The sequence below is a fragment of the Streptomyces sp. NPDC037288 genome (assembly GCF_055603265.1).
Window position 1 is genome coordinate 56,360 of sequence record NZ_JBVJVY010000015.1, and the last position, 55,860, is coordinate 112,219.

The 55,860-nt window shown below is 72.3% G+C and carries 47 protein-coding genes and 4 pseudogenes (2 of these 51 only partly in view); 26 read left to right on the plus strand and 25 right to left on the minus strand.

Features of this window, described 5'->3' with window-relative positions; all coding sequences use genetic code 11:
• The 5 genes and pseudogenes from ACZ7GZ_RS19205 to ACZ7GZ_RS19225 all read left to right on the plus strand — a co-directional run.
• Positions 1 to 644 (plus strand): annotated as a pseudogene (locus tag ACZ7GZ_RS19205) (DUF1684 domain-containing protein); it begins 141 nt to the left of the window's first position.
• 199 nt (positions 645 to 843) lie between these two features.
• The gene (locus ACZ7GZ_RS19210) at positions 844 to 1,746 is read left to right on the plus strand and encodes a S1 family peptidase (protein WP_471025482.1); all 903 of its coding nucleotides are present in this window, start codon (positions 844 to 846) and stop codon (positions 1,744 to 1,746) included.
• A gap of 348 nt (positions 1,747 to 2,094) precedes the next feature.
• A complete protein-coding gene (locus ACZ7GZ_RS19215; protein WP_471025484.1) occupies positions 2,095 to 3,177 on the plus strand; it encodes a S1 family peptidase in 1,083 nt (360 codons plus the stop codon).
• 195 nt (positions 3,178 to 3,372) lie between these two features.
• Positions 3,373 to 6,795: a DNA polymerase III subunit alpha gene (locus tag ACZ7GZ_RS19220; RefSeq protein ID WP_471025486.1), complete on the plus strand. Its 3,423-nt coding sequence runs from the start codon at positions 3,373 to 3,375 to the stop codon at positions 6,793 to 6,795.
• The gene (locus tag ACZ7GZ_RS19225; protein WP_471025488.1) at positions 6,792 to 7,805 is read left to right on the plus strand and encodes a DNA polymerase Y family protein; all 1,014 of its coding nucleotides are present in this window, start codon (positions 6,792 to 6,794) and stop codon (positions 7,803 to 7,805) included. Before ACZ7GZ_RS19220 ends, ACZ7GZ_RS19225 begins: the two co-directional genes overlap by 4 nt.
• Here ACZ7GZ_RS19225 and ACZ7GZ_RS19230 read toward each other — a convergent pair.
• A complete protein-coding gene (locus ACZ7GZ_RS19230) occupies positions 7,783 to 8,157 on the minus strand; it encodes a cupin domain-containing protein (RefSeq protein WP_471025490.1) in 375 nt (124 codons plus the stop codon). The two genes, ACZ7GZ_RS19225 and ACZ7GZ_RS19230, sit on opposite strands and share 23 nt — an antisense overlap.
• An 87-nt stretch (positions 8,158 to 8,244) precedes the next feature.
• On the opposite strand from ACZ7GZ_RS19230, the gene ACZ7GZ_RS19235 reads away from it, so the two are divergent.
• A complete protein-coding gene (locus ACZ7GZ_RS19235) occupies positions 8,245 to 8,691 on the plus strand; it encodes a MarR family winged helix-turn-helix transcriptional regulator (RefSeq protein WP_471025491.1) in 447 nt (148 codons plus the stop codon).
• Positions 8,692 to 8,858: 167 nt separating this feature from the next.
• A complete protein-coding gene (locus ACZ7GZ_RS19240; protein ID WP_471025494.1) occupies positions 8,859 to 9,719 on the plus strand; it encodes an esterase/lipase family protein in 861 nt (286 codons plus the stop codon).
• 51 nt (positions 9,720 to 9,770) lie between these two features.
• Here ACZ7GZ_RS19240 and ACZ7GZ_RS19245 read toward each other — a convergent pair whose 3' ends face one another.
• The gene (locus ACZ7GZ_RS19245; RefSeq protein WP_471025496.1) at positions 9,771 to 10,733 is read right to left on the minus strand and encodes a lytic polysaccharide monooxygenase auxiliary activity family 9 protein; all 963 of its coding nucleotides are present in this window, start codon (positions 10,731 to 10,733) and stop codon (positions 9,771 to 9,773) included.
• 165 nt (positions 10,734 to 10,898) lie between these two features.
• Here ACZ7GZ_RS19245 and ACZ7GZ_RS19250 point away from each other — a divergent pair, with 165 nt between their 5' ends.
• A complete protein-coding gene (locus ACZ7GZ_RS19250; RefSeq protein ID WP_471025499.1) occupies positions 10,899 to 11,357 on the plus strand; it encodes a GNAT family N-acetyltransferase in 459 nt (152 codons plus the stop codon).
• A gap of 14 nt (positions 11,358 to 11,371) precedes the next feature.
• Here ACZ7GZ_RS19250 and ACZ7GZ_RS19255 read toward each other — a convergent pair whose 3' ends face one another.
• Positions 11,372 to 11,506 (minus strand): hypothetical protein, encoded by a 135-nt coding sequence (locus ACZ7GZ_RS19255; RefSeq protein ID WP_471025501.1) that lies wholly within the window; start codon positions 11,504 to 11,506, stop codon positions 11,372 to 11,374.
• Between the two features lie 111 nt (positions 11,507 to 11,617).
• Here ACZ7GZ_RS19255 and ACZ7GZ_RS19260 point away from each other — a divergent pair, with 111 nt between their 5' ends.
• Entirely contained in the window at positions 11,618 to 12,253 is a 636-nt protein-coding gene (locus ACZ7GZ_RS19260; RefSeq protein WP_471025504.1) for a class I SAM-dependent methyltransferase, read from the plus strand.
• Between the two features lie 28 nt (positions 12,254 to 12,281).
• Here ACZ7GZ_RS19260 and ACZ7GZ_RS19265 read toward each other — a convergent pair whose 3' ends face one another.
• The gene (locus ACZ7GZ_RS19265; protein ID WP_471025506.1) at positions 12,282 to 12,782 is read right to left on the minus strand and encodes a ribonuclease FAU-1 family protein; all 501 of its coding nucleotides are present in this window, start codon (positions 12,780 to 12,782) and stop codon (positions 12,282 to 12,284) included.
• A complete protein-coding gene (locus tag ACZ7GZ_RS19270) occupies positions 12,763 to 13,692 on the minus strand; it encodes a GNAT family N-acetyltransferase (protein ID WP_471025509.1) in 930 nt (309 codons plus the stop codon). Before ACZ7GZ_RS19270 ends, ACZ7GZ_RS19265 begins: the two co-directional genes overlap by 20 nt.
• Before the next feature lie 71 nt (positions 13,693 to 13,763).
• Here ACZ7GZ_RS19270 and ACZ7GZ_RS19275 point away from each other — a divergent pair, with 71 nt between their 5' ends.
• A complete protein-coding gene (locus tag ACZ7GZ_RS19275) occupies positions 13,764 to 14,135 on the plus strand; it encodes a GntR family transcriptional regulator (RefSeq protein WP_360091446.1) in 372 nt (123 codons plus the stop codon).
• An 81-nt stretch (positions 14,136 to 14,216) separates the two neighbouring features.
• Here the strand turns inward: ACZ7GZ_RS19275 and ACZ7GZ_RS19280 are convergent, their stop codons facing one another.
• Positions 14,217 to 14,987, minus strand: a complete 771-nt coding sequence (locus ACZ7GZ_RS19280; RefSeq protein ID WP_471025511.1) for a DUF72 domain-containing protein — start codon at positions 14,985 to 14,987, stop codon at positions 14,217 to 14,219.
• A gap of 15 nt (positions 14,988 to 15,002) precedes the next feature.
• On the minus strand, positions 15,003 to 16,097 hold the full coding sequence (locus tag ACZ7GZ_RS19285) for a DUF5925 domain-containing protein (protein ID WP_471025513.1): 1,095 nt from the start codon (positions 16,095 to 16,097) through the stop codon (positions 15,003 to 15,005).
• Positions 16,098 to 16,297: 200 nt separating this feature from the next.
• Here ACZ7GZ_RS19285 and ACZ7GZ_RS19290 point away from each other — a divergent pair, with 200 nt between their 5' ends.
• Entirely contained in the window at positions 16,298 to 17,716 is a 1,419-nt protein-coding gene (locus tag ACZ7GZ_RS19290; protein WP_471025515.1) for a GH39 family glycosyl hydrolase, read from the plus strand.
• A 16-nt stretch (positions 17,717 to 17,732) separates the two neighbouring features.
• Here ACZ7GZ_RS19290 and ACZ7GZ_RS19295 read toward each other — a convergent pair whose 3' ends face one another.
• The 5 genes and pseudogenes from ACZ7GZ_RS19295 to ACZ7GZ_RS19315 form a co-directional block, all read right to left on the minus strand.
• Complete coding sequence (locus ACZ7GZ_RS19295; protein ID WP_471025517.1) at positions 17,733 to 21,545, minus strand: lipopolysaccharide biosynthesis protein; 3,813 nt, start codon at positions 21,543 to 21,545, stop codon at positions 17,733 to 17,735.
• The gene (locus tag ACZ7GZ_RS19300; protein WP_471025519.1) at positions 21,538 to 22,338 is read right to left on the minus strand and encodes a polysaccharide deacetylase family protein; all 801 of its coding nucleotides are present in this window, start codon (positions 22,336 to 22,338) and stop codon (positions 21,538 to 21,540) included. The genes ACZ7GZ_RS19295 and ACZ7GZ_RS19300 overlap by 8 nt, the downstream gene beginning before the upstream one ends.
• Before the next feature lie 475 nt (positions 22,339 to 22,813).
• Positions 22,814 to 23,800: pseudogene (locus tag ACZ7GZ_RS19305) on the minus strand (glycosyltransferase family 2 protein); the annotation flags it as partial.
• Positions 23,797 to 24,618, minus strand: a complete 822-nt coding sequence (locus tag ACZ7GZ_RS19310) for a glycosyltransferase family 2 protein (protein WP_471025521.1) — start codon at positions 24,616 to 24,618, stop codon at positions 23,797 to 23,799. The pseudogene ACZ7GZ_RS19305 and the gene ACZ7GZ_RS19310, both read right to left, overlap by 4 nt.
• A 365-nt stretch (positions 24,619 to 24,983) precedes the next feature.
• The gene (locus ACZ7GZ_RS19315; protein ID WP_471025522.1) at positions 24,984 to 25,439 is read right to left on the minus strand and encodes a hypothetical protein; all 456 of its coding nucleotides are present in this window, start codon (positions 25,437 to 25,439) and stop codon (positions 24,984 to 24,986) included.
• Positions 25,440 to 25,679: 240 nt separating this feature from the next.
• Between ACZ7GZ_RS19315 and ACZ7GZ_RS19320 the strand changes: the two genes are divergently transcribed.
• Entirely contained in the window at positions 25,680 to 26,486 is an 807-nt protein-coding gene (locus ACZ7GZ_RS19320) for an SGNH/GDSL hydrolase family protein (protein WP_471025523.1), read from the plus strand.
• Between the two features lie 18 nt (positions 26,487 to 26,504).
• On the opposite strand, the pseudogene ACZ7GZ_RS19325 reads toward ACZ7GZ_RS19320, so the two are convergent.
• The 4 genes and pseudogenes from ACZ7GZ_RS19325 to ACZ7GZ_RS19340 form a co-directional block, all read right to left on the minus strand.
• Positions 26,505 to 28,125: pseudogene (locus tag ACZ7GZ_RS19325) on the minus strand (serine/threonine-protein kinase).
• Positions 28,126 to 28,166: 41 nt separating this feature from the next.
• Positions 28,167 to 29,675, minus strand: coding sequence for a HoxN/HupN/NixA family nickel/cobalt transporter (locus ACZ7GZ_RS19330; RefSeq protein ID WP_471025526.1), 1,509 nt, complete (start codon positions 29,673 to 29,675; stop codon positions 28,167 to 28,169).
• Positions 29,672 to 31,345 (minus strand): tetratricopeptide repeat protein, encoded by a 1,674-nt coding sequence (locus tag ACZ7GZ_RS19335; RefSeq protein ID WP_471025528.1) that lies wholly within the window; start codon positions 31,343 to 31,345, stop codon positions 29,672 to 29,674. The genes ACZ7GZ_RS19330 and ACZ7GZ_RS19335 overlap by 4 nt, the downstream gene beginning before the upstream one ends.
• 100 nt (positions 31,346 to 31,445) lie before the next feature.
• On the minus strand, positions 31,446 to 32,990 hold the full coding sequence (locus ACZ7GZ_RS19340) for a DUF4331 domain-containing protein (protein ID WP_471025531.1): 1,545 nt from the start codon (positions 32,988 to 32,990) through the stop codon (positions 31,446 to 31,448).
• 210 nt (positions 32,991 to 33,200) lie between these two features.
• Here ACZ7GZ_RS19340 and ACZ7GZ_RS19345 point away from each other — a divergent pair, with 210 nt between their 5' ends.
• The 3 genes from ACZ7GZ_RS19345 (at position 33,201) to ACZ7GZ_RS19355 (ending at position 34,960) form a co-directional block, all read left to right on the plus strand.
• On the plus strand, positions 33,201 to 33,743 hold the full coding sequence (locus tag ACZ7GZ_RS19345; protein WP_471025534.1) for a sigma-70 family RNA polymerase sigma factor: 543 nt from the start codon (positions 33,201 to 33,203) through the stop codon (positions 33,741 to 33,743).
• Entirely contained in the window at positions 33,740 to 34,564 is an 825-nt protein-coding gene (locus ACZ7GZ_RS19350) for an anti-sigma factor (RefSeq protein WP_471025536.1), read from the plus strand. Before ACZ7GZ_RS19345 ends, ACZ7GZ_RS19350 begins: the two co-directional genes overlap by 4 nt.
• Positions 34,565 to 34,690: 126 nt before the next feature.
• The gene (locus tag ACZ7GZ_RS19355) at positions 34,691 to 34,960 is read left to right on the plus strand and encodes a hypothetical protein (RefSeq protein ID WP_471025538.1); all 270 of its coding nucleotides are present in this window, start codon (positions 34,691 to 34,693) and stop codon (positions 34,958 to 34,960) included.
• A gap of 45 nt (positions 34,961 to 35,005) precedes the next feature.
• On the opposite strand, the gene ACZ7GZ_RS19360 is transcribed toward ACZ7GZ_RS19355, so the two are convergent.
• The 3 genes from ACZ7GZ_RS19360 to ACZ7GZ_RS19370 form a co-directional block, all read right to left on the minus strand.
• On the minus strand, positions 35,006 to 36,226 hold the full coding sequence (locus ACZ7GZ_RS19360; protein ID WP_471025540.1) for a CaiB/BaiF CoA transferase family protein: 1,221 nt from the start codon (positions 36,224 to 36,226) through the stop codon (positions 35,006 to 35,008).
• Between the two features lie 65 nt (positions 36,227 to 36,291).
• Positions 36,292 to 37,074 carry an ABC transporter permease gene (locus ACZ7GZ_RS19365; RefSeq protein WP_471025543.1) on the minus strand — a complete coding sequence of 261 codons (783 nt, stop codon included), beginning with the start codon at positions 37,072 to 37,074 and terminating at the stop codon, positions 36,292 to 36,294.
• Positions 37,071 to 38,039 (minus strand): ATP-binding cassette domain-containing protein, encoded by a 969-nt coding sequence (locus ACZ7GZ_RS19370; RefSeq protein ID WP_471025546.1) that lies wholly within the window; start codon positions 38,037 to 38,039, stop codon positions 37,071 to 37,073. Before ACZ7GZ_RS19370 ends, ACZ7GZ_RS19365 begins: the two co-directional genes overlap by 4 nt.
• A gap of 63 nt (positions 38,040 to 38,102) precedes the next feature.
• On the opposite strand from ACZ7GZ_RS19370, the gene ACZ7GZ_RS19375 reads away from it, so the two are divergent.
• Positions 38,103 to 38,807: a TetR/AcrR family transcriptional regulator gene (locus ACZ7GZ_RS19375; RefSeq protein WP_471025549.1), complete on the plus strand. Its 705-nt coding sequence runs from the start codon at positions 38,103 to 38,105 to the stop codon at positions 38,805 to 38,807.
• Here the strand turns inward: ACZ7GZ_RS19375 and ACZ7GZ_RS19380 are convergent.
• Genes ACZ7GZ_RS19380 through hmgA form a run of 3 tightly spaced genes read right to left on the minus strand, consistent with a single transcriptional unit; the run spans position 38,804 to position 42,092 of the window.
• On the minus strand, positions 38,804 to 39,958 hold the full coding sequence (locus tag ACZ7GZ_RS19380; RefSeq protein WP_471025551.1) for a type ISP restriction/modification enzyme: 1,155 nt from the start codon (positions 39,956 to 39,958) through the stop codon (positions 38,804 to 38,806). The genes ACZ7GZ_RS19375 and ACZ7GZ_RS19380 overlap by 4 nt on opposite strands.
• A gap of 25 nt (positions 39,959 to 39,983) precedes the next feature.
• Positions 39,984 to 40,733: a GntR family transcriptional regulator gene (locus ACZ7GZ_RS19385; RefSeq protein WP_471025554.1), complete on the minus strand. Its 750-nt coding sequence runs from the start codon at positions 40,731 to 40,733 to the stop codon at positions 39,984 to 39,986.
• Positions 40,734 to 40,781: 48 nt separating this feature from the next.
• Positions 40,782 to 42,092, minus strand: coding sequence for a homogentisate 1,2-dioxygenase (gene hmgA, locus ACZ7GZ_RS19390; RefSeq protein ID WP_471025557.1), 1,311 nt, complete (start codon positions 42,090 to 42,092; stop codon positions 40,782 to 40,784).
• A 163-nt stretch (positions 42,093 to 42,255) separates the two neighbouring features.
• On the opposite strand from hmgA, the gene ACZ7GZ_RS19395 reads away from it, so the two are divergent.
• The 9 genes and pseudogenes from ACZ7GZ_RS19395 (at position 42,256) to ACZ7GZ_RS19435 (ending at position 52,321) form a co-directional block, all read left to right on the plus strand.
• Complete coding sequence (locus tag ACZ7GZ_RS19395) at positions 42,256 to 42,813, plus strand: hypothetical protein (protein WP_471025560.1); 558 nt, start codon at positions 42,256 to 42,258, stop codon at positions 42,811 to 42,813.
• Between the two features lie 64 nt (positions 42,814 to 42,877).
• Positions 42,878 to 43,495, plus strand: coding sequence for a TetR/AcrR family transcriptional regulator (locus ACZ7GZ_RS19400; protein WP_471025563.1), 618 nt, complete (start codon positions 42,878 to 42,880; stop codon positions 43,493 to 43,495).
• 117 nt (positions 43,496 to 43,612) lie between these two features.
• Positions 43,613 to 45,844 carry a molybdopterin oxidoreductase family protein gene (locus ACZ7GZ_RS19405; RefSeq protein ID WP_471025564.1) on the plus strand — a complete coding sequence of 744 codons (2,232 nt, stop codon included), beginning with the start codon at positions 43,613 to 43,615 and terminating at the stop codon, positions 45,842 to 45,844.
• A 124-nt stretch (positions 45,845 to 45,968) separates the two neighbouring features.
• Complete coding sequence (locus ACZ7GZ_RS19410; protein WP_471025567.1) at positions 45,969 to 47,369, plus strand: CitMHS family transporter; 1,401 nt, start codon at positions 45,969 to 45,971, stop codon at positions 47,367 to 47,369.
• 21 nt (positions 47,370 to 47,390) lie between these two features.
• Positions 47,391 to 48,218: pseudogene (locus tag ACZ7GZ_RS19415) on the plus strand (hypothetical protein).
• Between the two features lie 104 nt (positions 48,219 to 48,322).
• On the plus strand, positions 48,323 to 49,006 hold the full coding sequence (locus tag ACZ7GZ_RS19420) for a hypothetical protein (protein WP_471025569.1): 684 nt from the start codon (positions 48,323 to 48,325) through the stop codon (positions 49,004 to 49,006).
• The gene (locus tag ACZ7GZ_RS19425) at positions 48,993 to 49,679 is read left to right on the plus strand and encodes a class F sortase (RefSeq protein ID WP_471025572.1); all 687 of its coding nucleotides are present in this window, start codon (positions 48,993 to 48,995) and stop codon (positions 49,677 to 49,679) included. The genes ACZ7GZ_RS19420 and ACZ7GZ_RS19425 overlap by 14 nt, the downstream gene beginning before the upstream one ends.
• A gap of 155 nt (positions 49,680 to 49,834) precedes the next feature.
• Positions 49,835 to 51,223: an aldehyde dehydrogenase family protein gene (locus ACZ7GZ_RS19430; RefSeq protein WP_471025574.1), complete on the plus strand. Its 1,389-nt coding sequence runs from the start codon at positions 49,835 to 49,837 to the stop codon at positions 51,221 to 51,223.
• A 15-nt stretch (positions 51,224 to 51,238) separates the two neighbouring features.
• Positions 51,239 to 52,321, plus strand: a complete 1,083-nt coding sequence (locus ACZ7GZ_RS19435; protein ID WP_471025577.1) for a Zn-dependent alcohol dehydrogenase — start codon at positions 51,239 to 51,241, stop codon at positions 52,319 to 52,321.
• A 50-nt stretch (positions 52,322 to 52,371) separates the two neighbouring features.
• Here ACZ7GZ_RS19435 and ACZ7GZ_RS19440 read toward each other — a convergent pair whose 3' ends face one another.
• The 3 genes from ACZ7GZ_RS19440 to ACZ7GZ_RS19450 all read right to left on the minus strand — a co-directional run bounded on the left by ACZ7GZ_RS19440 (position 52,372) and on the right by ACZ7GZ_RS19450 (position 54,927).
• Positions 52,372 to 53,310 (minus strand): DMT family transporter, encoded by a 939-nt coding sequence (locus ACZ7GZ_RS19440; RefSeq protein ID WP_471025579.1) that lies wholly within the window; start codon positions 53,308 to 53,310, stop codon positions 52,372 to 52,374.
• Positions 53,311 to 53,525: 215 nt separating this feature from the next.
• The gene (locus ACZ7GZ_RS19445) at positions 53,526 to 54,239 is read right to left on the minus strand and encodes an ArsR/SmtB family transcription factor (RefSeq protein ID WP_471025582.1); all 714 of its coding nucleotides are present in this window, start codon (positions 54,237 to 54,239) and stop codon (positions 53,526 to 53,528) included.
• A 46-nt stretch (positions 54,240 to 54,285) separates the two neighbouring features.
• Positions 54,286 to 54,927 carry a TetR/AcrR family transcriptional regulator gene (locus ACZ7GZ_RS19450; protein WP_471025585.1) on the minus strand — a complete coding sequence of 214 codons (642 nt, stop codon included), beginning with the start codon at positions 54,925 to 54,927 and terminating at the stop codon, positions 54,286 to 54,288.
• A 101-nt stretch (positions 54,928 to 55,028) separates the two neighbouring features.
• Here ACZ7GZ_RS19450 and ACZ7GZ_RS19455 point away from each other — a divergent pair, with 101 nt between their 5' ends.
• Positions 55,029 to 55,860 carry the 5' portion of an acyl-CoA dehydrogenase family protein gene (locus tag ACZ7GZ_RS19455; protein ID WP_471025713.1) on the plus strand. The gene runs 320 nt beyond the window's last position, so only the first 832 of its 1,152 coding nucleotides appear in the window; the start codon lies at positions 55,029 to 55,031; the stop codon falls past the right edge of the window.

The window sequence follows — 55,860 nt, forward strand, 5'->3', positions numbered from 1 at the left end:
GGGACCTGGGTGGCGGACGGTGAGGGGGTTGTGCTCACGGCCGTCGAGGCCGACGGACTGACCGTGGACGGGCGGCCCTTCGCGGGCGAGGTCCGGCTCGTCGCCGACCTCGGGCCGGAGGCCGGGTGGCGGGTCGCGCTGGCGGAGAAGCGGCTGGTGGTGCTGGTCCGCGAGGGTGTGTCCGGGGAGTGCGGGTCTACGACCCCGGGTCCGAGGCCCGGCGCGCCTTCAAGGGCATTCAGGCCACCGCGTACGACCCCCGGTGGTCGGTGCCGGGGCGGTTCACGCCGTACGACGGCACGCGCACCGTGCGGGTCGGCAACGCGGACGGGCGTGAGCGGGGGCTCGCCCTCGCCGGTGAGCTGGCCTTCGCCCTGGCGGGCCGGGAACTGACGCTGCGGGTCGCACAGCAGGGCGACGGGCTGCTGTGGGCGGTGTTCGCCGACGCCACCAGCGGCGACACCAGCTTCCGGTTCCGCTTCCTCCATCCGTCCGCACCGGACGCCGAGGGGCGTACGACCGTCGACTTCAACCGCGCCCAGCTCCCGCCGTGCGCCTTCGCCGACCACTTCATCTGCCCGTTCCCGCCGCCCGGCAACACGCTGGACGTGGTGATCGAAGCGGGCGAGCGTGCTCTGAGCTGACGTCAAGAGGGTGCTGCGTAAGAGTGGTTTAAAGTCGGACGGCCGAAAGGCACTCTTGTGGCGACCGGTCGTTCGGCCGAATACTCCCCCTCAGCGCTTGTCAGGGCATGCATGTTCGGAATCCGGCCACACCCCTGGCTGCGACTCACGGGCCCCGACCCCACGCGGGCCCCCGACTTCCCCTGGGAGGGAACGAAAAGTGAGGATCAAGCGCACCACTCCCCACAGCGGCACTGCGAGACGGACCCGGCTGATCGCCGTGGCCACCGGCCTCCTGGCCGCAGCGGCGTTCGCCGCCCCCACCGCGAACGCCGGCGACGACGGCCACACGTTCAGCGCCGCCCAGCTCAGCAGGGTCGACGACTCCGTCCTCAAGGCCGACGTACCCGGTACGGCCTGGGCGGTGGACACCAAGACCGACCGCGTCGTCGTCACCGTCGACAGCACGGTGTCCAAGGCCGAGATCGCCGAGATCAAGCGGCAGGCCGGCGCCGACGCGGGCGCGCTCACCATCAAGCACACACCCGGCAGGTTCAGCAAGCTGATCAGTGGTGGCGACGCCATCTACGGTGGTTCCTACCGCTGCTCGCTCGGCTTCAACGTGCACAGCGGCAGCACCTACTACTTCCTGACCGCCGGTCACTGCGGCCAGGTCGCCTCCACCTGGTACAGCAACTCCAGCCACAGCACGGTGCTCGGCACCAACGTCGGCTACAGCTTCCCGGGCAACGACTTCGCGTTGGTCCGGTACACCAACTCCTCGGTCTCCCACCCGAGTTCCGTGGGAAGCCAGTCCATCACGAGGGCGGCCACGCCGTCCGTGGGCACGACCGTCTACCGGCGCGGTTCCACCACCGGTACGCACAGCGGCCGGGTCACCGCGCTGAACGCCACCGTGAACTACGGCGGCGGTGACGTCGTCTCCGGGCTGATCCAGACCACGGTGTGCGCCGAGGGCGGCGACAGCGGTGGTCCGCTGTACGCGGGGACCGTGGCGTACGGGCTGACGTCCGGGGGCAGCGGTGACTGCACCTCCGGCGGTACGACGTTCTTCCAGCCGGTGACCGAGGCGTTGAGCTACTACGGGGTCACCTTGCCGTAGCGAGTCCGGCTCCGGCTTCCTCGAAGTCCCCGCACGCGTCGCGCGTGCGGGGACTTCCGGTTGCCCGGCGGTGGAGAGGACGAAGCCCGGCAGGGAGGAGAACAAGCCATGCACTGTCGTGACGTTCCGCTGCGGTGCACTTGCACCCTGGTGTTTGCAGTGCGAATTCCCAGGTGTGACCGTGGCGAGTCAAGCTCATGGGGGGTGCGCAACCCCGCTGTGCGCGCGTCCTGAAGTCAACCTTGTGTGCTCCCCGTGCCCTTCGGAAGAGTAGGCGCTCGTCAACCAGTCTTCCGGTCCGTCGAGTCCCCACAACTCGCGGGCCATCCCCCCACAGGAGAACGTGAGTTGAAGCACCGACGCATAACCGGGCGGCGGGCCGCCCTGGCCGGGGCGGGAATCGCCGCACTGGTCGCCGCGGGTGTCACGTTGCAGAATGCGAACGCCAGCGAGCCTGCCAAGTCCGTTCCGCAGGCGCGGGTCCTGTCCGCTCCGGCGGCTGGAAACCTCGCCTCGACGCTGCTGAGCCGCCTCGGATCCGGCGCTGCGGGTAGCTACTACGACGCCTCGGCCAGGAATCTCGTCGTCAACGTGGTCGACCAGGGTGCCGCGAAGGCCGTCGAGGCGGCCGGGGCCAAGGCGAGACTCGTCGCCAACTCGCTGGCCGCACTCGACGGCGCGCGGACGACGCTGAAGAAGGACGCGACCATTCCGGGGACGTCGTGGGCGATCGACCCGGTCGGCAACAAGGTCGTCGTCACCGCCGACAGGACGGTCTCCGGCGCGCAGTGGGCCAAGCTCGGCCAGGTGGTCGACGGGCTCGGCGGCAAGGCCGAGCTGAAGCGGTCGAAGGGGGAGTTCAAGCCCTTCATCGCCGGTGGTGACGCGATCAGCGGGTCGGGTGGGCGGTGCTCGCTCGGCTTCAACGTGGTCAAGGACGGGCAGCCGTACTTCCTGACCGCCGGGCACTGCACCGCGGAGATCTCCAGCTGGTCGGACTCCGGCGGCAAGGAGATCGGGCGGAACGCGGAGTCCCACTTCCCGGGGACCGACTTCGGGCTCGTGAAGTACACGGCGCAGGTGGACCATCCGAGCGAGGTCGACCTGTACAACGGGTCCACTCAGAAGATCACCGGGGCCGCCGAGGCGACGGTCGGGATGAAGGTGACGCGCAGTGGGTCGACGACCCATGTGCACGACGGCACGGTCACCGGCCTGAACGCCACGGTGAACTACCAGGAAGGCAGCGTCAGCGGTCTCATCCAGACCGATGTGTGCGCCGAGCCCGGTGACAGCGGCGGCTCGCTGTTCTCGGGGAGCAACGCCATCGGGCTGACCTCCGGGGGCAGCGGTGACTGCACCTCCGGCGGGGAGACGTTCTTCCAGCCGGTCACCGCGGCGCTGTCCGCCACAGGGGCGAAGATCGGCTGACGCGTTCGACCGCGCCGCGTTCCGCGAAGCCCCGTCCCCGGGTGTGTGGGGGCGGGGCTTCGCGCTCTGTTTGTGCAGGTGAGGGGCGGCCTCAAGGATGTCGTACACATGTTCGGGAATGGGGGTATGGTGGGGGTGGAAGTAGGGAACTGATGTTCGAGAGCTGTTCGGGGCTCGCGAGTGCGGGAGGTGGGTGTGCCGGGCTTCGCGCATCTGCACACCGTCTCCGGGTTCTCCCTGAGATATGGGGCATCCCATCCGGAGCGGCTGGCCGAGCGCGCCTCGGAGCGGGGAATGGACGCCCTCGCTCTGACCGATCGGGACACCGTCGCCGGTGCGGTGCGCTTCGCCAAGGCCTGTGCCGGGGTGGGGGTGCGTCCGGTCTTCGGGGTGGATCTGGCGGTGGCCGAGGCCGAAGCCGTACGGCGTGAGCGGCGGAAGGTGCCGGTGCGGGGTGGGGCCTTTGTCGACGAGTCGGCTCCTCGTGTGACCTTTCTCGCCCGGGACGGCCGGGGGTGGGCCGATCTGTGCCGGATCGTCACGGCGGCGCATGCGGGTGCGGGCGGGCCTGAGCTGGCCTGGCCGGACAACCACGGTGACGGCCTGACCGTGCTGCTCGGCCCCGGCTCGGACGTGGGGCGGGCCCTCGCGGCGGGGCGTCCCGATCGGGCCGTGAAGCTTCTCGGGGCGTGGCGTGAGGTCTACGGTGACGCGCTGCGGCTGGAGGCTGTGTGGCAGGGGCGTACGGGTACGGGACCCGGGTCGCTGCGGCTGGCCGCCCGTACCGTCGGGTTCGCCGCCGAGCAGGGGGTGCGGCCGGTGCTCAGCAATGCCGTCCGGTATGCCGATCCCGGGGCGGGGCCTGTCGCCGATGTGCTGGATGCCGCCCGCCGGCTGGTTCCGGTCGACCCGCGCGGGGAGCTGGACTCCGGGGAGGCGTGGCTGAAGGACGCGCGGGCGATGGCGGGGGTCGCCGAGCGGGTGGTGGAGGCTGCCGGGTACCGGCGGGACACCGCCCTGCGGTTGCTGGAGCAGACCCTGGCCACGGCCGAGGAGTGCCGGGTCGATCCCGAGGGGGATCTCGGCATCGGGACCGTGCGTTTTCCCGAGGCGCATCTGGTGGGTGCCGGGCGGCGCACCGCCCAGCGGGCCCTCGCCTCGCGGGCGGTGGCGGGGATGCTGCGGCTCGGGTACGGCGGCAGGTGTGCGTACTGGGAGCGGATGCACCACGAGCTGGACATCATCGCCCATCACGGCTTCGCCTCCTACTTCCTGACGGTCGCTCAAGTGGTGGACGACGTACGGAAGATGGGGATCCGGGTGGCCGCTCGTGGTTCCGGTGCGGGCTCCCTCGTCAATCATCTTCTGGGAATCGCGCACGCCGATCCGGTCGAGCACGGGTTGCTGATGGAGCGCTTCCTGTCCAAGGAGCGTGTGGTGCTGCCGGACATCGACATCGATGTGGAGTCCGCGCGCCGGCTGGAGGTCTACCGGGCGATCATCGACCGGTTCGGCACCGAGCGGGTCGCGACCGTGTCCATGCCGGAGACCTACCGGGTGCGGCATGCCATCCGGGACGTGGGTGCCGCCCTGTCCATGGACCCGGCTGAGATCGACCGGCTGGCCAAGTCCTTTCCGCACATCCGGGCCCGGGACGCGCGGGCCGCGCTGGAGGAGCTGCCCGAGCTGAAGCGGCTCGCAGGGGAGAAGAAGCGGTACGGCAGGCTGTGGGAGCTGGTCGAGGCGCTCGACGCCCTGCCGCGCGGAGTCGCCATGCATCCGTGCGGGGTGCTGCTGTCCGACGCCTCGCTCCTCGCCCGTACGCCGGTGGTGCCGACCAGCGGCGAGGGACTGCCGATGTCGCAGTTCGACAAGGAGGACGTGGAGGATCTCGGGCTGCTCAAGCTCGATGTGCTGGGTGTTCGGATGCAGTCGGCCATGGCGCACGCGGTCGCCGAGGTGGAGCGGGTGACCGGGGAGCGGGTCGATCTGGACGCGGTGCCGGAGGGGGACCCGGAGACGTATCGGCTGATCAGGTCCACCGAGACGCTGGGGTGCTTCCAGATCGAGTCGCCGGGGCAGCGGGATCTGGTGGGACGGCTGCAGCCGAGTACTTTTCATGATCTCGTGGTGGATATCTCGCTGTTCCGCCCCGGGCCCGTCGCCGCCGACATGGTGCGGCCGTTCATCGAGGCGCGGCACGGCCGGGCGCCGGTGCGTTACCCGCACCCGGACCTGGAGGAGTCGCTGAAGGGGACGTACGGGGTCGTCGTCTTCCACGAGCAGGTCATCGACATCGTCGCCGTCATGACGGGTTGCGGGCGGGGCGAGGCCGACCGGGTGCGGCGCGGGTTGTCCGACCCGGAGTCGCAGGGGCGGATCAAGGTGTGGTTCGCGCAGGCCGCGGCCGCTCGGGGGTACAGCGCGGAAACGATCCGGCAGACCTGGCAGATCGTGGAGGCGTTCGGGTCCTACGGGTTCTGCAAGGCGCATGCGGTCGCCTTTGCCGTGCCGACGTATCAGTCGGCCTGGCTGAAGGCGCATCACCCGGCCGCTTTCTACGCCGGGCTGCTCACACACGATCCCGGGATGTATCCGAAGCGGCTGCTGCTGGCCGACGCGCGCCGGCGCGGGGTGCCGATCCTGCCGTTGGACGTGAACGTGTCCGGGGTCGCCCATCGGATCGAACTGGTGTCCGAGTCCGGGGTGTGGGGGCTGCGGCTCGCCCTGTCCGATGTGCACGGCATCAGCGAGGCCGAGGCCGAACGGATCGCGGACGGGCAGCCGTACGCGTCACTGGTGGACTTCTGGGAGCGGGCACGGCCCAGCCGTCCGCTGGCCCAGAGGCTGGCCCAGGTGGGGGCGTTGGACGCCTTCGGTGCCAACCGGCGGGATCTGCAGCTGCACCTGACCGAGCTGCACCGGGGCGCCCGGGGCGGTGGCGGCGGTCAGCTGCCGTTGGCGGGCGGGCGGAAGACCGCGCCGGCGGGGCTGCCGGACCTGACGTCGGCGGAACGGCTCAGCGCCGAGCTGGGTGTGCTGTCCATGGACGCCTCGCGCAATCTGATGGACGACCACCGGGAGTTCCTCAAGGAACTGGGCGTGATCTCCGCGCGCCGGCTGCGCGAGCTGCGGCACGGCGAGACCGTGCTGGTCGCGGGCGCCAAGGCGGCCACCCAGACCCCGCCGATCCGCTCCGGCAAGCGGGTCATCTTCTCCACGCTGGACGACGGCACGGGCCTGGTCGACCTGGCGTTCTTCGACGACTCGCACGACGCCTGCGCGCACACCGTCTTCCACTCGTGGCTGCTGCTGGTGCGCGGAGTGGTGCAGCGGCGGGGTCCGCGCAGCCTGAGTGTGGTGGGTTCCGCCGCCTGGAACCTCGCCGAGCTGGTGGAACTGCGTGCCGAGGGCGGCCTCGACGAGGTGGCGGCGCGGCTCGCCGTGCCGGTGGCCGAGGGTGCGGGCGGAGACCCGACCGGTGGGCGGCGGATCCAGCTGCCGACCGGATACGAGATGCATCCGTGGGCCGATCTGCGGCCCGCGGGGCAGGAGGCCTCACAAGGGCCTGCCGCCATGCGGAAGTTGTGGCACCAGAGTCCGGGGAGTGCGGGATGACCATCCTCTGCGTACGTTTCCAGCTGCCGCCGATGTACGAGGCGGCCCTGCCGGGACTGCTCGGGTTGCTGGAGGACTTCACTCCGGTCGTCGAGGCGCTGCCCCCGGACGGGGCGCTGGCCGATCTGCGCGGGGCCGAGCGGTACTTCGGACGCAGCGCGGTGGAGCTGGCCTCGGTGATCCGGGTGCGGGCCCTCGCGCGGTACGGCGTCGACTGTGTGATCGGCGCCGGTCCGGGCCCGATGCTGGCCCGCGTGGCGCTGTGCGACGCCCGGCCCGGGGTGACGTGTGCCGTACCCGAGGACCCGGACGGCATCGCCGCCTTCCTCGCCGAGCGGCCGGTGTCCGCGCTGCCCGGCGTCGGCACGGCGACCGCCCGCACCCTGAGCGAGTACGGCCTGGACACCCTGGGCCTGGTCGCCGCCGCGCCGCTGTCCACGCTCCAGCGGCTGATCGGCGCCAAGGCCGGCCGCGAGCTGCGCGAGAAGGCGAGCGGCGTCGACCGGGGCCGGGTCGTGCCGAACGCCGTCTCGCGGTCGCTGGCAACGGAACGCGCCTTCGAGATCGACGAGTTGGACTCCGGCCGGCACCGCAGGGCACTGCTGTCCGCCGCCGAGGAGCTCGGTGCCCGGCTGCGCGCGGTGCGGAAGGTCTGCCGCACCCTGACCCTCACCGTGCGCTACGCCGACCGCTCCTCCACCACCCGCAGCCGCACCCTGAAGGAGCCGACCGCGCACTCGGCGGCCCTGACGAAGGTGGCCTACGGCATGTACGAGGCGCTCGGCCTGCAGCGCGCCCGGGTCCGCGCGCTCACCCTGCGCGCCGAGGGCCTGGCCCCCGCCGACCAGGCCTCCTGCCAGCTCACCTTCGACCCCGTGGACGAGAAGGTGCGCCGTATCGAGGAGGTCGCGGACCGCGCGCGGGCGAAGTTCGGCCCCAGGGCGGTGATGCCGGGGGCGCTGGGGCGTGGCGGCGGTTCCACGTCTGTCAGTTGGCCCAGGGCGGCGTGATGCGTGTGCCGTCGGCCAGCTCCGCCTCCAGGCCGATGGACGTGGTGACCCAGGAGATCGCCGTGTGATCGGCCTGGTTCTCCACGCCGAGGGTCGCGCCGGGGTTGATGATCACCGTGTCACCGGCGGAGATCCGCTCGGTCCGGCCGTCGAGCGTGATCAGCAGTTCCCCGACGAGCAGATGGAAGATCTCCTCGCGGTTGACGGTGTGGGCGGGCGCCTTGGTGCCCGCCGGGATCTCCCCGCGCCAGGCGCACAGCTCCTTGCTGCCGGTGAGCGGGGTGGCGTACGAGACGAAGCGGGCGCCGTGGATCTCATGGGTCGTGGCCTCGGACGAGCGGATGACGGGCATCGCGGTGATCTCCGTTCAAATGGTCAAGTGACTTGACTACATGGTCAAGCTGGTTGACCAAACTGTCAAGGGTGTTTCAATGCCTCCGTGCAGAACTCCGAAGCCATGGCCCTGTCCGCCGCCCTGCTCGCCGCCGCCGGCGACCTCACACAGCGCATCCACGACGGGGTGGTGGCGCGCGGGTTCACCGATCTGCGGCCGGCGCACGGCTTCGCCTTCGCGCGGCTCGCCCCGGGCGGCGTCACGGTCACCGACCTTGCGACGCACCTCGGGGTGACCAAACAGGCCGCGAGTCAGCTGGTGGACGAGATCGTACGCAAGGGCTACGCCGAGCGGCGGGCGCATCCGCAGGACGCGCGGGCCCGGCTGGTCGTGCTGACCGAGCGCGGCCGGGCCTGTACGCGGGCGGCGGAGGAGGCGGCGGCCGAGGTCGTGGGGGAGTGGGCCGTGCTGCTGGGCGAGGGTGAAGTGCGCGCACTGGGGCAGCGTTTGGCGCGGATCGCCCCCTATGGTCCGATCAAGCCCTCCTGGTGACGGTCCGTCACCGTTCGGCGGCAGTCTGGTTATCACTGCATGTTTTTACTGACGCGTAACTTCACACCTGTGCTACTCGCCCGTAACTTGACGAGTGAACAGCATCCTCGTGATCCGGATCACAGGGTAAGGCCCCCACCTGCCTTGAGCCGCAAGGAGATCACACGATGCTGCCCTGGAAGCGCATGCTCAGACCCCTCGCCGCGCTGCTCCTCACCACCGCCGTCGCCGCCGTTCCGGCCGCCGCCGCCCACGCCGCCGACGCTCCCAGCAGCGGCTGGAACGACTTCTCCTGCAAGCCCTCCACCGCCCACCCCCGCCCGGTCGTCCTGGTGCACGGCACCCTGGGCAACTCGGTCGACAACTGGCTGTCCCTCGCCCCGTATCTGAAGAACCGCGGATACTGCGTCTTCTCCCTCGACTACGGTCAGCTGAACGGAGTCCCCCTCTTCTACGGCCTCGGCCCCATCGACAAGTCGGCAGAGCAACTGTCGGCCTTCGTCGACAGGGTGCTCGTCGCGACCGGCGCCCCCAAGGCCGACCTCGTCGGCCACTCCCAGGGCGGCATGATGCCCCGCTACTACCTGAAGTTCCTCGGCGGAGCCGCCAAGGTGAACGCCCTCGTCGGCCTGGCCCCGGACAACCACGGCGCCGGCCTGAGCGGTCTCACCAACCTGCTGCCGTACTTCCCCGGCGCCGGGGACCTGATCAAGGCCACCACCCCCGGCCTCGCCGACCAGATCCCCGGCTCCGGCTTCCTCACCAAGCTCAACGCGGACGGCGACACCGTCCCCGGAGTGCACTACACGGTCGTCGCCACCAAGTACGACGAGGTGGCCACCCCTTGGCGGAGCCAGTACCTGAGCGGCTCGGACGTCCGCAACGTCCTGCTCCAGGACCTGTGCCCGCTCGACCTCTCCGAGCACGTCGCGATCGGCCTGTTCGACCGCATCGCCTTCCACGAGGTGGCCAACGCGCTCGACCCGGCCCACGCCACCGCCACCACCTGCGCGTCGGCCTTCAGCTGACGTGCCGCCGGGGCCTGTCCGACCTGAGCCGCCGGACAGGCCCCGGAACCCTCACCGGCGGTGGGCACCGCCTGCCGCGCGCCGCCGCACCGACAGGAACAGCGCCGCCGAACCGAGCGCCAGCGCCGCCGCCCCGCCGATCGCGACGTACGAGGTGCCGGTGGAGGCACCGGTCTCCGCGAGACCGTCCGAAGCACCGGCCGCCTTCGGCGCGTTGGACACGGTGGTGGGCCGCTGGGCGGGGGCGGCGGTGCCGTCGCCGCCGTGCCCGTGGTGCCGCATCGTCGACTTGTCGGCACCGTCCGCGATCTGCCGGTCGGAGGGTGCGGAGGCCGTCGGAGCCGGGCCGGCGCCCGTGCCCCCCGCGTCGCCGCCGCCGAAGTCCACGTCCGAGCAGGAGTAGAACGCCTCCGGACTGTCCGAGCGCTGCCAGATCCCGTACAGCAGCTGTCGGCCGGACCGCTCGGGAAGCGTGCCGGAGAACGTGTAGAAACCACCCGAGGCGACCGGGTCGGTGACCGTGGCCACCGGGTGCCGCAGATCCAGTTCCGTCCAGGACAGCGGCTTGGCGGGGTCGTAACCCGGCTTGGTCAGATACACCGTGAACGTGCCCTTGTGCGGAGCGGTCACCCGGTACTTGAAGGTGTACGACCCGCTGTGCACGCTGGTGGCGGGCCAGTCGGCGCGGGCCAGATCCAGGCCCCTGAACTCCGCGTTGTTCGCGCTGCACAGCTTGCCGTCCGGCACCAGCTTCCGGTGCTGCCCTGCCGCGTTGCCGATCCGGACGCCGTTCCAGTCGTACAGCGCCTGTGTGCCGCCGGCCGCCACCGCCGCCCTGCACGCGGCCGACTTCGGGCTCTCCGGCCCCTCCGCGTAGCACTGCGAGACACGGCTGACCGGGGCGCCCATCGAACCGTGTGCGGACGCGGGGGCGGCGGCGAGCGCGGTCAGGGCGAGCGGCGGCAGACCGAGCACGGCGACGACGGCGGCCGCGCGGCGGGCACGAGCGGGCATGCGGAACTCCTCGAAAAACGGTCCTGCGGGGGCTGGATCCCGTGGGGGCGATCCGAAGCTAGCCCCAAGGAACCGCGAAACCGCCTGCTGGGGGCGGGTGGAGGGGATCCTTATGGTGCCGTTAAGGGGGTACTCAGACTGCGCTCAGGTAGATAGCGTGCGTCCATGATCGAGAAGCCCCCGGCGCACGTCCGGCCTGCCCTCGCCGGTGATGTGCCGGCCGTCAAGGCGGTGACGGACGCGGCCTATCGGCACTACATCGAGCGCATCGGCGTGGTGCCGCAGCCCATGGAAGCGGACCATGCGGCGAACGTGGCCGGCGGCAAGGTGTTCGTCACCGGGGAGCCCGTGGTCGGGCTGGTCGTGATCGAGGCGTTCCCCGGCCATCTGTTCCTGGACAGCGTCGCCGTCCGTCCCGACGCCCACGGTACGGGCGTCGGGCGGCTGCTGCTGCACTTCGTCGACGCACGCGCGCGTGAGCTGGGGCTCGGTGAGGTCAGGCTCTACACGAACGCGCTGATGTGGGAGAACCAGAAGATCTATCCGAAGTACGGATACGAGGTCGTGGAACGCCGCGTGGAAGGGCCCTACGACCGGATTCACTACCGCAAGCGGCTGGGCTGACGGCCCCGGCGGGGTCAACCGTCGGGCCACCAGGTGCGCGCGATGTCCCTGCGCACCTCGGGACGCCCGGCGGGGCGCTCCTCCGCCTCTTCGCGGATCCGGCGGCTGTCCGTCTTCTTCAGGGGCTTGTGCACGGTTGCGCGGCGCATGACTGCCTCCTTCAGTGCCTACCGAGTTTCGCGCTGTCGCGGAGGTAGACGCTTTTGGGGAGAGTTCCTCATCGGAGCCGGGTTGTCAGTGGCGGGTGTCACTCTTGGCGCATGACGAACGAGACTGGGCACAGGGTCGCGGCGGATACCCCTGACGTGGACCGGGATGTGGACTGGGACACCGAGGCGGCCGGCTTCGACGACGAGCCGGACCACGGTCTGCGCGACCCCGACGTGCGTGCGGCCTGGGCGGACCGGCTCCGTTCCTGGCTGCCCGAGCGCCCCGTCGACGTCCTCGACCTCGGCTGCGGCACCGGCAGCCTGTCGCTGCTCGCCGCCGAACAGGGACACCGGGTGACGGGCGTCGACTCCTCCCCGGCGATGGTCGAGCGGGCCCGCGCCAAGCTCGCCGGGCGCGACGCGGTGGTCCTGCGCGGGGAGGCGGCGGCTCCGCCGGTGGGGGAGCGGCGCTTCGACGTGGTCCTCGTCCGGCATGTGCTCTGGACACTGCCGGGACCCGACCGGGTGCTGCGGCACTGGCGGGACCTGCTGCGGCCCGGAGGCCGTTTCGTGCTGGTCGAGGGCGTCTGGGGCACCCTCCACCCCGTCGGGATACCGGCACAACGGCTCACCGCGCTCCTGGCACCGCTGAGCTCCGGCGTACGCGTGGAGCGACTGGCCGACGACCCTCTGCTGTGGGGGAGGGCCGTGGACGACGAGCGGTACGCGGTGGTGGCCACGGTGTGAGGCCGGGGGCAGGGTGGAGGCCGGGGTGTCAGGCGAGCAACTCCCCGAAGCCGCCGGTGCGGGCCAGCGTCTCCAGTTCCCCGAGGGCGGCCACGGCGGCGGACGCGGCCTCGGGGTCCGTCTGCGTGAGCCCGCTCTCGGCGAACTCGTCCTCGTCCAGGCGCCGTACGTCCGTGCCGTCGGCGGAGCGCCACAGGTCCAGGTCGAGGTCCTCCACGACCAGTTCACCGCCGTCGCGGACCGCCGGACGGGTGATGTCGCAGTACCAGCCCTTGACCGTGCCGTCCGCGGCACGGACCTCCTTCACCGAGTACCAGCGGTCACGCCAGTAGTACTCGGTGAAGACGTCCCCGGGTTCGAAGCGGACGAAGCCGAAGTCGCGGACACCGGAGCCCGCCCAGGGCGCACGTACGGCGATGCGGGTGCCGTCGTCCCGGAGCAGCTCCGCCGGATAGCGGATCTTCGTCCGGCCGGCCTTGACCAGGATGACGTCCAACCGGTTCGCCGGCTCAGACCACTTCACGGACATAGCGCACCTCCGTCGCGCAGATCTCGTACCCGAGCCACTTGTTGATCGCGATCATCGGGGCGTTCCCGGTGTCGTTGCCCGTGAACGCCTCGGTGACACCCGTTGCCCGGGCCCGGTAAAGGGAGTGGAGCTTGGCGAGCTTGGCCAGGCCGCGCCCACGATGGGACCGCGCGGTGCCGGTCATCGCGGTGGCGTACCTGGTGCCGCCGTCGGTGTAGGCCACGCTGAAGGCGACGGGACGGCCCTCGGCACACGCGGCCACCGTCAGGTCGCGGTCCAGCAGCGGATGCCTCCAGTGCTGCTCGATCCAGGCCTCGTAGTCGCACAACCCGTAGTCGACGTCACCGGGTTCGTCCGGCATCGTCTCCGCGTCCAGCTCGAACAGCGGGCGTGGATCGTCCGCGAAGTCCGCGGCCGTACGCAGTTCGACGCCCGGCGGGGTGTCCGGGAGGGGCGGGAGGGCGGAGCCCGCCAGGTCGAGGCGCAGGAAGTGGGCGGAGCGGCTGCTGCGATAGCCGTGCCGTTCGGCGAAGGCGCGGTTGGCCGGTTCGTCGAGGACCCAGCTGAGCAGCCGGGTCGCTCCCCGGGCGGTGAGGTACTCCTCGGCCGCCCGCAGCAGGAGCCGGCCGGCGCCGCGACCGGTCCGGTCCGGCCGGACGTAGATGTTCACCAGGCCCTGGCCCGGCTCGGCGCTGTCGGGGGCGAGGTGCACCTGAGCCGTGCCGATCACCTCTCCGTCCTCTTCCGCGATCAGCGGACGGTAGCGGGCCTCGGGCGGCATGTGGAGGGCGTCGTGACGGATCGAGTCCGGGGTGAACAGGATGTACGGAAGGGCCAGCCGGCGTACCCGGGCGAAGCCCTCGGTGTCGGCCGGCACGTCGGGGCGCAGGTCGCGCACGATCACTGTCATGAGCAGGCACGGTAGGCGGAGGCGGACCGGGGATGCCTCTCATTTTCCGGCGGGTACGGGACAATCACCGTGTGAGCCTGAAGATCCGCATCGATGACAGCGCGCCCCCGTACGAGCAGGTGCGGGCGCAGATTTCCGAGCAGGCACGGTCCGGGGCGCTGCCGGTGGGGTACCGGCTGCCGACCGTACGGGGGCTGGCCGAGTCCCTGGGCCTCGCCGTGAACACCGTGGCCAAGGCGTATCGGGCGCTGGAGAACGACGGGGTGATCGAGACGCGGGGGCGCAACGGCACGTTCGTGGCAGCCGCCGGCTCGGCCGCGGAACGCGAGGCTTCCCTGGCCGCTCAGGCGTACGTGGAGCGGGTGCGGAGGCTGGGGTTGGGGGAGTCGGAGGCGTTGGCCGCCGTGCGGGATGCCCTGCGGGCGGCTTACGGGGAGGGCTGAGGAGAGTCCGGCACCGCCGGGCCGCGCCGTCGGCGGCCGAGCGCCCTCGCGGCGGAAGGGAAATCGGCCGAGGCCGAGGAGTCACCCGTGCTTCGCCGGCTCCGGGAGCCGGGTCACCGTCAGCCCCGCCCGTCCCGCCGCCCTCCCGAACGTCACCGCGTCTCGCACCGCCGCCCCGCCCGGGTCGTTGTTGAAGTACGCGTACACGTCCTCCCCGTCCGACCACGTCGTCGCGATGCGGTCCACCCAGGTTTCCAGGGAGCGGCGGCCGTAGCGGGGCCAGGGCCGGGCCCGGCCCTGGTGGAAGCGGACGTAACCCCAGTCGGTGGTGCGCCACAGTGGGGTGACCGGGCGGGCCAGGACGTCCGCCCAGCACAGGGCCGCGCCCCGCGCCGACAGCACCTCGCGCACCTCGGGCGTCCACCAGGATTCGTGGCGGGGTTCGACCGCGACCCTGGTACCGGGCGGGAAGCAGGCGAGGCAGGTGTCCAGGAGGGAAGGGTCCACGCGCAGGGTGGGCGGGAGCTGGAGGAGGACCGGGCCCAGACGGTCACCGAGACCCGCCGCGTGGCTCATCAGGCGGTGGACCGGTTCCTCGGGGTCCTTCAGGCGTTTGATGTGGGTGAGGTAGCGGCTGGCCTTGACCGCCACCACGAAGTCCGCGGGGACGCGGTCGCGCCAGGTGGTGAAGGTGTCGTACGACGGCAGTCGGTAGAACGCGTTGTTGATCTCCACCGTGGCGAACAGCCGCGTGTACTCCTCCAGCCACAGCCGCGCCGGGACCCCGGCCGGATAGACGAGGTCCCGCCAGTCCTTGTACTGCCACCCGGAGGTGCCGACGAACAAGGTCACAGCACCATCAAAGCACTACAGGTACAGGCCCGCGTCCGCGCCGTCCCGCGCCCCCGGCACCGAGGTCGGGGTCGTGCCCCGGCGCAGTGCGTACAGCTCGGCCAGCGACGCCCCCTCCCGGCCGACGCCCTCCTCGGTGCCCAGCCAGTTCACCGCCTCCTTGCGGGTCAGCGGGCCGACCTCGATGCGGGCCAGGCAGCGGCCGGGACGGACCACGGCCGGGTGCAGGCGCTCCAGGTCCTCGTTGGTGGTGACGCCGACCAGGACGTTGCGGCCCTGGCCGAGCAGGCCGTCGGTGAGGTTCAGCAGCCGGGACAGGGCCTGGCCGGCCGTGTGCTTGGCCTCGCCGCGGATCAGTTCGTCGCAGTCCTCCAGGAGGAGCAGGCGCCAGCGGCCCTTGCCCGCCGAGTCCTCCTCGCCGATCGCGATGTCCATCAGATAGCCGACGTCCGAGAAGAGGCGCTCCGGGTCGAGCACGCAGTCCACCTGGCACCAGTCGCGCCAGGAGCGGGCCAGGGTGCGCAGGGCGGAGGTCTTGCCGGTGCCCGGAGGGCCGTGGAGGAGGAGCAGGCGGCCCGCGATGTCCTCCGGGGTCGTCCTCATCAGGCGGTCCATGGCCTCCGCCACCGGCGCCGTGTAGTTGGGCCGCACCTCGTCCCAGGTGCCCGCCGAGATCTGGCGGGTGGTGCGGTGCGGGCCCCGCCTGGGGGAGACGTACCAGAAGCCCATCGTCACGTTCTCGGGCTGGGGTTCCGGCTCGTCCGCGGCGCCGTCCGTGGCCTGGTCGAGGACCCGCTTGGCCAGTTCGGCGCTGGTCGCGGTCACCGTGACGTCCGCGCCGCGGTTCCAGCGGGAGACCAGCAGGGTCCAGCCGTCGCCCTCGGCGAGGGTGGCGCTGCGGTCGTCGTCGCGGGCGACCCGCAGGACCCGGGCGCCGTCGGGGATCAGGGTCGCGCCGGAGCGGACGCGGTCGATGTTCGCCGCGTGCGAGTACGGCTGCTCGCCCGTCGCGAAGCGGCCGAGGAACAGCGCGTCGACGACGTCGGACGGCGAGTCGGAGTCGTCGACGTGGAGCCGGATCGGCAGAGCGTCGTGTGGGTTCGCAGACATGCGGCCATGATCCGGCACGAGCGCGCTCCGCGCATGGTATTTCGATCCCAGGAGAGAGTGGTTCGTCAGCCGCGGCCCGTCGGGGGGCCGGTCGCGCCCACGCGGCGGAGCCGCATGTCGGCACAGCCCCGCGCCCCTTCGGGGCGTGCTCTTTCCAAGTCCTGCCCGAGCCGTCCGTTCCGCCGTTACTGTTGTCCTTGATGGCACGTCATGGGTGGGATTCGGATGCTCGGCGGTGGCGGCTCACCGCCCTGCTCGGTGTCGGCGCGGCCGTGCTGGCCCTGGCGGTGACCCTGTTCGGCACGTTGTCCGGCGGGGCCAGTACGGCGGGCACCACACGCGACGGCGACAAGGTGCACGGCACCCCGGCCACGACCGGCGCGAAACCCGAGCCGTATGTCGGCTGGGGCTTCACCCACACCCGGTACAGCGCCGACGAGGGTGCCACGGCCGCCACCTCGCGCGTGCGGCAACTGCTCGGGCGGAACGGCGGACTGGCGCAGAACCAGCACATCATGGGCTGGGGCGCCGACAACCCCGAACCGGTCCAGGGACACTACGACTTCGGCGCGCTGGACCGCCGTGTCGACTTCATGCGGGCCTCCGGCGGCACCCCGGTGATCACCCTGTGCTGCTCCCCGGACTGGATGAAGGGCGGCAGGGCCGGGGTCGACCACACGAACTGGAGCCAGGCCGCCCTGGAGACCGCTCCCACCCCCGACCACTACCAGGACTTCGCCGACCTCGCCGCCACCGTCGCCCGGCGCTACCCGGACGTGAAGGACTTCATCGTCTGGAACGAGTTCAAGGGCTTCTGGAACGACGCCAAGTCCCGCTGGGACTACGAGGGGTACACCAGGATGTACAACCTCGTGTACACGGCGCTGAAGAAGGTCGACAAGGACATCATGGTCGGCGGCCCCTACCTGGTGATGGACAGCGTGGATCCGCGGGACCAGAACGCCTCCACCGCGCTGAAGGGGTCCTGGGGCGCCATGGACCAGCGCGTGCTCGACGCCTTCGACTACTGGAACGCCCACAAGGCCGGTGCCGACTTCACCGTGGTCGACGGCTCCAGCTACACCCGCGACGACGAGCTGCTGCCGAACGAGTTCGCGGCCACCGGCAAACTGACGGCCGTCAGCGCATGGGTGCGGCAGCGGACGCACGGCCTTCCGCTGTGGTGGGCCGAGTACTACGTGGAGCCGGGTGACGGCAACGACGACCGCAAGGGCTGGTCCGAGCCGCACCGCGTCGCCGTCCAGGCAACCGGGATGATCGCCATGGTCAAGGGCGGCGCCGACTCCGGCTTCTACTGGAATCCGGAGGACAAGACGGGCACCGGCTGCGCGGGTTGCCTGTGGACCCCCACCGACAGCGCCGGCGGGGGCAGGGCCCTGCCCATGTACGACCTGGTGTCCCGGTTCGCCAAGGCGTTCCCGCCGGGGACGCGGTACGAGAACGTGTCCGTCGCCGCTGACGACGTGCCCCACGTCCGTGTACTGGCGAGCGACAGGACCGTCCTCGTGGTCAACACGCTCAACCGGACGATCAGCGCCCAGGTCGACGGCAAGCGGTTCGACATGGGGCCGTACGAGGTGAGGTGGATCGACCGCTGAACGGCCGAGCCACCTCTCACTTCATGGTCAGGAACCGCTGCACGAGCGCGGCCAGCACCACTGCCAGCAGCGGCAGCGAGAACCAGAACGTGCCCTGGAGTACCCGCAGTTGTCGCACACCCGGCCGGACCGCGACCCGTACGACCTCCCGCGCGGCCAGCAGCAGGATCAGGACGAGCGCGGTCAGCGCGCCGACCACCGACCACGGGGTCCAGGTCACCTGCGGCCCGATCGGGCCCGGGTGCGGCTTCGGCACCGCCCCCGCAGGCCGCCCGCGCAGCGCGAACACGATGACGTCGTCGTTGACCAGGACCTTCGTCAGCTCCTGCCGGTCGTCCAGGTTCTCGACCAGCCGGGGCTCCCAGGTAGCGGAGTAGCCCGCGTCCAGTTGCAGATAGGTCACCTGACTGCGGTTGACCATCAGATACGAGTTCGGGCCGGCGTCCTTGAGCGCCTTGACCAGGCCCGACACCAGCACCGGGTCGGTCGGTGCGAGGGTCGGCACATAGTTCACCCGCTCCATGTCGCGCGCGCCCCACGGCATCGCCGGAGTCACGTCGTTGACCGTGTCCTGGGTCAGCCACAGCAGCCGCAGCGTCGGCTTGTCGTGGGCGTACACCCAGTCCATCGCCGCGACCTCGCCGGGCCGGACCCGCTCGAACGGCTCGTTGCCCCAGCGGGCCACCAGGAAGCCGCCCATCAGCAGCAGTCCGGCCAGCAGCGCGGCCAGCGGGGCGAGGCTGACGCGGTCCTTCTCGCGCTCCTTCGCGGTGACGCCGGTGCGCGGGAAGAGCGCGAGGGCACCGAGCAGGGCCGCGCCCGGTACCGCGAACATGAAGACGCGCAGCGCCATCTCACCGCCGTACGACTGCATGCCGAAGCCCAGGAACGGCACGAAGGTCAGCACCGGCAGGGAGCGTTCGCGGTAGCGGTGGAAGCGACGGCGCCACCAGCCCCAGCAGGCGAACGCCAGCACCGAGCCCGCCAGCAGCACCCGGGTGTACAGCACCAGCTTGTGCGTCGAACTGCCGCCCTGGATCCGGCCGGAGACGGAGGTCGAGACATTGCTGCCGACCCCGCCGACCCCGCCGAACAGGTCGTTGAAGTGTCCCGACCAGTACGGTTCGGCCATGAAGCCGACCCAGACCGCGACCAGCACCGCGCACAGCAGCGGCAGGCCGCGCAGTTCGGAGCGGCCGAGCAGGACGAGGGCCGCGAGCACACCGAGCATGACGAACGGGGTGAGCTGGTGCGCGGGGACACTCGCCGCGTACAGGCCGATCAGCACCAGGAGCAGGACCGCCCGCCCGCGCCGGTCCACCGGTTCCGCCTCCGCCTCGCCCGGGCGGAACCTCGTCCAGATCACGCGCCGCGGGCGGAACCAGACCAGCAGGACCGCCACGAACACCAGATACAGCAGATAGGTGAAGCCCTGCGGCGAGAAGTAGTCCTGGCCGACCCAGCCGCACAGCACGAACAGCCAGACGCCGGTCCACTTCGCCCGCCAGCTCGCCCGCAGCGACCGGGTGAGCAGGAACAGCGGTGCCAGATAGGCGAGTTGGATGGCCGTCGGCCACCAGCGGATGACCTCGGTGAAGTCGGTGACCCCGCTGGCCTTGCCGACGAACGCGGCCACCGCGAAGAAGCCCGGCCAGCTCCAGCGGGCGTCCAGGTCCGGTACGGCGGACCCGGTGCGGTCGATGTAGTCGATGAACCCGAGGTGCTGCCACGCCGTCGGGAACCGCGGCTCGGTCTCGATCACGGCGGGCAGCGCGTGCAGCGACACCACGGTCGCCACCAGCGTGACCAGCAGCAGCGCCCGGTGCTCGCGGCGCAGCCAGAGCAGCGCGGCGAAGACGGTGATCAGCAGGGCCGCTCCGACGAGGGTCGGCAGCGGCAGCACCGAGATCAGGCCGAGGCCGCCCATCCGGTCCAGATCGGCCTCGCCGAGCCGCAGCGCGGGCACCCAGTACAGCAGCAGCGCGGCGATCAGCAGACAGCCCAGGACGACACCGGATCGGGTGGGCAGCAGCCGCTGCCGCAGCGAGACGGGAGCCGGGGGCTCTTGGGGCGCGGGTTCGTCCGGGACGGAGGTGCCGGGGACGGCCTGGGCGCGCTTGGCGAAGGATGCCTCCCGCTCCTCCACCGTGAACGGCGCGTCCACCTCCGCCGCCTCCGCGTCCCGCAGCAGCTCGGCCTCGGCCGGACCCGGCGACGCCTCGCCGCCGGGCTCCCTCTCCTCCACCGGAAGCCCGACCGGAAGCCCGGCCGGAGGCGCCGGCGTACCCGCGGGCGGTGTGCCGGGCCCCGGGCGGACGTCCGGCCGGCGTTCCACATGGTCGAAGTCGACGTGGATACCGAGGGCCAGGGTGTCGGAGTCCAGCGCCCAGCCCGGGCTGTGCCGGCGCACCGGAGAGGAGGCCGGAACCTCGGGCGTGCCCGGGTCGGCGAGGTCCCCGTCGGGTGCTGCCGTGTCGGGTACGGCGGCGGGCGCGGTCCGGATCGTCTTCCAGAGTTTCGGCGCGGCGATCGCCGCGATCACCGCGAGGCTGGCGGCTTCGGCGACCCCCGCGCCCGTCAGCCCCGTCCGGGGCAGGAGCAGCAGGGTCAGGCCCAGCACCAGCACGCACAACAGGCCCTGCAGCCAGGCGAGTCCGGCGGTACGGCTGCGCGCGCGCAGCACCGCGAAGTACGTCTCGATCACGACCCGCAGCACCGAGCCGACCGCGAGCCAGCGCAGCAGCGGCGTCGCCGCACCCGCGTAGCCCTCGCCGAACACGCCGAGGATCCAGGGCGCCCCGATGATCCACAGACCTGCGATCGGCAGCATGATCCGGGCCATCCGCTTCAGCGCGGCCCGGGTGTGGGCGGCCAGCCGCCCCGGGTCGTGCGAGCCCTCGACCGTGAGGGACGCGCCCATGTTGATGGCGAGCAGGTCGGTCGTACCGCCGATGGTGGCGGCGATGTAGAAGTAGGCGTTCTCCGCCGAGCTGACCTGCGCGGCGACGAGCACCGGGACGAGGTAGATCACGGCGAGCGAGAACAGCGAGCCGGTGTAGTCCCCGGCCAGGAACCGTCCGACCTGCTTCAGCGTCGGCGGGTCGGTGCGGCCCTCGGTGGCCCTGACGTGCCGGGGCGCCAGCCGCCGGAACACCAGCCAGCCCAGCGGCACCACCGAGGTGGCGATCGCCGCCATCCAGGAGACGAAGACACCGGTGGTCGGGATGGCGACGGCGAACGCGACGAGCAGGGCCAGCTTCACCGCCGAGAACACGGTGTTCCCCACCGGCACCCAGGTCGCGCTGCGCAGCCCGGTCAGCACGCCGTCCTGCAGGGTGAGCACGTTCCAGGCGACGACGGCCAGGATGAAGCCGATCCCGTTGACCGTCCCGTGCAGGAACCGGTACGACGGCCCCCAGGTGTCCAGGGTCAGCAGGAAGACGCCCCCCGCGAGCGCCACCAGCAGGGAACTGCCCGCGTACGTGCGGAAGATGACCTTGCCGGTGTGCTTCCCGGCGACCGGGATGAAGCGGGCCAGGGCACCGGTGAGGGTGACCGCGGTCAGTCCGGCGAGGAACTTCATCGCGGCGATGGCGGCCGAGCCCTGCCCGACCGCGTCCTCGGAGTAGTAGCGGGCCGCGGCCAGCCAGAAGCCGAGGCCGAGGACGGCGGAGATGCCGGTGTTGAGCATCAGCGCGTAGGCGTTGCGGAACAGCGGGCTGCCGCCGGCGGACCGGCCCGTCCCGGGCAGCCGGAGGCGGCGCCCGGACTTCCCGGGCGCCTCGGCGGCGGCCGTCGCGGCCTCGGTCGTGGTGGTCGTGTCAGACACGGGAACGGATGGCCTTCCGGCGGACCTGGCGGGTTCTGCGGACGAGGGCGTACCCCTTGGTGAGGGCGTGGTCCCCGGCGAAGGTGCGGGCGAGGGCACGGCCGTGGAGGAGCCGCTCGAACTCCTCCACGCCGGTGCCGCGCCGTACGGTGACCCGCCGGAGCGCGTACGGCCCCTGGCGGCGGCGCGCGAGGGCGTTGCCCACGGCGAGCGCCTGGGCGTACCCGCCCGCGCGCACGGCCTCGCGGACGCGGCGGCTGGAGTAGCCGTACGGGTAGGCGAACGAGATCGGTCGGATGCCGAGTTCGTCCGTGACGATCTCCGTGCAGCGGTTCAGTTCCGTGCGCAGCGCTTCGTCGCCGAGCTGGTCGAGCTGCGGGTGGGTGTGGCTGTGCCCGCCGATCTCGACGCCGGCGTCCGCGAGTTCCCGTACCTGCGGCCAGTCGAGCATGGTGTCCAGGCCGCGCCCGGTGTCGTACGCGCCCCTGATCCAGCCGGTGGACACGAACAGCGTGGCCGGGAAGCGGTGCTTGGCGAGGACGGGCAGCGCGTGCCGGTGCACGCCCTCGTAGCCGTCGTCGAAGGTGATCAGCACCGGCCGTGCGGGCAGCGGGCGGCCGGAGCGCCAGTGGGCCGCGAGGCCGGCGGTGGTGACCGGGGTCAGGCCCAGGTCGCCGATGAGCGCCATCTGTTCGGCGAACGCCTCGGGCGCGACCGAGAGGGCGCGGGTGGCGTCGTTGGGCGCGGTGGCGACGGAGTGGTACATGAGGATCGGCACGGCCGTGTCACTCATCGGCGCCTCCCGAGGTCGGCGGCTCCGGGATCGACGCCCCCGGAACGGCACCTGAGGAATCGGCACCCCCGGGACGCGCATCCGCGGGACGGGCACCCCCGGGGCGCGCGTCCGCGGGACGGACGCCGTCCGGGACGGGCGCCTGCAAGACGGGTGCTTCCGGGACCGGGGCCTGTGGGATGGGTGTCCCAGGGATGGGCGCCTGTGGGACGGGTGCTTCGGGGGGCGGGGCCTGTGGGATGGGTGTCCCAGGGTCGGGCGCCTGTGGGACGGGTGTGCCGGGGTCGGTCGTTTGCGGGGTGGGTGTGCCTGGGTCGGGCACCTGTGGGACGGGTGCTTCGGGGGTCGGGGCCTGTGGGACGGGTGCTTCCGGGACCGGGGCCTGTGGGACGGGTGCTTCCGGGAGCGGGGCCTGTGGGATGGGTGTGCCAGGGACGGGAGTCATCGGTATCGGTGTCTCTGGGATCGGTGCCTGCGAGGTCGGTGCCGTCGGGATCGGTGCCGCCGAGAACGTCGTACCGCCGCGCCGCGCCCTCAGGCTGCCGACCGCGTAGCCGCCGGCGGCGCTCAGCACCCCTGCCACGATCGCGCCCGCGCGGCCGGCGCCGCCGGGCCGGGCCAGCAGGGCGTCCCGCAGGCCGCGGGCGACCCCGGCGGGCAGTACCCGGGTGGTGTACCGGCGTTCGGACTCCAGGCCCTTGTCCGCGCCGACGCTCTTCGCCACCAGCGCCTTGGACAGGCCCTCGGCGTAGGTGCGGGTGCGGAAGTAGGCGAAGTGCTCTCGGGGTGCGGGCACCCGGTGGTGGATCACCGCCCGGTCGTCGATGAGCAGGACGGCGTCGGGGCGGGCCCGGGTGAGGCGGATGCACAGCTCCGTCTCCTCGCAGCCCAGCGGGCGGCGGTCGCCGTCGCGGCCGATGCCGGTGGCGAAGCCGCCCGCCGCCTCGAACGCCGTACGCCGGAAGGAAGCGTTTCCTCCGAGCACGTTACGGACCTGGACCCGGCCCGGTGGCAGCCCCTTGTAGGTGCAGCCGACCACCCAGTCGAACTCCCGCGGGAACCAGACCGGCCGCCGGCCCGACGCCCAGACCGGCTCCGTACGGCCGCCGACGGCCATCACGCGCGGGTCGGCGTACCCCTCGGCGAAGCGGCGCAGCCAGTCCCGTTCGGCCACGGCGTCGTCGTCCAGGAAGGCGATGACCTCGCCGTGGGAGGCGGCGATGCCGGTGTTGCGGCCCGCGGACAGGCCGCGCGTGCCCGCGTTGGGCAGGACCCGGACGGCCTCGGTCTCCTTGTACTCGCGCTCCAGCCGGTCCTTCAGGGCCGGGTTGTGGTCCACGACCAGGAGCGTCTCCAGCGCCGGGTACGACTGCGCGCGCACCGAGGAGACCGCCGCGAGGATGTCCTCCCAGCGGTCCTCGGTATACACGCAGATCACGACGGAGATGCCGGGATCTCTCAAGACGCCTCTCCCCGGACCGTGTCGAGCATCGGCGAGTGGCGTTCCCGGCGGCGCAGCTCGCGCCGGTTGGAGCGCTCCTTGAGGATGACCTTCAGGACCCGGATGCCGTCGCGCACGGCCCGCAGGTTGCTGGTGCCGTGGATGCGGAGGTATTCGTGGCTCGGGATCTCCTGCACCTTCAGGCCGGCCTTGACCACTCTGACGTTCATCAGCGTCTCGACCTCGAAGCCGGTGCAGTCGAGGTCGATCTTGTCGAGGCAGTGCCGCCAGAACGCGTTGTAGCCGTAGCACAGGTCGGTGTAGCGGGCGCCGAACTTGCGGTTGACGACGGTGCACAGCGCCCAGTTGCCGAGCTTGCGGATGAAGGTCATGTCGTCGGTGCCGCCGCCGTTGGCGAAGCGCGAGCCCTTGGCGAAGTCGGCGCCTGAGACCAGCGCGGAGACGTAGCTGACGATCTCGCCGCCGTCGGCCGAGCCGTCCGCGTCGACCATCACGATGATGTCGCCGCTGCACGCCTCGAACCCGGTGATCAGGGCGTCCCCCTTGCCCTTGCCGCGCTGTCCGACGACCTTGACGTCCGGCCACAGGGAACGGGCCACGTCGATGGTGTCGTCCGTGGAATTGCCGTCCACGAGAACGACTTCGTGTATCCAGTCCGGGAGTGTCTTGAAGACGTAGGGGAGATTCTCCGCCTCGTTCATGGCGGGGATCACCACGCTCACCGGCGGGGTTATCGCCAGGTGAGAGGAGATGGGCCGGTAGTGGGCCTCAAGGAACGGATCTTGGCCCGAACTCGGCGGGCGCAGCACGGAACTCACGGGTTTTTCCCTCTCGTCCGGTGGACCGCCCGCCCCTGGGCGGTCCGGCTCTGTGTCCGGTTCGAAAGGGGGGTTCTCGTCTTGGGCACGGCGAAATGATCTCCGTACCGCAAGGCGAGCTGGCAAAGCTGGCCGGTCTGCCCGAGAAATACGGCAGCCGGTCGCGCGGCACGACTCGGTCACAGTTGCGGTCACCGAGCACGGCACCCCCCTACCGCGCCCCGCGCCGGTGACGTCGCGGCCCTGAGCCCTCCCCTGGAGCCGTATGCCGACGTGCCGGTGCGGGTGAGATGTACGACGGTATTGACGATTGAACCCGAAAGGCAAGCCCTGAGGGCTCCCTCACGTTTTTGTTGGTTTGGCCGTTACACAACTTTGGCCGGTGTTGCTCGGTCTTGTGTACGTTTTCCGGAAATTCGTTCCCGAAGCAGGATCGCGAGCAGCAGCAGCGCGCTCAGCGCGGTCACGGCCAGCACCCCGCCCCGGACCGACCAGCGGTGAACCGCGAGCATGCCTTGGGCGACCAGCATGGTGACGACGACGGAGCCCGCGAGCGCGCAGAGCGCCCGGCCGAACGGATCCAGTCCGCGCAGTGCCGCGGCGAGTGTCATGGCCGGCGCCGCGAGCAGGAAGAACAGGGCGCACGGGCCGCGCAGTACGGATGTGGAGTCGGTGAGCGCGAGCAGCGCGCCGACACCGCCGATGGCGGTCGCCGCCCCAGCGAGCAGCGGTGACAGGGCCCTCCCCGGCCCGGTCCGCGCTGCGCCGGAGTCCTCGGCGTCGCCGTCTGATGAAGGTGACTTGATACCCAAGGTCTGCATTGGCGACTTTGCCCCCCGACGCGCCGGATGTCGGGCTTCACTGTGGCGCGGACCGAGGGGGGCCGTCAAGAAGGCGATTGTCTAGCCGTCAACTGTCATGACATGGACATGCAATAGATGATCCGTGAATGTTTCGGGTTGAGCCTGTTGAGAGCCGAATGGTCTTGGCATGGACACTTCCCGTCAACACGCGTAGTTGCTACGACAGTTGTGGCAGACATCCTGCTAAAGGGAGGTTCCATGAGACGTTCCCGACTTACCGGATTCGTTACCTCGCTCCTCCTCGCCGCCGGCCTCGGTCTCACCGGGGCCGCCTCGGCGCAGGCGTCCTCGACGGCCGGGGCCGGTGGCTATGCGGCCCTCGGCGACTCCTACTCCTCCGGAGTCGGCGCCGGCAGCTACATCGGCTCCAGCGGCAGCTGCGACCGCAGCACCAAGGCGTACCCCTACCTGTGGAACGCAGCCCACAGCCCGTCCTCGTTCGCCTTCAACGCCTGCTCGGGCGCCACGACGGACGACGTCCTCGCGAACCAGCTCGGCTCGCTGAACTCCTCCACCTCACTGGTGTCCCTCACCATCGGCGGCAACGACGCCGGGTTCTCCGACGTCATGACGACCTGTGTGATCCAGTCCGACAGCGCCTGCCTCGACCGGATCAACACCGCCAAGGCGTACGTCGACTCCACGCTGCCCGGCAAGCTGGACACCGTCTACAACGCGATCAGCGCCAAGGCCCCGAACGCCCGGGTGGTCGTGCTCAGTTACCCCCGCTTCTACCTGCTCGGCCAGACCTGCCTCGGGCTCTCCGGCACCAAACGGTCCGCGATCAACGGCGCGGCCGACTACATCGACGCCGCCATCCAGAAGCGCGTGCAGGCCCACGGCTTCGTCTTCGGTGACGTCCGTACCGCGTTCTCCAGCCACGAGATCTGCTCCGGCGACTCCTGGCTGCACAGCGTCAACTGGCTCGACATCGGCGAGTCGTACCACCCCACCGCGGCCGGCCACTCCGGCGGCTATCTGCCGGTGCTCACGAACAACGCGTGACCCGGACGGGCTCGCCCCTCAGGGTGAACTCTCCGGTGAGCCCGACGCCGAAGCGGAGGCCCCGCCCGACGGGGTCTCCGTCGCCGTAGCCGTCGTACAGCTCACCGAGAACGGGACGGTGTTCGACGCGGTCTGCACGGGGCCGCGCACCTTCACACCGACCTGGTCCCCGGCCGCGCCGGCACCGGAGTACACCGACAGGGTGGCCCGCACCTGCCGGCTCTTCCCGCCGCCGTCCGGGAAGGACAGCGTCCGCCACCCGGGATCCGACACCGACCCGCGCGTCGTCACCCACCGGTACTCCACCTGCGCGGGCACCCGCCCCACCGTGAACGTCGCCGTGAAGACGGGCGTCTGCCCGGCGGGCGGCGGACAGCTCCCGGAGTACGTCGTGTGTGCGCCCGTCACGGTGACGCGCACCGACTGCGCGGGCGGGGTGCCCGACGACGTGCTGCCGCTCGGGGTCGGCGGCGTCCCGGTGTCCGAGCGGGTGCCGCTGTGGGTGGTCGGCACGTGCGCGCTCCCGCTCGCCCGGCCGCCGTCCTCCTTCGCCCGGCCGCCGCCGTTGTCGCGGTTCAGCAGCGCGTACGTCAGTCCCGCCAGCGCGAGCACGACCGCGAGGACCCCCGCCACCAGCACCACACCGGTCCGCCGGGAGCGTTCCGGTTCCTCGGGTGCCGTGCTGCCGGGCAGCGGCACCGGCGGAGCGGGGGAGGACCGCGGGGAGGGCCCCTGGTACCGGCCCGCGGCCGGCGGTGCGGTGTACGGCGGCACCGGCATGGGGGCCGTCCGGGGCGTTCCTCCTCCAGAGGGGGCACCCCCGGCCGCGACGGTCCGCAGCTCGTGCTCCGCCCGCTCGGCGACCGGCCGTTCGGCGGGTTCCTTGCGCAGCAGCCCCTCGATGACGCCGGCGAGCGGCCCGGCGCGGCGGCGGCAGCTCGTCCTCCACCACGGCGCGCAGGGTGCTGAGCGGGGTGTCGTACCGGAACGGCGAGACGCCCTCCACGGCCGCGTACAGCAGCACCCCCAGCGACCACAGATCCGACTCCGGCCCCGGCGTCCGCCCCAACGCCCGCTCCGGGGCGAGGAATTCGGGCGAGCCGATCACCTCGCCGGTCATGGTCAGCGCGGAGCTGCCCTCGAGCGAGGCGATCCCGAAGTCGGTCAGCACCACCCGCCCGTCGTTCGCGAGCAGCACGTTGGCGGGCTTGACGTCCCGGTGCAGCACCCCGGCGGCGTGCGCGGCGCACAGCGCGGCCAGCACCTCGGCGCCGATGTGCGCGGCCCGCTGCGGAGACAGCGGACCCTCCGCCTCCACCTGGTCGGCGAGCGACAGCCCGCGCACCAGCTCCATCACGATCCACGGCCGGCCGGCCTCCAGCGCCACGTCGTACACCGTGACCACATTGCGGTGGGCGACCCGCGCCGCCGCCCACGCCTCGCGCTCCAGGCGCGCGTACATCCGCTCCACGTCGGAGGCCGGCAGCCCGGCCGGGGCCCGCACCTCCTTGACGGCCACCTCGCGGTGCAGCACCTCGTCCCGGGCGCGCCACACCGTGCCCATGCCGCCCTCGCCCAGCGGGGACAGCAGACGGTAGCGGCCCGCGATCACACGTTCGTGGCCCGGCTCTTCGGACACGGCGCCCCCAGGCAAGTCGCGTGATGTCTCCCCAAAGTAGCTCAGCCGAGCGCGGATGCGGCCCCCCTGAGCACCAATCCCGCGCCGAGGGCCAGGACGACCAGCGCGGACGCGAGCGGCACGGACCGGCGCACCAGGGTGGCCACCGGGTGAGCGGTCCAGCGCGGACGCCGCTCCAGCACGCGGGTCACGCCCGAGCCCAGCCGGACCACGGCGAACCCGGCGGCCGTGAGCGTCAGCGCCAGCCCGGCACCGTAGGCCACGACGAGCAGCAGCCCGAACCAGGCCTTGCCGAGCGCGGCGGCGCCGACGAGGACGACCACGGCCGACGGACTGGGCACCAGCCCACCGGCGAAGCCGAGCAGGATCGTGCCGCGGAGGGTGGGGGCGGTGGAGTGGGAGTGGGTGTGGCCGCCGTGGGTGTGCGTGTGGGTGTGCTCCTCATGGGTGTGTTCCCCATGGGCGTGCTCACCATGGTGAGGGTGGTGATGGTGGCGGTCGGAACCATGGTGGGCGTGCGCATGCCCGTGGGTCCGGTTGCGCCAGGCCCGCCGTACCAGGTTGGCGCCGGCCGCCAGCACCAGGGCGCCGCTCGCCAGGCCCAGCCAGGCGATCACCGACGGGGTGGCGGCCGAGCCGGCCGTGACGAGCAGGCCCAGGGCGACCACGCCGAGAGTGTGGGTCACCGTGACCGAGGCGGCCAGCGGCAGCACGTCCCGCGGGCGGGCCCGGCCACCGCGCGCCGCCGCCGTCGCGGCCATCAGGGTCTTGCCGTGGCCCGGCGCGAGCGCGTGCATCGCGCCGAGGACCACCGCGACGAGGAGCGCCAGCGCGGCGAAGCCGACGGTGAGGTCGTGCCGGGCCACGAGGTCGTCCAGCGCGCGGGTCCAGCGGTCGGCGCCCCGCGGCAGGATGGCGGCCCCCGGCGCCTGCTGCCGCTCCTCGGCGAGCGCCGGGCCGCCGGGGCGCAGCCGCACGGAGGCGGCGGTGGTGTCGGCCGGGGAGGACAGCAAGTCCTTCGGGTACGTGGTCAGTTCGCGGGAGACCGACGTCTTCGGGACGTCCGTCGCGGTCAGCGTCATACGGTCGCCGCGCGCGGTGATCTCCCGCCAGCCGGGGCCGGACCAGTTCGTCGCGCTGTGGAAGCCGAGGGAGACCGAACCGGCCCGGGGGAGCGGCGCGGTCCAACGGCACGCGACGCGCAGGGTGTTGAGGCCCGCCTGTCCGGGGCGCAGGGCGGCCCTGCTGTCCCGCACCGTGAGCGGGACCCGGTGCCCGCCCACCGTCACCTCGCTGCCCTGCGCGGACTGCGTGCAGCGCTGCCGGGCCCAACGGGCCATGCCCAGCCGCTCGATGTCCGGCTTGGTCTGGGTGGCCGGGATCTCGGCGAGGTCCTCCACATGGTCGACGCGGAGCTGCCCGGGGGCGGCGACCAGGCCGTCGTAGCGGTTGACGGTGAAGTTCCCGAGCGGGTGCGCGCTCGCCTGGCCGGCCGGCAGCAGCGCGAGCGCGCTCACGGCGAGGAGCAGGAGGGGGAGGCGGAGCTTCACTGCGCGGCCTCCAGCGCGGTGCGGGCCTCGGCCGCGCCGAGCGGGGAGAAGCCGGGGTTCAGTTTCAGCGCGGAGGTGAGGGAGGCGCGGCCGGCCGTGCGGTGGCCCCTGGCCAGCTCGATCATGCCGCGGTGGTACAGGAAGGCGGCGTTGCGGTACCCGGTGGCGGTGGCCCGGCGCGCGTACGGCAGGGCCTCGGCATCGCGGCCGTTCACGTGCAGCGCCCAGGCCAGGGCGTCCGCAGTGTGCACGGTGTGCCGGCGGGCCCATTCGGCGCGGGCCGCGCGCAGGGCGGCCGCCTTGTCGCCGTGGTCGGCGGCGGCCAGCGCGGTGTCGAGGTCGGCGTTGACGCCGTTGGCGCGGGCCAGCGCGATCCAGGCGTCCACCAGGGCGTACTCCCGCCGCGCCCTGGCCCGGTCGCCGGCGGCGCCCCGCGCCTCGTACAGCTCGCCCAGTTCGACGAGCGGACCCGGCAGCGGATAGCGGGACACCACCGTCTCCATCCCCCTGATCGCCGCCGCACGGTCACCGCTCGCCGCCTGCGCCCGCGCCCGGCCTTCCAGCGCGGGCAGATAGGTGTCGTCGGCGGCGAGGGCGCGGGCGTAGGAGGTGAGGGCACTCTTGTAGTCGCCCTGGTTCCAGGCGAGCTGGCCGAGCTGGGCGGCCACGTACGCGACGTCGCCCGCCGAGGTCGCGCCGGCCAGTGCCTGCCCGAGGACCCGGCGCGCCGTCGTCACATCGCCGCGCAGCTCGTGCACGTACGCGTACCGCGTGAAGACCGGCACGCCCGGCTTGCGGGCGTCGGCTGTCCCGGCCGCCTTCGACGCCTCGGTGTACCGGCCGAGTTCGACCAGGGCGTCGACACGGGAGGACAGTGCGCGCTCGCTGTACGGGTTCTGCCGCAGCGCCTCGTCCGCGTAGGTCAGGGCGTCCTTGAAGTCGTGCCGGGCCGCGGCGAGGGCCGCGCGGCCGGCCAGCGCCTGGTCGCTGTCCGGGGCGAGTGCGAGGGACCGCTTCAGCGCCTGCTCCGCCTGCGGGTAGCGGGAGGGGTCGCCCTTGGTCCGCGCCTGCTCGACGTAGGCCAGGCCCAGGGTGGCCCAGGCGCCGGAGTCCTTGGGCTGGGTGCGCAGATGGCTCTGCAGCGCGGCGATGCTCGCGTCCAGGTCGCCGCCGCCCAGGACGCCGGGGTCCACGGCGGTGGAGGCGGCCGGCACGGTGGTGGGCGCCCGGTCCGCACCCACGGCGATCGCGCCGCCGGTCAACGCGATGGCCAACAGGGCCGCACAGCCGACGAGTTGTACGCCCCGCCAGCGCCGCCCGGCGGTGGCGAACCGCCGGAGGGTGGCCACGCGCTCGTCGGGACCGGGAGCCGAGGGCTCGTCGGAGCCGGGGGTCACGCGCTCGCTGTCGCCGTCGGCCGGGGACTGTGCGCGGGGCGAGGGTTGCGGCGAGTCGGGCGGCACGTCCTCGCCGCCGTCGGCCGAGGGCTTCTCGGAACCGGGCGTCATGCGGGCGCGACGGGTGACCAAGGGCTCCTCGAAGCCGGGCCTGCCTCCTTCGGCGCCCGTCCCGGAGGCGGTGTCGGCTGCGGTGAGCCGCGGCGCCGTCTCGTCCTCCTCGGTGTTCACCTGCCGCTCGCCGGCCTCGTCGTCGTTCGTGCGCGGGGACATGCCCTCTCCTCGGTCGCCTGGTGCTGGTCGGAAGGGGAAGGCGCGGCCCGCCGTGGGGGAGGGGGTTACGGGCCGCGCCGGTCCGGGGTGGGTACGGCGGTCAGTACGGGCGCCGCATGCGCCGGCGCCACCACCCGACGGCCGTGCCGATCAGCAGGATCCCGGCCGCACCCGAGGCCGCCGACGCGGCGATCAGCACCGTGTTGCCGGAACCGGAGCCGTCGGAGGACCCGGCAGGCTGAAGGGCGTCGCCCAGCTGGCTGCGCACGTCCGTGCCCGCCGTCGTGCCCTTGGCGAGCGGTCCGCGCGAACCGGAGGTGGGCTCGGCGACGTACGGGAAGTACTTCTCGAAGCCCTTGTCGTTCTTGTCCACCGCGTCGCCCAGGTCGTTCTTGGAGCCGACCAGTTCACCCTCGACGACCTGCAACGCCTCGTCGATCACGTCGTCGGTGAGCCGGCGCCCGTTCGGGAAGCCCGCGTTGTCGCCGTCCAGGACGCCCAGGCGCTTGGGATGCATGCTCGGCTTGATGGAGGTGTTCAGGCGCAGCTCCTCCGAGGGACGCACTCCCGGCGGCTGGTTGAGGCCCTTCACACCCTTCAGGAACACGTCGACCAGGTCGTTGCGCGGCTCGGCCGGTGCCTTGATCTTGTAGATCGACTCGATCAGCTTCGGCAGCTCCGGGTTGGTGACGTTCTTCAGGAACTGCGCGTCGTACGCGGGCTGGGAGGCGTTGAACTTGTCCTTGTCCTTCTGTGGGTTGACCACCTCGTTGACCAGCGGGTTGCCCAGGCGCGAGACCTGGGTGTAGTAGCCCTGCGCGTTGCGGCGCTGGGTCGTGGACCAGATCCCGACGACCGGCTGCCCCGCCGACTGACGGATCAGGTCGTTCGGCACCTGCAGGGCGATGGTGTTGACGTTGTAGCCCTTCAGGGTGTCCCGCCCGACCTCGCTGAGGTTGCCGCCGTACAGCAGGTCGAAGACGCGCAGGTCCGCGAAGAACGGGTCGTCCGCCTGCCCGGCGAAGGTCTTGGCGCCGCCCGCCGCCTTGTAGACGGCCTGGTCGCGCAGCTTGCCGTAGTACGGCATGGACGCCTTGCCGACGTTGGACGGCGCCACCGGCACGTCGTCCGCGACCTTCGTCTTCGACATCGCGTGCCCGTTCTTGAGCTTGAGCAGATCGATGTCGTATGTCTGTGTGATGTTGAGGTCGGGATCCGCCAGGTTGGTGACCGGCCCCGTGTTGTACAGGAACGTGTTGCCGTTCTTCGTGTGGGTCGTGAAGGTGTAGCGGAACACCAGGTCGTCCTGCGCGTCACCGTTGTTGTCGATGTGCAGGTCGTACTGCGCGTCGTCGGCGAACGTGTAGAAGTTCGGCCCGCCCGCCGGCTCCTCGAACGGGATCCAGTTGGCCACGATCGTCGTGGTGTCGGCCTTGTCCGGGCTGACGAACGCGTACAGGTCGGTGTTGTCGTACTGCGGGGTGCCCGAGATCAGCGGGGCCTCCCGGTGGGAAGAGGCGGAGGCCGCCCCGGGTGCCAGCGCGGCGGCGCCGGCGGCGGTGAGCCCCCCGGCGGCCAGCGCACCGCAGATGAGCGTGACCACGCCGGTGCGTCCCGTGCCGCTCCTGGAGAAGAGAGGTGTCATGCCGTCCGTCCTCAGTGCCGACTTGCCTTTGACGGAGGGGTATACGGAGCCGGACCACGGATCGGATGGGTCGGCCGGAGAAAAAGTTTTGGGTCCTTCCCGACCCGCGTTTTCGGCCCGCTGATCCGTATCACCCGCCGGAGGTGTGCGTTCGTGCGGATGCGTGGAGTGCGCGGAAGGGCCGGCTGCGGCCGCGGAGAGGGGACCCGCATGCGGGCGGACGAGTTGCTGGTGCTCGTCGCGGGGGGCGACCAGCGGGCCTTCGAGGACCTGTACGCACTGGTGTCCGGACCGGTGTACGGACTGGTGCGACGGGTGGTGCGCGACCCCGCCCAGTCCGAGGAGGTCGCCCAGGAGGTACTGCTCGAGATGTGGCGCTCGGCCGCCCGGTACGACCCGGGGCGGGGCAGCGCGCTGTCCTGGATCCTCACCCTCGCCCACCGCCGCGCCGTCGACCGGGTGCGCAGTGCCCGCGCGGCCGGCGAGCGCGAGCAGCGGGAGGCCCTGCGCGCCGGGGAGCCCGCCTTCGACCAGGTCGCCGAGGAGGTCGAGGCCGGCATGGAGCGCGAGTGGGTGCGCCGCTGTCTGCGCCGGCTCACGGACCTGCAACGCCAGTCCGTGACCCTCGCCTACTACGACGGCTACACCTACCGCGAGGTGGCCGAGCGGCTCTCGCTGCCGCTCGGCACGGTCAAGACACGGATGCGCGACGGGCTCACCCGGCTCCGCCAGTGCCTGGGAGGCGCCGCATGAGCATCCTCGGCAAGCTGCTGCGCCGCGAGGACCTGCACTCCCTCGCCGCGCCCTACGCGCTCGACGCCCTCGACGCGGGCGAGCGGCGCAGGTTCGCGAAACACCTGCAGAGCTGCGACCGCTGCGCCGCCGAGGTGCGGGACCTCGCCGAGGACGCCGTACGACTCGCCTGGTCCACGGCGGCTCCCGCGCCCGCCGGACTGCGCGAGCGGGTGCTGGCCGCGGTGCGTACCACCCCGCAGGAGCAGGCACCGGTACAGGCGCCGGGCCGGGAGCGCACGCCCCAGCTGCCGCCGCACGTCTGGGGCACCCAGCCCCCGCCGGGACGCACCCGTACGCCCCGCACGCGCCCCCTGTTCGTGCCGCTCGCCACGGCCACCGCGGCGGCGGCCCTCGTCGTCGCCTCCCTCTTCGCCGTCCAGGCGCACCGCAGCCAGGGCCGGCTGGACGCGGAGCGGGCCCGGGGACGTGAGATCGCCCACGTTCTGGCCGCGCCCGACGCCCGGGCCACCACCAGCAAGGACGCTCAGGGCCGCGGTATCGGAGTGATCGCTTCCGCATCGGAGCGGGAAGCCGTCGTCACCCTCAGCGGATACGGCGCCCCGCCCGGCGGCCGCGTCCATCAGCTCTGGCTCGTGCGCCCCGGCGCGGGGCCGCGCTCCCTCGGGCTCTTCGCGGGCGACACGCCCTTGGTCGCGAAGGGTCTCGACACGTCCTCGACGTCACTCGCTGTAACCGTCGAACCTGACGGGGGCTCAGCGCAGCCGACCGGCCAGCCCCTTGTCCAACTCACCCTGAAATCGGTCGGATTCGGAGAGTAGTCAGCGAGGGGTGGTCAACCGCCTTGCAGGGAAGGTGAATCCTGTGGCCGAGATACACGCGTGCCCCACTGGGGCGATAGGGTTACCCTGCCCGGGCCGGGTGGACTCGTACGGGTGGGGAGTGACATGGAACAGATAACAGTGCGCAGCAGGGCCAGGGTCCCTGCGATCACCTGCGGGAGCAGCGCGACCAGTTCGCGCCTCGACCGCCATCTGTCGGTGCTGGCGGGTCCCGCCATACCGCAGCGGGAGGCGGCCGAGGCGACCTCGCTGATGCGCGAGCTGACGGCGCGTGACAGGCCACACCAGCGCAGCGACCGGGGCAAGCGGGTCAGCCGCGTCTCCCTCTTCGCACCGCTGCGTCGGCTGCGTCGCTCGCTGTTCGGCGGACACTGAGCGGTCCCGAGCCGCTCCCGGAGTCCGCTCGCGGAGTGCCGGCGCTCAGGCCGCCACACCGTCCCGGCGCATCGCTGCGATCTCGTCGTCCGTCATCCCCACGGCATGCAGCAGCGCCTCGGTGTGCTGCCCGAGCGCGGGCACCTCACCCATCCGTGCCTCGTCCCCGCCCGGCAGTGTGATGGGAGGCAGCAGCGCCTTCAGCGGCCCGACCGGAGATCCCACCTCGCGCCACCGCTCCCGGGCCGCCAGCTGCGGATGCTCCACCAGCTCGGGTACGTCCCTGAGCCGGGCGCAGGCGATGTCCGCCTTCTCCAGCCGCGCCAGCGCCTCCTCGGTGTCCAGTGCGCCGAGCGCCCGCGCCACCAGTTCGTCCGTCTTCTCCCGGTTCACGACCCGTGCCGCGTTCGTCGCGTACGCGGGGTCCAGCCCCAGTTCCGGACGTCCTATGACCTGTTCGGCCAGCCGCCGCCACTCACGGTCGTTCTGCACGGACAGCAGCACCCGCCCGCCGTCCGCCGTCGCATAGGCGTCGTACGGCGCGATGACGGCGTGCGCGAGGCCGGTGCGCGCCGGGGGCTCACCCCCGTGCATCGCATGGTGCAGCGGATGCCCCAGCCACTCGGCGAGCGCATCCAGCATCGACACCTCCACCGGCCCGCCCCGCCCGGTCGTCCCCCGCCGTACGAGAGCCGCCAGGACGCCCGAGAACGCGTACATGGCCGCCGCGATGTCCGCCGCCGGGATCCCCGCCTTCACCGGCTGCTCCGGCGTCCCGGTCACCGACACGAGCCCCGCCTCGCACTGCACGAGCATGTCGTACGCCCGCTTGTCCGCGTACGGCCCGAAGGAGCCGTACCCGGAGATGTCCACGGCGATCAGCCGCGGATGCGCCGCGCACAGCGTGGCCGCGTCCAGGCCGAGCCGGGCCGCCGCCCCGTGGGCGAGGTTCTGCATGAACACGTCCGCGTCCGCGATCAGCCGCCGTACGGCGGCCAGGCCGCGCGGGTCCTTCAGGTCCAGCGCCAGGGACTCCTTGCCGCGGTTGCACCACACGAAGTGCGAGGCCAGGCCGCGGGCCGCCGTGTCGTAACCGCGCGCGAAGTCGCCGCCGTCGACCCGCTCCACCTTGATGACCCGGGCGCCCAGGTCGGCGAGCTGCCGGGTCGCGAAGGGCGCGGACACGGCCTGTTCGACGGCGACGACGGTGATGCCCGCGAGGGGCAGGGGCTGCTGGTAGGCGGGCTGACCCGTGGGCTGTTCCATGACCGGATCATGGCCTGTGACCGGCGGGTTTGTCAGTAGCCCGGCAGCGCTCCCACGGTGTTCCGTCAGCGTTCCCCGTGTGCGTACCGGCGCACGGCGAGCGGCAGGAACACCGCGGTCAGGGCGAGGCTCCAGGCGAGCGACCCGGCGACCGGGTGGGCCACCGGCCACGCGGAGTCCGGGGGGACGGGTGCGTTGCCGAAGAGGTCCCGCAGGGCGGTCGTCACCGCGCTGATCGGGTTCCACTCGGCGAGCGTGCGCAGCCAGCCCGGCAGGTTGCCGGTCGGGATGTAGGCGTTGGACAGCAGGGGCAGTACGAAGGAGGAGGCGCCCAGCTGCCCTGCGGCGTCCTCGCTGCGGGTGAGCAGACCGAGGAAGATCCCGGCGCAGGTGCAGGCGAACCGGAAGAGCAGCAGCAGCCCCACCGCACCGGCCGCGTCGATCGCCGACCCCTTGATCCGCCACCCCACCGCGAGCCCGGCCAGCAGCAGCGGCACGGTGCCGAGGCTCGTGACGACGAGGTCGGCGACCGCCTGTCCGAGCGGTACGGCGGCCCGGCTCACCGGCATCGTGCGGAACCGGTCCATCACGCCTCGATGGGTGTCCGCGGCGGCCTGGAACATGCCGGTCATCAGCCCGCCGGCCGCGGTCGCGACCAGCAGCCCCGGCACCAGGAAGGACCGGTACTCACGACCGGGCATCGCCAGCGCGCTGCCGAACACATAGCCGAAGAACAGCAGCATGTTGACGGGCATCATCTGGGTCAGGATCGCCAGGCCCGGACTGTTGCGGACCCGGCGCAGCTGCCGTCCCGTCATCGCCAGGCCGTCGTACGCCAACGCGCTCATGCGGCACGCTCCTTGCTGTCGGCGGACTCGTCGCCGGAGTCTCCGGTGAGCCGCAGGAACACGTCGTCGAGGGTGGGCGGGCGCAGGCTCGCGTCCAGCAGCGGCACGCCCGCCGCGTCGAGTTCGCGCACGAGGCGCGGCAGGGTGAGCGTCGCGTCGGTGGTCACGGCGCCGACGGCGTTGCGCTCGCGGTCGAACGCCGGTGCGCTCCCGGTCAGGTGGTCGAGTACACCCGCGGCCCGCGTCAACGCGCTGCTGTCGGCCACCACGGCCTCCGCGTACGACCCGATGAGCGCCTTGAGTTCGGCGGGCGATCCGGTGTGCGCGACGCGTCCCCGGTCCACCAGGGCTATGTCGTCGGCGAGTTGGTCCGCCTCCTCCAGGTACTGGGTGGTCAGCAGCACGGTCGTGCCGTCCGCCTTCAGTTCGCGCACCGCCTGCCAGATGCGGGTGCGGCTGACCGGGTCGAGCCCGGTGGTCGGCTCGTCCAGGAAGAGCACGCCGGGGCGGCGGATGAGACTGGCCGCGAGGTCCAGCCGGCGCCGCATGCCGCCGGAGTAGGTCGAGGCCTTGCGGCCGGCGGCCTCGGTCAGGCCGAAGCGCTCCAGCAACTCGTCGGCCCGGGCGGCCGGACCGCGCACCCGGTGCAGCCGGGCGAACAGCCGCAGGTTCTCCCGGCCGGTGAGGTCACCGTCGACCGAGGCGTACTGCCCCGTGACGGCGATCCGGCGACGCACGTCCGCCGCCTCCCGCACGAGGTCGTGGCCGGCGACCCGCGCCGAACCGCCGTCCGGCCGCAGCAGGGTGGTCAGCAGCCGCACGGCCGTCGTCTTGCCGGCTCCGTTGGGCCCGAGCAGCCCGCACACGGCGCCCTCGGCCACCGCCAGATCCAGCCCCCGCAGGGCCCGTACAGCGCCGAAGCGCTTCTCCAGGCCCTCACTAAGTACAGCGTACGTAGTAGTCATGCCGCGACCATACCGCACTGCGTACGTTGTACGTAACTAGGATGGTGACCGAGGTGATGACCGATGGCAGTCCGAGGGGCCGTCCCCGAAGTGATCTGGGCGCGCCCCGAGCGCACCGGCCGGGGTCCGAAGCCGGCGTACACCCGCGACGACATCGCGGGCGCCGCCGTCCGGATCGCCGACGCGCGGGGGCTCGACGCGGTGTCGATGCGGCACGTGGCGGCGGAGCTGGGCTGCGGCACCATGTCGCTGTACAACTACGTCCCCCGCAAGGAGGACCTGTACGAGCTGATGGTGGACGCGGTCAGTTCCGAGCACGAGCCGTGGGAGCCGAGCGGCGACTGGCGGGCCGACCTGCTCCGGATGGCGCACCAGACCCGCGCGCTGATGCACCGGCACCCGTGGATGCCACGCCTGATGTCACCGGTGTACGGCTTCAGCCCGCACGCCCTGCGCTATCTGGAGCACTGTCTGGCCTGCCTGGACCCGCTGCAGGCGTCCTACGGGACGAAGCTCGAGCTCATCGCGATGCTCAACGGTGTCGTGACGACGTACGTCCGCAACGAACTGGACACGGCCGAGCGGGTGCGGGCCCTGCCGTGGTCGGAGGACGAGGAGAACGCGGTGCGGATCGCGTACCTCGGGTCGCAGATCGCCTCCGGCGCGTATCCCAGGATGGCGGCGGCCTTCGCGGAGGATCCGGGGCCGATCGATCTGGAGGCGGTGTTCGAGCGGGCGTTGGCGCGGGTGCTGGACGCGTTCGCCTAGATCAGGGCGAACTGGCCCTCCGGACCCTCCTCGTGGTGGTCCAGGACCGAGGCGGGGCGGCGGGCCGCTTCCGGTACCGGCAGGGTGCCCGCCTCGATGAGATCGCTCGCCGTGACCGCTGACGCCACCTTCAAGCCGGACCGCTGCGGCCCCAGTTCCGCCAGCAGGGCCAGGACCGTGATCAGCTCCAGGAGCTCCGACGTCCAGGGCTGCGGCCAGGTCGCCGGGCGGATCGCGGTGAGGGTGCCGGGGGCGGCCGGGGCGGTGCGGGCCGTGAACCAGGACTCCAGGACCCGGACTCCGGCCACCCTGTAGTCCCAGGCCTGCGGCGGCACGGGGGAGATGCGGCCCTCGTCCAGGTGGAGGGTTTCCTCGTCCTCGTCGTAGTGCAGGGTGAGGGGCCGGGCCGGCAGGGGGGCGCGGACGTAGGGGCGGCGGCCCCCCGGCAGCCTGGGGCGTTCGCCGTCGCGGCGCATCAGCCACAGCATGCGGTGGCCCAGCTCGACGCCGGCACGCCACAGTGCGGTGTCGTCCGTGAGCGGCACGGTGAGGTCGGGACGGATCGTCGCCAGGATCCAGGCCAGCACGTCCGCCGCCGCGGGGCGGTCGGACAGCCGGGCGGAGAGGTGGTCCTGCAGACCCGGGGCCAGGTTCGGTTCGGTGCCGCCGGGGCGGCGCCACAGGGGGCGGACGCGGCCGGGGCGGAGCGCGGGCAGGAGGGAGGTGGCCAGCAGCGGCGTGTCCGTGTCGCCCGTCTCCACCGTGAAGACCTGGTGCGCGTCCGCCACCCGCCACAATTCCGGGCGGGCCGTGTCGATCAGCCGGTGGTCCGGGATCAGCCACTGCTCGTCGAAGGGCGCCGCCAGGACGCGGACCGGCTCCGCGCAAGGGCCCTCGGCGCGGGCCAGCCGCTCGGTGCCGGTGGACTGCCGGGGCAGTTGGCCCACCGCCGAGTCGAGGGTACGCGAGCGGGTCGGCTCGAACAGGGCCTGCCGGTCCGGGCCCCCGGCCTTCAGCAGGGCGTCCCAGCGGGCCTTCAGAGAGCCCGGGTCGGGTGCCGTCGGCCAGGCGCGGCCCGGCCGCAGCGGTGCGACGGACCACGGCATGAGGTCCGCCAGCAGCGGAGCGTCGTCGTGCGTCACGCAGGGCATCGTACGACCTGACCGGGAACCGGTGTCAGGTCGCGTCGAGGGTGACGGTGAACGAGAACCGGTCTCCCCGGTAGTGGATGACCGCCACGTCCAGCACCCGCCCCGCGGCGTCGTACGTCACGCCCGTGTAGTGCAGGATCGGGCTGAGCAGCGGGACCTGGAGCAGCCGGGCGGTCTCCGGGTCGGCGAGGCGGGCCTGCACGGTGTCCGTGATCCGGCTGATGTCCGCCTTCACGACGTCCCGCAGCACCTTGGTCATCGGCCAGCGGATCAGATCGTCCACGTCGATGCGCGCGGCGAGTTCGGGGCGGACGTGGTTGACGGCGTGGTTGGTCGGCTCGCCGGTCTTCTCGTCGCAGCGCAGGCGGTGGTACGCCGCCACCTCCGCGAGGTCGGGGAAGTACTCGGCGAGACCGGGCGGCACGGGCACCGGGCCGTGGTCCAGCAGTTCCGTCGTCATGCCGGACTGCTGGGCCACGATCGCGTCCACCGAGCCGAGCAGGCGGACCGGTGCGCCCCGCCGGGCGTCCGGCTCGATGAACGTGCCGCGCCGCCGGTGCCGGCTGATCAGCCCCTCGTCCTCCAGCTCCTTCAGTGCCTGCCGCATGGTCAGCACGCTCACGCCGTAGTGCTCCGCCAGCTGCTCCTCCGTGGGCAGCCGCAGCGGGTCCGCGGGGGAGCGGCCGAGTATCGAGGCGCGCAGCGACTGCGACACCTGGTACCACAGCGGCAGCTTGCGGTTCAGGACGATCGAATCCGGGGCGAAGGAGGTCACGCGGCTATCCGTACCTGTCGATGAACGTGCGGCGCAACAGAGGCGGCGTCACGCGCGGAAATGGCGCTCCAGTCCCTGCCACACGTCGTCGTAGCGCTGCTGGAGGTGGTCGGCGCCGGCCGCCTGCGGGGTGAGGGTCACCGGCCAGCGGGTCTCGAACATGAACGCCAGCCCGTCGTCGATCTTCTGCGGCTTCAGCTCGGCTGCGCTCGCCTTGTCGAACGTCTCCCGGTCCGGTCCGTGCGCCGACATCATGTTGTGCAGCGAGCCGCCGCCCGGCACGAAGCCCTCCGCCTTCGCGTCGTACGCCCCCTCGATCAGGCCCATGTACTCGCTCATCACGTTCCGGTGGAAGTACGGCGGCCGGAAGGTGTCCTCGCCCACCAGCCAACGCGGCGCGAAGACGACGAAGTCGACGCCGGCCAGGCCGGGGGTGTCCGAAGGGGAGGTCAGGACCGTGAAGACGGACGGGTCGGGGTGGTCGTAGGAGATGCTGCCGATCACATTGAAACGGCGAAGGTCATAGACGTACGGCACATGGTTGCCGTGCCAGGCGACCACGTCGAGCGGGGAGTGGCCGTAGGTGGCCGTCCAGAGGTTGCCGCAGTACTTGTTCACGACCTCCACCGGGCCGGTCACGTCCTCGTACGCGGCCACCGGCGCCCGGAAGTCCCGGGCGTTGGCGAGGCCGTTGGAGCCGATCGGGCCGAGGTCGGGCAGGCGGAAGGGAGCCCCGTAGTTCTCGCACACATAGCCCCGCGCCGACTCGTCCAGCAACTCCACACGGAAGCGCACCCCCCGCGGAATCAGCGCCACATGTGCGGGCTCCACATGCAGCCGGCCGAACTCCGTGTGCAGCAGCAGCCCGCCGCTCTCCGGCACGATCAGCAGCTCGCCGTCGGCGTCGGAGAAGACGCGCTCCATCGACGCGTCGGCGTGGTACAGGTGCACGGCCATCCCGGTGCGCTGGGTCGCGTCGCCGTTGCCGCCGAGCGTCCACAGGCCGGCCAGGAAGTCGGTGCCCGCGGGCGGTTCGGGCAGCGGGTTCCAGCGCAGCCGGTTGGGGTCGGGCACGGTCTCGGTGAAGGGGGCCGTGCGGATCGAGCCGTTGGCGGTGCGGGTGAACGCCGGGTGCGCGGCCGACGGGCGGATGCGGTACAGCCAGGAGCGGCGGTTGTGCGCCCGCGGCTCGGTGAACGCCGTGCCGCTCAGCTGCTCCGCGTACAGCCCGAGCGGTGCCCGCTGCGGCGAGTTGCGGCCCTCGGGCAGGGCGCCCGGCACCGCCTCCGAGGCGTGTTCATTGCCGAACCCGGTCAGATACGACAGCCCCTCGGCGGTCTTCCGTGCGTCCCCGCTCATGATCGCTCCCTTGCGCTTCCTGATTCCTATGTAACACCGTAGGAATGCGCGGAGGCGGGCGCAAGAGGGCACGGGGTACTACGTCCGAGGGACTGCGTGAGGTGGCCGGAACCCGACTTCAGGCGGATTCGGCGGACCGATGCCTTGTTCTAGTCTCCCGGGCATGCCCAGGACGTCGTGGACCCGAAGGACGCTCGCCGCGCTCGCGGCGTGCGTCCTGCTGCCGCTCGGCGCGGCGGGCTGCGCGGGCGGTCCCGCCCGGACCGGCGCCGTTTCGGCCTCGCCCGTCGGCAAGGTCCTGGACGCCACCGACGGCACCGGCCGGCATCTGCGCGAGGTCGACCCGAACAACGCGCCGCAGGTCGGTGTCGAGGTGACCCCGCACGCGGGCGGCGGCTGGGACCTCCGGCTGGCCTTCCACCACTTCCGCTGCTCCGCGCCCGGCGCCGGGCCGACGGCGGTCACCGGGCGCGGGCTCGCCCACCTCTTCGTCGACGGCCGCCGGGTCACCCGGCTGCGCTCCCCCCGGTACCACCTGCCCGACCGCCTCGTCCCGCACGGCACCCACCATGTCACCGCGCGCCTGTACGCCGACGACGGCACCGTGTGGGCCGTCCACGGCAAACCGGTGCAGAGCACCGCCGACATAACGGTCTCGGAGGCGGATCCGGTGACGGCCGGGCCGCCGGCCGGGGTGACGGCCCCGGCCGCCGGAAAATGAGTGCACCGGCCACCCTTGTCCGTACGGGAGGGGGAGGTTCACCGGACCGCGGCGGAGAGGCATCATGAAGCCCGTGCCCCATGCGACATCGCTCCGCCGCGCGCCGGTCCAGCGGCGCAGTGCCGAACGGCTGACCAGGATCCTCGACGCGTGCGCCGAACTCCTCGACGAGGTCGGCTACGACGCCCTGAGCACCCGCGCGGTCGCCCTGCGCGCCGGTGTGCCCATCGGCTCCGTCTACCGGTTCTTCGGCAACAAACGGCAGATGGCCGACGCCCTCGCCCAGCGCAACCTGGAGTGGTACACCGAGCGCGTCACCGAGCGGCTGGAGAAGGCGCGCAAGGGCGACTGGCGGGCCGCGATGGACGCGGTCCTCGACGAGTACCTGGCCATGAAGCGCACCGCGCCCGGCTTCTCGCTGGTCGACTTCGGCAACCAGATACCGGTCGGCGTCCGCCAGGCCGAGCCCAACACCCGCGTCGCCGACCGGCTCACCAAGCTGCTCTCCGGCTATCTGGAGCGCACCCCCGACGAGGAGCTGCGCCGGGTCTTCCTGGTCGCCGTGGAGAGTGCGGACACCCTCGTCCAGCTGGCCTTCCGGACCGACCCGGACGGGGACGAGGCGATCATCACGGAGACACGGGAGCTGCTGCGGGCGTACCTGGCGCGCGTGCTCGACTGATCGTCCGGTGGAATCCCCGTACGAGAAGGCCTCCCCTCCGTGCATACCGGTCGGTATGCTCGCCTCGAGCCCGTCCGTGCTCGCCCGGCACCGCCGCCGACCCCCCCGGGAGGACCCGTGTCCCGCACCGCCCTGCGCATATGCCCCCTGTGCGAGGCCACCTGTGGCCTGACCCTCAGCATCGAGGGCACCCGCGTCACCGGCGCCCGCGGTGACCGCGAGGACGTCTTCAGCAAGGGGTTCATCTGCCCCAAGGGCGCCTCCTTCGGGGCCGTCGACTCCGATCCCGACCGGCTGCGGACCCCGCTCGTCCGCCGGGGCGGCCGGCTGCGCGAGGCCACCTGGGAGGAGGCCTTCGACGCGGTCGCCGCCGGTCTGCGCCCGGTCGTGGAGGCATACGGCCCGGACTCCGTCGGCGTGGTCCTCGGCAACCCCAACGTGCACACCGTGGCCGGCGCCCTCTACCCGCCGGTCCTCCTCGCCGGCCTGCGCACCCGCAGCCTGTTCACCGCCTCCACGGTCGACCAGATGCCCAAGCACGTCTCCAGCGGACTGCTCTTCGGCGACGCCAACGCCATCCCGGTGCCGGACCTCGACCACACCGGCCACCTGCTCCTCATCGGCGCCAACCCCCTGGAGTCCAACGGCAGTCTGTGCACCGCACCCGACTTCCCCGGCAAGCTCAAGGCGCTCAAGGCCCGCGGCGGACACCTGACCGTGGTGGACCCGCGCCGCACCCGGACCGCGAAGCTCGCCGACCGGCACCTGGCGATCCGCCCCGGCACCGACGCCCTGCTGCTCGCGGCGATGGCGCACACCCTCTTCGCGGAGGACCTGGCCGACCTCGCGCACCTCGCCCCGCACGTCCAGGACGTCGGCGAACTCCGGGAAGCCATGAAGGAGTTCACCCCGGAGGCCGTGGCCGGCGCCTGCGACGTCGAGGCCGGTGTCATCCGCACCCTCGCCCGCGAACTGGCCGCCGCCCCCACCGCCGCCGTCTACGCCCGCATCGGCAGCTGCACCGTCCCGCACGGCACCCTGGCCAGCTGGCTGGTGGACGTCCTCAACATCCTCACCGGCAATCTGGACCGCCCCGGCGGCGCCCTCTTCCCGCAGGCCGCCACCGACAGGACACCCCGCCCGGCGGGCCCCGGCCGCGGCTTCGCGCTGGGCCGCTGGCACTCGCGGGTGCGGCGGCTGCCCGAGGCCAAGGGCGAGTTGCCGCTCTCCGCGCTCGCCGAGGAGATCGACACCGCCACCGACGAGGGCGAGCCGGTCCGCGCGCTGGTCGTCGTGGCCGCCAACCCGGTGCTCTCCGCGCCCGACGGCGACCGCCTCGACAAGGCCCTGGAGTCCCTGGACTTCATGGTCAGCGTCGACCCGTACCTGAACGAGACCTCGCGCCACGCCCACGTCGTACTGCCCCCGCCCCCGCCCTCCCAGAGCCCGCACCACGACTTCGCCTTCAACACCCTCGCCGTGCGCAACCAGGTCCGCTACAGCCGGCCCGCCGTCCCGCTGGAGCCCGGCCGCATGGCCGAGAGCGAGATCCTCGCCCGGCTGGTCCTCGCGGCCACCGGCATGCACGGCGCCGACCCGGCCGCCGTCGACGCCATGGTCGTCGACCAGACCCTCGGCAAGGCCGTCACGGAGCAGCACTCACCGGTGTACGGCCGCGACCCGCGCGAACTCGCCGCACAGCTCACCGGCGAGACCGGCCCCGAGCGGCGGCTGGACCTGATGCTGCGCCTCGGCCCGTACGGCGACGGCTTCGGCGCCCGACCGGACGGGCTGAGCCTGGCGGAGCTGCTCGCCCACCCGCACGGCATCGACCTCGGCCCGCTGCGTCCCCGCCTGCCCCAGCCGCTGAAGACCCGTAGCGGCAAGGTCGAGCTGCTGCCCGAGCCGATCGCCGCCGACCTGCCCCGGCTGCGTGAAGCCCTCCAGGAGCGCCCGGAGGGGCTGGTCCTCGTAGGCCGCCGCCACCTGCGCTCCAACAACAGCTGGATGCACAATGTGCCCGCCCTGACCGGCGGCTCCAACCGCTGCACCCTGCACATCCACCCCGAGGACGCGGCCCGGCTCGGCGTCCGCGACGGGGCGGACGTACGCGTCAAGGGCGCCGGGGGAGAGGTGGTGGCCCCCGCCGAGGTCACCGACGCCGTACGACCCGGGGTCGTCAGCCTGCCGCACGGCTGGGGCCACGACCGCCCCGGCACCCGCCTCGGCCACGCGGCCACGGCCCCCGGAGTCAACGTCAACCAGCTCCTCGACGGCAGCCTGCTCGACCCGCTCTCGGGCAACGCGGTCCTCAACGGCGTCCCCGTCCAGCTCGCCGCAAGCCTGTGACCTGGACTTTCGCGCTTATTGCTCACACGTCAACATCTTGTTAACGCCAGTCGACGGGACCTAACGTCATCGCACCGCCGACCCCCAGGTGGGATGTTCAAGGGCGAACGTTAGGTATCCATCCATGCTCACCATCCTCGGCTTCGCCATGATCGCGACCTTCCTGGTCCTGATCATGCTGAAGAAGATGTCGCCGATCGCGGCGCTCGTGCTCATCCCCGCGCTGTTCTGCGTGTTCGTGGGCAAGGGCGCCAAGCTCGGCGACTACGTCATCGACGGCGTCACCGGCCTCGCCCCCACCGCGGCGATGCTCATGTTCGCGATCGTCTACTTCGGTGTGATGATCGACGTCGGCCTCTTCGACCCGACGGTGCGGGGCATCCTCAGGTTCTGCAAGGCCGACCCGCTGCGCATCGTCGTCGGTACGGCGGTCCTCGCCGCGATCGTCTCCCTGGACGGCGACGGCTCCACCACCTTCATGATCACCGTCTCGGCGATGTACCCGCTGTACAAGCGCCTGAAGATGTCCCTGGTCGTGATGACCGGCGTCGCCGCCATGGCCAACGGCGTGATGAACACGCTGCCCTGGGGCGGCCCGACCGCCCGTGCCGCGACCGCGCTGAAGGTCGACGCGAGCGACATCTTCGTGCCGATGATCCCGGCCCTGGCCGTGGGCCTGCTGTTCGTCCTCCTCCTCGCCTACGTCCTCGGCCGCCGCGAACGCAAGCGGCTCGGCGTGCTCACCCTGGACGAGGTGCTGGTGGAGGAGACCTCCACGGCGAGGGAGACCGTTCTCGTGGGCGCCGGGTCCGCCGGCACGTCCGCCGCGGGTACCGGGGGTTCGGGCCCCGGTCTGCCCGAGGGACCGGACGGCGACGAGGGCTTCCAGGGCCTCGACCCGCACCGCCCCACCCTGCGCCCCGGGCTGTACTGGTTCAACGCGCTGCTCACGGTCGCCCTGCTGACCGCCATGATCATGGAGTGGCTGCCGATCCCGGTGCTGTTCCTGCTCGGCGCGGCCCTCGCCCTGACCGTCAACTTCCCGCACATGCCGGACCAGAGAGCCCGGATCGCCGCCCACGCCGAGAACGTCCTCAACGTCTCCGGCATGGTCTTCGCCGCCGCCGTCTTCACCGGAGTGCTCCAGGGCACCGGCATGGTCGACCACATGGCGAAGTGGCTGGTCGGCAACATCCCCGCCGGCATGGGTCCGCACATGGCCCTCGTCACCGGCGTGCTGAGCATCCCGCTGACGTACTTCATGTCCAACGACGGCTTCTACTTCGGCATCCTGCCGGTGCTCGCCGAGGCGGGCCACGCGCACGGCGTCTCCTCGCTGGAGATCGCCCGCGCCTCGATCGTCGGCCAGCCCCTGCACATGTCCAGCCCGCTCGTCCCCGCCGTCTACGTCCTGGTCGGCATGGCCAAGGTGGAGTTCGGCGACCACACCCGGTTCGTGGTCAAGTGGGCCGCCCTGACATCCCTGGTGGTGCTCGGGGCAGGGCTCCTCTTCGGCATCGTCTGACCGTTCCCGGAGGTCTCGACCATGGCGCCCGGTGGGAACCGCGGCTGGCTGCCCCGCCTCGTCCTCGCCTTCGGCTTCGCGCAGGGGGCGGTGTCGACGGCCCGGCCCGCCGTCTCCTACCGGGCCCTCGCGCTGGGCGCCGACGAGCGGGCGGTCGGTGTCATCATCGGTGGTCCCGGCCTCGCGCACGGCAGCGCGGTCGCCCTCGTGGTGGCGGGCGCCGGCGCGGCGGTCGCGTTCACCTCGCTGTGGCGCATCGAGGACCGTACGGCCGCGGGATCCCGTTCCCCGCAGGGCGGGCGGGTGCCGGTCGCCCTGCGGGGAACGGGGCGTGCCCGCGGGCATGCTCATCAGCCTGTCGGTGCTGTCCGCGACGGACATCCTCACCGCGTATCTCCCCGTGGTCGGCGAACACCGGGGCATCGCCCCCTCGGTCGTCGGTGTCCTGCTCGGCCTCCGCGCCGGCGCCACGATCGCCTGCCGCCCGGTCCTCACCCCGCTGCTCCGGCTGCTCGGCCGGCCCGCGCTGCTCACGGTCCTCGGCTTCTGCCTGGGCGTGGGGCAGTCGCTGTCGATGACGACGGTGGTGCGGGCGGCACCCCAGGAGGCCCGCTCCACGGCGCTCGCGCTGCGGCTGACCGGCAACCGGCTCGGCCAGGTGGCCGCCCCCGCCGCCGCGGGCCCGGCCGCGGGCCTGGCCGGGGTGCGGCGCCGTTCGTGCTGCTGGGCGCGTTGCTGCTGCTGTCCTCGGGCGTGGCACTGCGGTCGCCGGGGCGGCCAGAGGGGCCAGGGGGCGCGGCGCGGGCGCGGCCGGGACGCTCGGTGTTGCGCCGCACGAGCGATATCTGACGACGCGCCGGGCGTCGCTGCCCAGGCGGGCGGTGCGTATGACGGAGAGTTCAGACGAAAGAGCGATTTGTATGAAAATCGTCTGAACTCGCGGAGGATTGCGCATGCCCAGCCTGACACTCCCACGTGCCGTCGGCTCCCGCGCGGGCGCCACAATCGTCCTCACCGCCTTCGCCGTGGCGGGCGCGTCATGGGTAGCGGCGCCGAACGCGGTGGCCCAGGGGGCGAACGGCGACATCAGGGTGCACCGCGAGGGGGTGCCCTACGGTGTCTCGAAGGACGACCCGGTGGTCTGCCGGTTCTACCTCGACGCCGTCAACTTCGACATCCTGCCCAACATCGCCTACATCATCCAGGCCCAGCCCCCGCTGCCCTCGGCGTCCACCGTCACCGGCATCATCCAGCTCGCCGAGGGTGCCGGGCACACCGACCCGATCGGCCTGACCGACGGGCAGTACAGGCTCACCTGGGTCGCGGCGGGCGCCGTCAAGGAGAAGCTCTTCCGCGTCAACTGCCACGACGAGCACAACGACCCCGCGCATGGTCCGGGGCAGATCGAGGATCACCAGGACCACCAGGACCACCAGGACCACCAGCAGGACGGTCCCGGCTGGGGGCAGGGCGACCACGACCCGCCGAAGGGCGGTGTGCACGCGGGCGGCGGCGGTCTCATCGACACGGCCGCGGGGTACTCGCCGCTGGCCGCCGCGGCGGCCGTGGGCCTGGTCGCGGTCAGCGGTGTCGCGTATGTCCGGCTGATCCGCCGGCGGCCCCATGGTGCCGCGTAGGCGCAGACGCAGGCCGTGGTACCGGACCCGCGCCTACCGCCTGACCAGGACGGCCCTGCTGGTGACCGTCCTGGTGACGGCGGGCAACCGCTGGTGGGGCGGGCATGCCGGGCCCGGCCGGGCGGACGACCCGGACGCGGTGTCGGCCGCCGGCCAGGGGGGTGCGAACGGGGAGGAATCCTGCAAGCCCCCTTCCGGGCCCTCGCCCCGACCGCTGCCCCCGTCCCGGCCGACGTCCTTCCGCATCCCCTCCCTGGGCGTCGACGCGCCGATCACCGGCCTCCGGCTCGACGGCGAACGGCAGTTGGAGACTCCGCCGGTGGACAGGCCCAGGCTGGTCGGCTGGTACGAGGGCGGCCCCACACCGGGCGAGTCCGGCACCGCGATCGCCGTCGGTCACCGGGACACCATGACCGGCCCGGCCGTCTTCGCGGCGCTCGCCCAGGTCAAACCCTGCAAGCTCATCGAGGTCAAGCGCGCCGACGGCCGTACCGCCGTCTACACCGTGGACCGGATGAAGGTCTTCGACAAGGCGGGCTTCCCGGACAAGGAGGTCTACGGCCCGGTCGGGCGACCGGAACTGCGCGTGCTGACCTGCGGCGGCCTCTACAGCCGGCGGACCGGCTACACCAGCAACGTGGTCGTCTTCGCCCACCTGAGCGCGACCAGGTGACGCGCCCGGCCGCGACCGAGCGCCCCGGCGGGCCGCCCGACCCGGTGCGTGGGCGCCGGCCGCCCCGGCGATGATTTCCTGGTACGTCTGGCGCCGAAAAACTAACGCCGCTAGTTTGTGTGCCGGACGACGCAGACCCGCCGGGAGGAAGCAGCATGAAGGCACACGACGGCCTGTACATCGACGGCGCCTGGCGCCCCGCCGAGGGCACGGATGTCATCGAGGTCGTGAATCCGGCCGACGAGCAGGTCGTCGCCCGGGTCCCGGCGGGCGGCGCCCTGGACGTCGACACCGCCGTCCGTGCGGCCCGCGCCGCCCTCCCCGCCTGGGCGGCCACGCCCCCGGCCGAGCGCGCCGCACGTCTGACCGCCCTCCGGGACGTCCTCGTGGCCCGCAAGGACGAGATCGCCGAGACCGTCACCGAGGAGCTGGGCGCCCCGCCGCAGTTCTCCCGGGCCGTGCACGCGGCCGTGCCGATCGCGGTCGCCGGCTCCTACGCCGAGCTGGCCGCCGGCCACTCCTTCGAGGAGAAGGTCGGCAACTCCACCGTCCTGCACGAGCCGGTCGGTGTGGTCGGCGCGATCACGCCCTGGAACTACCCGCTCCACCAGATCGTCGCCAAGGTCGCCCCGGCGCTCGCCGCGGGCTGCACGGTCGTCCTCAAGCCCGCCGAGGACACCCCGCTCACCGCCCAGCTGTTCGCCGAGGCGGTGCACGAGGCGGGCGTGCCGGCCGGAGTGTTCAACCTGGTCACCGGCCTCGGCCCGGTGGCCGGCCAGGCCCTCGCCGAGCACCCGGGCGTGGACCTGGTCTCCTTCACCGGCTCCACGGCGGTCGGCAGGCAGATCGGCGCGGTGGCGGGCGCGGCCGTCAAGAAGGTGGCCCTCGAACTCGGCGGCAAGTCCGCCAACGTCATCCTGCCGAGCGCCGACCTCGCCAAGGCGGTGCACGTCGGGGTCGCCAACGTGATGTCCAACTCGGGCCAGACGTGCAGTGCCTGGACCCGCATGCTGGTCCACCGCGACCAGTACGACGAGGCCGTCGAGCTGGCCGCGACGGCCGCCGCCAAGTACGGCGACCGCATCGGCCCCGTGGTGAGCGCCAAGCAGCGGGAGAGGGTGCGCGGCTACATCGAGAAGGGCATCGCCGAGGGCGCCCGCCTGGTCACCGGCGGCCCCGAATCCCCCAGCGACATCGGCTACTTCATCACTCCGACCGTCTTCGCGGACGTGACGCCCGGGATGACGATCGCCCAGGAGGAGATCTTCGGCCCGGTCCTGTCCATCCTCCGCTACGAGGACGAGGAGGACGCCCTGCGCATCGCCAACGGCACGGTGTACGGCCTCGCGGGCGCCGTCTGGGCCGGCGACGAGGCCGAGGCGGTGGCCTTCGCCCGCCGTATGGACACCGGACAGGTCGACATCAACGGCGGCCGGTTCAACCCCCTCGCCCCCTTCGGGGGCTACAAGCAGTCGGGGGTCGGCCGGGAACTCGGCGCGCACGGACTCGCCGAGTACCTCCAGACCAAGTCCCTCCAGTTCTGAGGAAGTACACGAGTCATGACCGTACGAGCCGCCGTCCTGCCCGCCGTCGGAGCCCCGCTGGAGATCACCGGCATCGACCTGCCCGACCCGGGCCCCGGGCAGGTCCGGGTCCGCCTCGCCGCCGCCGGTGTCTGCCACTCCGACCTGTCCCTGTCCAACGGCACCATGCGCGTACCGGTCCCGGCCGTCCTCGGCCACGAGGGCGCCGGTACGGTCGTGGCCGTCGGAGAGGGTGTCACGCACGTCGCCGAAGGAGACCCGGTCGTCCTCAACTGGGCCCCGTCCTGCGGGAGTTGCCACGCCTGTGCGCTCGGCGAGGTCTGGCTGTGCGCGAACGCCCTCAACGGCGCCGCCGAGGTCTACGCCCGCACCACCGGCGGCACCGACCTGCACCCCGGCCTCAACGTGGCCGCGTTCGCCGAGGAGACGGTCGTCTCCGCGTCCTGCGTGCTGCCGCTTCCGGAGGGGGTGCCGCTGGTGGACGCCGCCCTCCTCGGCTGCGCCGTCCTCACCGGCTACGGCGCCGTCCACCACTCGGCGAAGGTCCGCCAGGGCGAGACCGTGGCCGTGTTCGGCGTGGGCGGAGTCGGCCTCGCCACCCTCCAGTCGGCCCGGATAGCGGGCGCCTCCCGGATCGTCGCGGTCGACGTCTCCCCGGAGAAGGAGGAGCTGGCCAGAGCGGCCGGTGCCACGGACTACGTCCTGGCCTCCGACACGACCGCCCGCGAGATCCGCGCCCTGACCGGCAAACAGGGCGTCGACGTCTCCGTGGAGTGCGTGGGCCGCGCGGTGTCGATCCGCGCGGCCTGGGACGCCACCCGCCGGGGTGGCCGTACGACGGTCGTGGGCATCGGCGGCAAGGACCAGGAGGTCACCTTCAACGCCCTGGAGATCTTCCACTGGGGCCGCACCCTGTCCGGCTGCGTCTACGGCAACACCGACCCGGCCCGCGACCTGCCCGTGCTCGCCGAGCACGTGCGGGAGGGCCGCCTGGACCTCTCCGCGCTCGTCACCGAGCGGATCGCCCTGGAGGGTATCCCGGCCGCCTTCGAGAACATGCTCGCGGGCAAGGGCGGCCGGGCGCTGGTGGTGTTCTGACGCAGGTGGTGTTCTGACGGCGGTCGACCGGTGCCGGGTCTTCCGGCGCCTCAGGTGACCTTCTCGGGTCGCGGCTCCTCACCGGCCGCGACCCGGACCGTACGGCCGCCGCGTGCCCGGGACCGGGACACCGCCACGCCCGCGAGACACAGCACACCGCCGGCCAGCGTGAGCACCCCCGGCACCTCGCCGAGCAGCAGCCAGGACATCAGCACCACCAGCGCGGGCACGGCGTAGGTCGTCGCGCCCATCCGGCTCGCGGTAGTGCGGGCCAGGGCGTAGGCCCAGGTCGTGAAGGCGAGCGCGGTCGGAAAGACGCCCAGGTAGACCATGTTCAGGGTGGCCGGCACGGGTGCGTGGGCGACCTCGTGCGCCAACTGCCCGGCGAACGGCAGACAGCCCACGGTGCCGGCCAGACACCCGAACGTCGTCACCTGCAGGGCACTCGCGTGCCCCAGGGCCGGCTTCTGCGCGACGACACCGGCGGCGTACGCCACCGCGGCGAGCAGGCACAGCACCACACCGAGCACGGAGGATCCGCCCCCGCCCGACATCGACAGGCCGACGGTCACCGCGCCCGCGAACGACACGGCCATCCCGGCCAGCAGCCCCGGTGGCATCGGGTCACCGAGCAGCCGGGCGCCGAGCAGGGCGATCAGCAACGGGCCGACGTTCACGACGAGGGCCGCGGTGCCGGCGTCCACCTGCTGTTCGCCCCAGTTCAGGACGACCATGTAGAACCCGAACCACAGCACCCCGGACAGCAGGATCCCGCGCCAGGCGGCCCTGGGCGGCAGCCCTTCCCGGCGTATGGCCCAGATGACTCCCAGGGCGACGGTGCCCGACACCAGCCGGCCCAGGGCCAGCGCACCGGGCGAGTACTCGTGCCCCGCACTCCGGATCGCCACGAAGGCCGACGCCCACAGGACGACGGCGACGACGGCTGCGGCGGCGGGCAGCAGGTGGTGACGTGGGGCGGCGTTCATCATGCTCCAGAGGTGAGGCAGGGACGGTGTCCTTGCCGGCCGGGTATCGGACAGTGCACCGGTGCCGGGTGCCGGGTGCCGGGGCTGGGCGGGGGCGGACCGCCTGGTGCGGCCACGGCGGCCGCGGGGCCTCGAAGGGGCGCCGGGGAACCGCGCGACCGGCCGGCCACGGGCCCGCACCCGGCAGACGACGAAATCCCCACCCCCGTAGCCGGATCTCACCGCAGCGAACCCGGCGAGATACCCAACAGCGCCGCCAACTCCCGCTCCCCCGACGGAGTCACCCTCACGGCCCGCGCCGAGCCGATCCGCTCGCACCACCCCGCATCCAGCGCGTGCCGGCACAGCGCGGCCCCCGCCGCCCCCGCGAGGTGCGGGCGCCGCTCGGTCCAGTCGAGGCACGCACGGGCCAGCGGCCGTCTGCTCGAGACATCGAGGGGAATACCCGCCGTGGCGAACCACTCCACCCCCGCATCCGTGAGCGCGAACCCCGTGTCCTGCCGCAGCAGCCCGCGCAGGGTCAGCGCCTCCGTGACCGCGATTCCGAGCCGCCCGGCGAGATGGTCGTAACAGGTACGGCCCCGCGCCATCGCGGCCCCGGCGCTCGACTCCCGCAGCGAACGTGGCCGTACCGCCGCCGCGGGCACACGCACCTGCGCGGCGAGATCCTCGACGAGCCCCGCCACGCGCGCGTCGGCCAGCCGGACATACCGGTGCCGCCCCTGCCGTTCCTCCGCGAGCAGCCCGCCGGCCACCAGCTTGCCCAGATGCTCGCTGAGCGTCGACGCGGCGACCCCGGCATGCCGGGCCAGCTCGCCGGCGGTCCAGGCCCGCCCGTCGAGCAGCGCCAGCAGACACGCGGCCCGTGTCTCGTCGGCGACCAGCGCCGCCAGCGAGGCGAGGCCGGCCGCCAGGGGGTCCTTGGTGGTCATGCGGCCAGCATGCGGCACCGACACTTCGGTGCCCACCGAATTGTTCTCACACGCTCTGCCGCACCTGCTCGTACTGCTGCGCCAGCCCGTCCAGCAGTGCCGTCAGCCCCGTCTCGAAGGCCCGTTCGTCGATCTTCTCCTGCTGCTCGGCGAGCAGGTGGGCCTGGCCGAGGTGGGGATAGTCGGCGGGGTCGTACGCGCTCGCGTCGTCCACGAAGCCGCCGGCGAAGGAGCCGAGCGCGGAGCCCATGATGAAGTACCGCATCAGCGCGCCGATGGAGGTCGCCTGGGCCGGCGGCCAGCCCGCGTCGACCATCGCGCCGTACACGGCGTCGGCCAGTCGCAGTGCGGCCGGGCGCCGCCCCGGGCCCCTGGCCAGCACCGGGACGATGTTCGGGTGGTCGCGCAGGGCGGCCCGGTAGGAGACGGCCCAGTCGTGCAGCGCGGTCCGCCACTCGCGGCCGTCCTCGAACATCGACAGGTCCACCAGGCCGCTCACCGAGTCGGCGACCGCCTCCAGGATCTCGTCCTTGGTGCGGAAGTGGTTGTAGAGCGAGGGTCCGCTCACCCCCAGTTCGGCGGCGAGCCGGCGGGTGGAGACGGCCGCCAGTCCCTCCCGGTCCACGAGTTCCCGGGCCGTCTCGACGATCCGGTCGGTGCTGAGGAGGGGCTTGCGCGGTCGGGCCATGGCGCACATAGTAGGGCTGCGACCGGAAACTAGCAGTGCTAATTTAAATGTACGGCTTTCAAGATCTGCCGTAGCTGTCTCTTCTGTGGGGTGATCGCGTGGTGAACCTGGAGCTGAGCGAGGAGCAGGCCGCCGTACGGCAGCTCGCCCGGGACTTCGTGGAGCGCGAGATCGCCCCCCACGTGATCGCCTGGGACCGCGCCGAAGAGGTCGACCGGGGCATCGTGAAGAAGCTCGGCGAGGTCGGTTTCCTCGGGCTGACCATCGACGAGGAGTACGGCGGCTCCGGCGGCGACCACCTCGCGTACTGCCTGGTGACGGAGGAACTGGGCCGCGGGGACTCGTCCGTCCGCGGCATCGTCTCCGTCTCCCTCGGTCTCGTCGCCAAGACCGTCGCCGCCTGGGGTGACGAGGAGCAGAAGCGGCGCTGGCTGCCGGGGCTGACCGCGGGCGAGTACGTCGGCTGCTTCGGCCTCACCGAGCCCGGCACCGGCTCCGACGCGGGCAACCTCACCACCCGTGCCGTACGCGACGGCGACGACTACGTCGTCAACGGCACCAAGATGTTCATCACGAACGGCACATGGGCGGACGTCGTCCTGCTCTTCGCGCGCTCCACCGACGCCCCCGGCCACAAGGGGGTGTCCGCCTTCCTCGTGCCCACCGACACCCCCGGCCTGACCCGCCGCACCGTCCACGGCAAGCTCGGCCTGCGCGGCCAGGCCACCGCCGAACTCGTGCTGGAGGACGTCCGGGTGCCGGCCTCGGCGCTGCTGGGGGACGAGGGAAGGGGCTTCTCGGTGGCCATGTCCGCACTGGCCAAGGGGCGGATGTCGGTGGCCGCGGGCTGCGTCGGCATCGCCCAGGCCGCCCTGGACGCGGCCGTGCGGTACGCCGGTGAGCGCGAGCAGTTCGGCAAGCCGATCGCCCGTC

Bases quoted from the DNA above. Each gene is read 5' to 3' on its own strand.
- ACZ7GZ_RS19225 (WP_471025488.1), top strand. From the start codon at position 6,792: ATGACCATCCTCTGCGTACGTTTCCAGCTGCCGCCGATGTACGAGGCG.
- ACZ7GZ_RS19230 (WP_471025490.1), bottom strand. From the start codon at position 8,157: ATGCCCGTCATCCGCTCGTCCGAGGCCACGACCCATGAGATCCACGGC.
- ACZ7GZ_RS19240 (WP_471025494.1), top strand. From the start codon at position 8,859: ATGCTGCCCTGGAAGCGCATGCTCAGACCCCTCGCCGCGCTGCTCCTC.
- ACZ7GZ_RS19245 (WP_471025496.1), bottom strand. From the start codon at position 10,733: ATGCCCGCTCGTGCCCGCCGCGCGGCCGCCGTCGTCGCCGTGCTCGGT.
- ACZ7GZ_RS19250 (WP_471025499.1), top strand. From the start codon at position 10,899: ATGATCGAGAAGCCCCCGGCGCACGTCCGGCCTGCCCTCGCCGGTGAT.
- ACZ7GZ_RS19255 (WP_471025501.1), bottom strand. From the start codon at position 11,506: ATGCGCCGCGCAACCGTGCACAAGCCCCTGAAGAAGACGGACAGCCGC.
- ACZ7GZ_RS19260 (WP_471025504.1), top strand. From the start codon at position 11,618: ATGACGAACGAGACTGGGCACAGGGTCGCGGCGGATACCCCTGACGTG.
- ACZ7GZ_RS19265 (WP_471025506.1), bottom strand. From the start codon at position 12,782: ATGTCCGTGAAGTGGTCTGAGCCGGCGAACCGGTTGGACGTCATCCTG.
- ACZ7GZ_RS19270 (WP_471025509.1), bottom strand. From the start codon at position 13,692: ATGACAGTGATCGTGCGCGACCTGCGCCCCGACGTGCCGGCCGACACC.
- ACZ7GZ_RS19285 (WP_471025513.1), bottom strand. From the start codon at position 16,097: ATGTCTGCGAACCCACACGACGCTCTGCCGATCCGGCTCCACGTCGAC.
- ACZ7GZ_RS19290 (WP_471025515.1), top strand. From the start codon at position 16,298: ATGGCACGTCATGGGTGGGATTCGGATGCTCGGCGGTGGCGGCTCACC.
- ACZ7GZ_RS19300 (WP_471025519.1), bottom strand. From the start codon at position 22,338: ATGAGTGACACGGCCGTGCCGATCCTCATGTACCACTCCGTCGCCACC.
- ACZ7GZ_RS19315 (WP_471025522.1), bottom strand. From the start codon at position 25,439: ATGCAGACCTTGGGTATCAAGTCACCTTCATCAGACGGCGACGCCGAG.
- ACZ7GZ_RS19320 (WP_471025523.1), top strand. From the start codon at position 25,680: ATGAGACGTTCCCGACTTACCGGATTCGTTACCTCGCTCCTCCTCGCC.
- ACZ7GZ_RS19335 (WP_471025528.1), bottom strand. From the start codon at position 31,345: ATGTCCCCGCGCACGAACGACGACGAGGCCGGCGAGCGGCAGGTGAAC.
- ACZ7GZ_RS19340 (WP_471025531.1), bottom strand. From the start codon at position 32,990: ATGACACCTCTCTTCTCCAGGAGCGGCACGGGACGCACCGGCGTGGTC.
- ACZ7GZ_RS19345 (WP_471025534.1), top strand. From the start codon at position 33,201: ATGCGGGCGGACGAGTTGCTGGTGCTCGTCGCGGGGGGCGACCAGCGG.
- ACZ7GZ_RS19350 (WP_471025536.1), top strand. From the start codon at position 33,740: ATGAGCATCCTCGGCAAGCTGCTGCGCCGCGAGGACCTGCACTCCCTC.
- ACZ7GZ_RS19355 (WP_471025538.1), top strand. From the start codon at position 34,691: ATGGAACAGATAACAGTGCGCAGCAGGGCCAGGGTCCCTGCGATCACC.
- ACZ7GZ_RS19360 (WP_471025540.1), bottom strand. From the start codon at position 36,226: ATGGAACAGCCCACGGGTCAGCCCGCCTACCAGCAGCCCCTGCCCCTC.
- ACZ7GZ_RS19365 (WP_471025543.1), bottom strand. From the start codon at position 37,074: ATGAGCGCGTTGGCGTACGACGGCCTGGCGATGACGGGACGGCAGCTG.
- ACZ7GZ_RS19370 (WP_471025546.1), bottom strand. From the start codon at position 38,039: ATGACTACTACGTACGCTGTACTTAGTGAGGGCCTGGAGAAGCGCTTC.
- ACZ7GZ_RS19375 (WP_471025549.1), top strand. From the start codon at position 38,103: ATGGCAGTCCGAGGGGCCGTCCCCGAAGTGATCTGGGCGCGCCCCGAG.
- ACZ7GZ_RS19380 (WP_471025551.1), bottom strand. From the start codon at position 39,958: ATGCCCTGCGTGACGCACGACGACGCTCCGCTGCTGGCGGACCTCATG.
- hmgA (WP_471025557.1), bottom strand. From the start codon at position 42,092: ATGAGCGGGGACGCACGGAAGACCGCCGAGGGGCTGTCGTATCTGACC.
- ACZ7GZ_RS19395 (WP_471025560.1), top strand. From the start codon at position 42,256: ATGCCCAGGACGTCGTGGACCCGAAGGACGCTCGCCGCGCTCGCGGCG.
- ACZ7GZ_RS19400 (WP_471025563.1), top strand. From the start codon at position 42,878: ATGAAGCCCGTGCCCCATGCGACATCGCTCCGCCGCGCGCCGGTCCAG.
- ACZ7GZ_RS19410 (WP_471025567.1), top strand. From the start codon at position 45,969: ATGCTCACCATCCTCGGCTTCGCCATGATCGCGACCTTCCTGGTCCTG.
- ACZ7GZ_RS19420 (WP_471025569.1), top strand. From the start codon at position 48,323: ATGCCCAGCCTGACACTCCCACGTGCCGTCGGCTCCCGCGCGGGCGCC.
- ACZ7GZ_RS19425 (WP_471025572.1), top strand. From the start codon at position 48,993: ATGGTGCCGCGTAGGCGCAGACGCAGGCCGTGGTACCGGACCCGCGCC.
- ACZ7GZ_RS19430 (WP_471025574.1), top strand. From the start codon at position 49,835: ATGAAGGCACACGACGGCCTGTACATCGACGGCGCCTGGCGCCCCGCC.
- ACZ7GZ_RS19435 (WP_471025577.1), top strand. From the start codon at position 51,239: ATGACCGTACGAGCCGCCGTCCTGCCCGCCGTCGGAGCCCCGCTGGAG.
- ACZ7GZ_RS19440 (WP_471025579.1), bottom strand. From the start codon at position 53,310: ATGATGAACGCCGCCCCACGTCACCACCTGCTGCCCGCCGCCGCAGCC.
- ACZ7GZ_RS19445 (WP_471025582.1), bottom strand. From the start codon at position 54,239: ATGACCACCAAGGACCCCCTGGCGGCCGGCCTCGCCTCGCTGGCGGCG.
- ACZ7GZ_RS19450 (WP_471025585.1), bottom strand. From the start codon at position 54,927: ATGGCCCGACCGCGCAAGCCCCTCCTCAGCACCGACCGGATCGTCGAG.